The 55,426-nt window shown below is 59.0% G+C and carries 59 protein-coding genes (1 of these 59 only partly in view); 25 read left to right on the forward strand and 34 right to left on the reverse strand.

Annotated features, from left to right (window positions below):
• Nucleotides 1–81 precede the first annotated feature (81 nt).
• Nucleotides 82–273, forward strand: coding sequence for a hypothetical protein (locus tag ACR3E0_RS19005; RefSeq protein WP_480480499.1), 192 nt, complete (start codon nt 82–84; stop codon nt 271–273).
• A 2-nt stretch (nt 274–275) separates the two neighbouring features.
• Here ACR3E0_RS19005 and ACR3E0_RS19010 read toward each other — a convergent pair whose 3' ends face one another.
• Nucleotides 276–923, reverse strand: coding sequence for an RluA family pseudouridine synthase (locus ACR3E0_RS19010; RefSeq protein ID WP_480480501.1), 648 nt, complete (start codon nt 921–923; stop codon nt 276–278).
• Between the two features lie 95 nt (nt 924–1,018).
• Here ACR3E0_RS19010 and ACR3E0_RS19015 point away from each other — a divergent pair, with 95 nt between their 5' ends.
• The gene (locus ACR3E0_RS19015) at nt 1,019–1,429 is read left to right on the forward strand and encodes a nuclear transport factor 2 family protein (protein ID WP_480480503.1); all 411 of its coding nucleotides are present in this window, start codon (nt 1,019–1,021) and stop codon (nt 1,427–1,429) included.
• Nucleotides 1,430–1,431: 2 nt separating this feature from the next.
• A complete protein-coding gene (locus ACR3E0_RS19020) occupies nt 1,432–2,142 on the forward strand; it encodes an SGNH/GDSL hydrolase family protein (protein ID WP_480480505.1) in 711 nt (236 codons plus the stop codon).
• Here the strand turns inward: ACR3E0_RS19020 and rarD are convergent.
• The 10 genes from rarD to ACR3E0_RS19070 all read right to left on the reverse strand — a co-directional run bounded on the left by rarD (nt 2,133) and on the right by ACR3E0_RS19070 (nt 13,239).
• The gene (rarD, locus tag ACR3E0_RS19025) at nt 2,133–3,038 is read right to left on the reverse strand and encodes an EamA family transporter RarD (RefSeq protein ID WP_480480507.1); all 906 of its coding nucleotides are present in this window, start codon (nt 3,036–3,038) and stop codon (nt 2,133–2,135) included. The genes ACR3E0_RS19020 and rarD overlap by 10 nt on opposite strands.
• 161 nt (nt 3,039–3,199) lie before the next feature.
• Nucleotides 3,200–5,653 carry a GcvT family protein gene (locus ACR3E0_RS19030; protein ID WP_480480509.1) on the reverse strand — a complete coding sequence of 818 codons (2,454 nt, stop codon included), beginning with the start codon at nt 5,651–5,653 and terminating at the stop codon, nt 3,200–3,202.
• A gap of 89 nt (nt 5,654–5,742) precedes the next feature.
• The gene (locus tag ACR3E0_RS19035) at nt 5,743–6,726 is read right to left on the reverse strand and encodes a GlxA family transcriptional regulator (protein WP_480480511.1); all 984 of its coding nucleotides are present in this window, start codon (nt 6,724–6,726) and stop codon (nt 5,743–5,745) included.
• A 9-nt stretch (nt 6,727–6,735) separates the two neighbouring features.
• On the reverse strand, nt 6,736–7,632 hold the full coding sequence (locus ACR3E0_RS19040; protein WP_480480513.1) for a homocysteine S-methyltransferase family protein: 897 nt from the start codon (nt 7,630–7,632) through the stop codon (nt 6,736–6,738).
• 12 nt (nt 7,633–7,644) lie between these two features.
• Complete coding sequence (locus ACR3E0_RS19045) at nt 7,645–8,697, reverse strand: alcohol dehydrogenase family protein (protein ID WP_480480515.1); 1,053 nt, start codon at nt 8,695–8,697, stop codon at nt 7,645–7,647.
• A gap of 3 nt (nt 8,698–8,700) precedes the next feature.
• Nucleotides 8,701–9,177, reverse strand: coding sequence for a cupin domain-containing protein (locus ACR3E0_RS19050; RefSeq protein WP_480480517.1), 477 nt, complete (start codon nt 9,175–9,177; stop codon nt 8,701–8,703).
• Between the two features lie 18 nt (nt 9,178–9,195).
• Nucleotides 9,196–11,646 carry a GcvT family protein gene (locus ACR3E0_RS19055; protein ID WP_480480519.1) on the reverse strand — a complete coding sequence of 817 codons (2,451 nt, stop codon included), beginning with the start codon at nt 11,644–11,646 and terminating at the stop codon, nt 9,196–9,198.
• 15 nt (nt 11,647–11,661) lie between these two features.
• Nucleotides 11,662–12,042, reverse strand: coding sequence for a GFA family protein (locus ACR3E0_RS19060; RefSeq protein ID WP_480480521.1), 381 nt, complete (start codon nt 12,040–12,042; stop codon nt 11,662–11,664).
• 4 nt (nt 12,043–12,046) lie between these two features.
• Nucleotides 12,047–12,670: a LysE family translocator gene (locus ACR3E0_RS19065; RefSeq protein ID WP_480480523.1), complete on the reverse strand. Its 624-nt coding sequence runs from the start codon at nt 12,668–12,670 to the stop codon at nt 12,047–12,049.
• Nucleotides 12,670–13,239 (reverse strand): helix-turn-helix domain-containing protein, encoded by a 570-nt coding sequence (locus ACR3E0_RS19070; protein ID WP_480480525.1) that lies wholly within the window; start codon nt 13,237–13,239, stop codon nt 12,670–12,672. The genes ACR3E0_RS19065 and ACR3E0_RS19070 overlap by 1 nt, the downstream gene beginning before the upstream one ends.
• 117 nt (nt 13,240–13,356) lie before the next feature.
• Between ACR3E0_RS19070 and ACR3E0_RS19075 the strand changes: the two genes are divergently transcribed.
• The gene (locus ACR3E0_RS19075; protein ID WP_480480527.1) at nt 13,357–13,638 is read left to right on the forward strand and encodes a DUF1294 domain-containing protein; all 282 of its coding nucleotides are present in this window, start codon (nt 13,357–13,359) and stop codon (nt 13,636–13,638) included.
• 110 nt (nt 13,639–13,748) lie between these two features.
• Here the strand turns inward: ACR3E0_RS19075 and ACR3E0_RS19080 are convergent, their stop codons facing one another.
• Nucleotides 13,749–14,204 (reverse strand): GAF domain-containing protein, encoded by a 456-nt coding sequence (locus tag ACR3E0_RS19080; protein WP_480480529.1) that lies wholly within the window; start codon nt 14,202–14,204, stop codon nt 13,749–13,751.
• Between the two features lie 95 nt (nt 14,205–14,299).
• Nucleotides 14,300–15,472, reverse strand: coding sequence for a thiolase family protein (locus ACR3E0_RS19085; protein WP_480480531.1), 1,173 nt, complete (start codon nt 15,470–15,472; stop codon nt 14,300–14,302).
• A gap of 102 nt (nt 15,473–15,574) precedes the next feature.
• Here ACR3E0_RS19085 and ACR3E0_RS19090 point away from each other — a divergent pair, with 102 nt between their 5' ends.
• The 3 genes from ACR3E0_RS19090 (at nt 15,575) to ggt (ending at nt 18,178) form a co-directional block, all read left to right on the forward strand.
• Nucleotides 15,575–15,913 (forward strand): STAS domain-containing protein, encoded by a 339-nt coding sequence (locus ACR3E0_RS19090; RefSeq protein ID WP_480480533.1) that lies wholly within the window; start codon nt 15,575–15,577, stop codon nt 15,911–15,913.
• Between the two features lie 23 nt (nt 15,914–15,936).
• Entirely contained in the window at nt 15,937–16,386 is a 450-nt protein-coding gene (locus ACR3E0_RS19095; protein WP_480480535.1) for an ATP-binding protein, read from the forward strand.
• 214 nt (nt 16,387–16,600) lie between these two features.
• Complete coding sequence (gene ggt / locus ACR3E0_RS19100; protein ID WP_480480537.1) at nt 16,601–18,178, forward strand: gamma-glutamyltransferase; 1,578 nt, start codon at nt 16,601–16,603, stop codon at nt 18,176–18,178.
• 32 nt (nt 18,179–18,210) lie between these two features.
• Here ggt and hspQ read toward each other — a convergent pair whose 3' ends face one another.
• Complete coding sequence (gene hspQ, locus ACR3E0_RS19105) at nt 18,211–18,537, reverse strand: heat shock protein HspQ (protein ID WP_480480539.1); 327 nt, start codon at nt 18,535–18,537, stop codon at nt 18,211–18,213.
• Between the two features lie 80 nt (nt 18,538–18,617).
• Here hspQ and ACR3E0_RS19110 point away from each other — a divergent pair, with 80 nt between their 5' ends.
• Nucleotides 18,618–19,499, forward strand: coding sequence for an AEC family transporter (locus ACR3E0_RS19110; RefSeq protein ID WP_480480541.1), 882 nt, complete (start codon nt 18,618–18,620; stop codon nt 19,497–19,499).
• A gap of 60 nt (nt 19,500–19,559) precedes the next feature.
• Nucleotides 19,560–20,141 carry a transglycosylase SLT domain-containing protein gene (locus ACR3E0_RS19115; RefSeq protein WP_480480543.1) on the forward strand — a complete coding sequence of 194 codons (582 nt, stop codon included), beginning with the start codon at nt 19,560–19,562 and terminating at the stop codon, nt 20,139–20,141.
• A 16-nt stretch (nt 20,142–20,157) separates the two neighbouring features.
• On the opposite strand, the gene ACR3E0_RS19120 is transcribed toward ACR3E0_RS19115, so the two are convergent.
• The 4 genes from ACR3E0_RS19120 to ACR3E0_RS19135 form a co-directional block, all read right to left on the reverse strand.
• The gene (locus ACR3E0_RS19120; RefSeq protein WP_480480545.1) at nt 20,158–20,754 is read right to left on the reverse strand and encodes a LolA family protein; all 597 of its coding nucleotides are present in this window, start codon (nt 20,752–20,754) and stop codon (nt 20,158–20,160) included.
• Between the two features lie 39 nt (nt 20,755–20,793).
• Nucleotides 20,794–23,721: a DNA translocase FtsK gene (locus ACR3E0_RS19125; protein ID WP_480480547.1), complete on the reverse strand. Its 2,928-nt coding sequence runs from the start codon at nt 23,719–23,721 to the stop codon at nt 20,794–20,796.
• Between the two features lie 14 nt (nt 23,722–23,735).
• A complete protein-coding gene (locus ACR3E0_RS19130) occupies nt 23,736–24,917 on the reverse strand; it encodes an aminotransferase class I/II-fold pyridoxal phosphate-dependent enzyme (RefSeq protein ID WP_480480549.1) in 1,182 nt (393 codons plus the stop codon).
• Nucleotides 24,918–25,026: 109 nt separating this feature from the next.
• Nucleotides 25,027–26,355, reverse strand: coding sequence for an amidase (locus ACR3E0_RS19135; RefSeq protein WP_480480551.1), 1,329 nt, complete (start codon nt 26,353–26,355; stop codon nt 25,027–25,029).
• An 85-nt stretch (nt 26,356–26,440) separates the two neighbouring features.
• On the opposite strand from ACR3E0_RS19135, the gene ACR3E0_RS19140 reads away from it, so the two are divergent.
• Complete coding sequence (locus tag ACR3E0_RS19140) at nt 26,441–27,667, forward strand: FAD-dependent monooxygenase (protein ID WP_480480553.1); 1,227 nt, start codon at nt 26,441–26,443, stop codon at nt 27,665–27,667.
• On the opposite strand, the gene ACR3E0_RS19145 is transcribed toward ACR3E0_RS19140, so the two are convergent.
• The 6 genes from ACR3E0_RS19145 to ACR3E0_RS19170 form a co-directional block, all read right to left on the reverse strand.
• Nucleotides 27,664–27,849 carry a Trm112 family protein gene (locus tag ACR3E0_RS19145; protein ID WP_170431025.1) on the reverse strand — a complete coding sequence of 62 codons (186 nt, stop codon included), beginning with the start codon at nt 27,847–27,849 and terminating at the stop codon, nt 27,664–27,666. The genes ACR3E0_RS19140 and ACR3E0_RS19145 overlap by 4 nt on opposite strands.
• Nucleotides 27,846–28,487, reverse strand: coding sequence for an LON peptidase substrate-binding domain-containing protein (locus tag ACR3E0_RS19150; RefSeq protein ID WP_480480555.1), 642 nt, complete (start codon nt 28,485–28,487; stop codon nt 27,846–27,848). Before ACR3E0_RS19150 ends, ACR3E0_RS19145 begins: the two co-directional genes overlap by 4 nt.
• A gap of 27 nt (nt 28,488–28,514) precedes the next feature.
• The gene (trxA, locus tag ACR3E0_RS19155; RefSeq protein ID WP_480480557.1) at nt 28,515–29,432 is read right to left on the reverse strand and encodes a thioredoxin; all 918 of its coding nucleotides are present in this window, start codon (nt 29,430–29,432) and stop codon (nt 28,515–28,517) included.
• 86 nt (nt 29,433–29,518) lie between these two features.
• Nucleotides 29,519–30,307 carry an exodeoxyribonuclease III gene (locus ACR3E0_RS19160; RefSeq protein ID WP_480480559.1) on the reverse strand — a complete coding sequence of 263 codons (789 nt, stop codon included), beginning with the start codon at nt 30,305–30,307 and terminating at the stop codon, nt 29,519–29,521.
• A 134-nt stretch (nt 30,308–30,441) separates the two neighbouring features.
• Entirely contained in the window at nt 30,442–30,852 is a 411-nt protein-coding gene (locus tag ACR3E0_RS19165; RefSeq protein WP_480480561.1) for a GFA family protein, read from the reverse strand.
• A 217-nt stretch (nt 30,853–31,069) separates the two neighbouring features.
• Entirely contained in the window at nt 31,070–31,756 is a 687-nt protein-coding gene (locus ACR3E0_RS19170) for a response regulator transcription factor (protein WP_093964262.1), read from the reverse strand.
• A 162-nt stretch (nt 31,757–31,918) separates the two neighbouring features.
• Between ACR3E0_RS19170 and ribA the strand changes: the two genes are divergently transcribed.
• Together ribA and ACR3E0_RS19180 are read left to right on the forward strand one after the other, a co-directional pair.
• Nucleotides 31,919–33,013 (forward strand): GTP cyclohydrolase II, encoded by a 1,095-nt coding sequence (ribA, locus tag ACR3E0_RS19175; protein WP_480480563.1) that lies wholly within the window; start codon nt 31,919–31,921, stop codon nt 33,011–33,013.
• Complete coding sequence (locus tag ACR3E0_RS19180) at nt 33,010–33,510, forward strand: L,D-transpeptidase family protein (RefSeq protein ID WP_480480565.1); 501 nt, start codon at nt 33,010–33,012, stop codon at nt 33,508–33,510. The genes ribA and ACR3E0_RS19180 overlap by 4 nt, the downstream gene beginning before the upstream one ends.
• On the opposite strand, the gene ACR3E0_RS19185 is transcribed toward ACR3E0_RS19180, so the two are convergent.
• Nucleotides 33,494–34,153 (reverse strand): YggS family pyridoxal phosphate-dependent enzyme, encoded by a 660-nt coding sequence (locus ACR3E0_RS19185; protein WP_480480567.1) that lies wholly within the window; start codon nt 34,151–34,153, stop codon nt 33,494–33,496. The two genes, ACR3E0_RS19180 and ACR3E0_RS19185, sit on opposite strands and share 17 nt — an antisense overlap.
• A 102-nt stretch (nt 34,154–34,255) precedes the next feature.
• Nucleotides 34,256–35,266, reverse strand: coding sequence for a porin (locus ACR3E0_RS19190; protein ID WP_480480569.1), 1,011 nt, complete (start codon nt 35,264–35,266; stop codon nt 34,256–34,258).
• Nucleotides 35,267–35,548: 282 nt separating this feature from the next.
• Between ACR3E0_RS19190 and ACR3E0_RS19195 the strand changes: the two genes are divergently transcribed.
• From ACR3E0_RS19195 to ACR3E0_RS19215, 5 genes are all read left to right on the forward strand, one after another.
• Entirely contained in the window at nt 35,549–36,031 is a 483-nt protein-coding gene (locus ACR3E0_RS19195; RefSeq protein WP_170431006.1) for a DUF3576 domain-containing protein, read from the forward strand.
• A gap of 72 nt (nt 36,032–36,103) precedes the next feature.
• A complete protein-coding gene (gene leuS, locus ACR3E0_RS19200) occupies nt 36,104–38,641 on the forward strand; it encodes a leucine--tRNA ligase (RefSeq protein WP_480480571.1) in 2,538 nt (845 codons plus the stop codon).
• Nucleotides 38,628–39,119, forward strand: a complete 492-nt coding sequence (locus tag ACR3E0_RS19205; protein ID WP_480480573.1) for an LPS assembly lipoprotein LptE — start codon at nt 38,628–38,630, stop codon at nt 39,117–39,119. Before leuS ends, ACR3E0_RS19205 begins: the two co-directional genes overlap by 14 nt.
• The gene (gene holA / locus ACR3E0_RS19210; protein WP_480480575.1) at nt 39,116–40,144 is read left to right on the forward strand and encodes a DNA polymerase III subunit delta; all 1,029 of its coding nucleotides are present in this window, start codon (nt 39,116–39,118) and stop codon (nt 40,142–40,144) included. The genes ACR3E0_RS19205 and holA overlap by 4 nt, the downstream gene beginning before the upstream one ends.
• An 81-nt stretch (nt 40,145–40,225) precedes the next feature.
• The gene (locus ACR3E0_RS19215) at nt 40,226–40,822 is read left to right on the forward strand and encodes a glutathione S-transferase family protein (protein ID WP_480480577.1); all 597 of its coding nucleotides are present in this window, start codon (nt 40,226–40,228) and stop codon (nt 40,820–40,822) included.
• On the opposite strand, the gene ACR3E0_RS19220 is transcribed toward ACR3E0_RS19215, so the two are convergent.
• Entirely contained in the window at nt 40,819–42,009 is a 1,191-nt protein-coding gene (locus tag ACR3E0_RS19220) for a TIGR03862 family flavoprotein (protein WP_480480579.1), read from the reverse strand. The genes ACR3E0_RS19215 and ACR3E0_RS19220 overlap by 4 nt on opposite strands.
• A gap of 48 nt (nt 42,010–42,057) precedes the next feature.
• Between ACR3E0_RS19220 and ACR3E0_RS19225 the strand changes: the two genes are divergently transcribed.
• Nucleotides 42,058–42,354, forward strand: a complete 297-nt coding sequence (locus ACR3E0_RS19225; protein ID WP_480480581.1) for an HNH endonuclease — start codon at nt 42,058–42,060, stop codon at nt 42,352–42,354.
• Here ACR3E0_RS19225 and ACR3E0_RS19230 read toward each other — a convergent pair whose 3' ends face one another.
• From ACR3E0_RS19230 to ACR3E0_RS19240, 3 genes are read right to left on the reverse strand one after another with little or no spacing between them, the layout of a single operon-like run.
• Entirely contained in the window at nt 42,355–43,098 is a 744-nt protein-coding gene (locus ACR3E0_RS19230; RefSeq protein WP_480480583.1) for a VOC family protein, read from the reverse strand. It abuts the gene before it with no gap.
• Nucleotides 43,089–43,697 (reverse strand): enoyl-CoA hydratase/isomerase family protein, encoded by a 609-nt coding sequence (locus ACR3E0_RS19235; RefSeq protein WP_480480585.1) that lies wholly within the window; start codon nt 43,695–43,697, stop codon nt 43,089–43,091. The genes ACR3E0_RS19230 and ACR3E0_RS19235 overlap by 10 nt, the downstream gene beginning before the upstream one ends.
• Nucleotides 43,694–44,437 carry an SDR family oxidoreductase gene (locus ACR3E0_RS19240; RefSeq protein WP_480480587.1) on the reverse strand — a complete coding sequence of 248 codons (744 nt, stop codon included), beginning with the start codon at nt 44,435–44,437 and terminating at the stop codon, nt 43,694–43,696. The genes ACR3E0_RS19235 and ACR3E0_RS19240 overlap by 4 nt, the downstream gene beginning before the upstream one ends.
• A 106-nt stretch (nt 44,438–44,543) precedes the next feature.
• Here ACR3E0_RS19240 and ACR3E0_RS19245 point away from each other — a divergent pair, with 106 nt between their 5' ends.
• Entirely contained in the window at nt 44,544–46,100 is a 1,557-nt protein-coding gene (locus tag ACR3E0_RS19245; RefSeq protein ID WP_480480589.1) for a DUF2125 domain-containing protein, read from the forward strand.
• 41 nt (nt 46,101–46,141) lie between these two features.
• Here ACR3E0_RS19245 and ACR3E0_RS19250 read toward each other — a convergent pair whose 3' ends face one another.
• Complete coding sequence (locus tag ACR3E0_RS19250) at nt 46,142–46,828, reverse strand: FkbM family methyltransferase (protein WP_480480591.1); 687 nt, start codon at nt 46,826–46,828, stop codon at nt 46,142–46,144.
• Between the two features lie 223 nt (nt 46,829–47,051).
• Here ACR3E0_RS19250 and ACR3E0_RS19255 point away from each other — a divergent pair, with 223 nt between their 5' ends.
• The 4 genes from ACR3E0_RS19255 to lpxK are packed head-to-tail and all read left to right on the forward strand — an operon-like array spanning nt 47,052 to nt 51,405.
• Complete coding sequence (locus tag ACR3E0_RS19255; protein WP_480480593.1) at nt 47,052–48,398, forward strand: TldD/PmbA family protein; 1,347 nt, start codon at nt 47,052–47,054, stop codon at nt 48,396–48,398.
• Entirely contained in the window at nt 48,385–49,185 is an 801-nt protein-coding gene (locus ACR3E0_RS19260) for a 3'(2'),5'-bisphosphate nucleotidase CysQ (protein WP_480480595.1), read from the forward strand. The genes ACR3E0_RS19255 and ACR3E0_RS19260 overlap by 14 nt, the downstream gene beginning before the upstream one ends.
• A complete protein-coding gene (locus ACR3E0_RS19265; protein WP_480480597.1) occupies nt 49,182–50,417 on the forward strand; it encodes a 3-deoxy-D-manno-octulosonic acid transferase in 1,236 nt (411 codons plus the stop codon). The genes ACR3E0_RS19260 and ACR3E0_RS19265 overlap by 4 nt, the downstream gene beginning before the upstream one ends.
• A complete protein-coding gene (gene lpxK / locus ACR3E0_RS19270) occupies nt 50,404–51,405 on the forward strand; it encodes a tetraacyldisaccharide 4'-kinase (protein WP_480480599.1) in 1,002 nt (333 codons plus the stop codon). Before ACR3E0_RS19265 ends, lpxK begins: the two co-directional genes overlap by 14 nt.
• Nucleotides 51,406–51,450: 45 nt before the next feature.
• Here the strand turns inward: lpxK and ACR3E0_RS19275 are convergent, their stop codons facing one another.
• Together ACR3E0_RS19275 and ACR3E0_RS19280 are read right to left on the reverse strand one after the other, a co-directional pair.
• Nucleotides 51,451–52,113 carry a DsbA family protein gene (locus tag ACR3E0_RS19275; RefSeq protein ID WP_480480601.1) on the reverse strand — a complete coding sequence of 221 codons (663 nt, stop codon included), beginning with the start codon at nt 52,111–52,113 and terminating at the stop codon, nt 51,451–51,453.
• Between the two features lie 14 nt (nt 52,114–52,127).
• Nucleotides 52,128–52,634 carry a DUF721 domain-containing protein gene (locus tag ACR3E0_RS19280; RefSeq protein ID WP_480480602.1) on the reverse strand — a complete coding sequence of 169 codons (507 nt, stop codon included), beginning with the start codon at nt 52,632–52,634 and terminating at the stop codon, nt 52,128–52,130.
• Between the two features lie 81 nt (nt 52,635–52,715).
• On the opposite strand from ACR3E0_RS19280, the gene mutY reads away from it, so the two are divergent.
• Nucleotides 52,716–53,789, forward strand: coding sequence for an A/G-specific adenine glycosylase (gene mutY / locus ACR3E0_RS19285; protein WP_480480604.1), 1,074 nt, complete (start codon nt 52,716–52,718; stop codon nt 53,787–53,789).
• 41 nt (nt 53,790–53,830) lie between these two features.
• Nucleotides 53,831–54,967, forward strand: coding sequence for an alkane 1-monooxygenase (locus tag ACR3E0_RS19290; protein ID WP_480480606.1), 1,137 nt, complete (start codon nt 53,831–53,833; stop codon nt 54,965–54,967).
• A gap of 82 nt (nt 54,968–55,049) precedes the next feature.
• Here ACR3E0_RS19290 and ACR3E0_RS19295 read toward each other — a convergent pair whose 3' ends face one another.
• A protein-coding gene (locus tag ACR3E0_RS19295) for an adenylate/guanylate cyclase domain-containing protein (RefSeq protein WP_480480608.1) crosses the window boundary here: on the reverse strand, nt 55,050–55,426 show its 3' end. The gene runs 1,006 nt beyond the window's last position; only the last 377 of its 1,383 coding nucleotides appear in the window; the start codon falls outside the window, past its right edge — the gene reads right to left on this strand; the stop codon is at nt 55,050–55,052.

The raw sequence follows: 55,426 nt of genomic DNA on the forward strand, positions 1-55,426 counted from the left end.
ACACCCTAGCACACGCCCCTGACAGGGTGGTGTCAGGAGTGATGCGCGAGACTTGGTCAAACCTCAAGAAAGGAGCGCAATATGCCAAGCCGCGACAATCACGTCATGATGACATTGAAGCTCGATCGCTGGTCGCAGGACCACAGCCTGCGTGCGTTCGAGATTGAACGCGAGATCATGTCCGCCCGTCAGCGCAGGCAGATCCAACCCAAAAAGCGGATACGGTTGTTTTCATTGGGCAATCTGAAAGCCCTGTGGAGCAGCACGGCCTGATATCAAAATACCGGAACGGCCCGGAACTTCATCGAAATCCCGCCGTCAGGATGCTTCAACCGAAGCTCTTCGGAATGCAGCATCAGGCGGGGAAAGTCCCGGGCCGCACCCTCAGCATAGAACGGGTCACCCAGAATCGGATGCCCGAGCGCCTGCATGTGGACACGCAATTGATGTGACCGGCCCGTTTTGGGAAACAGCCGGACTCGTGTGGTGTCTCCTTCATACTTCACCACACGCCAGTCCGTGACGGCGGGTTTGCCTGTGTCGTGGCATACGATCTGAAGCGGGCGGTTGGGCCAGTCGACAATCAATGGCAGATCAACGGTACCGGACTTCGGTTCAACCCGCCCCCAAACACGGGCAACATAGGTCTTGCGCGTCTGGCGCTTTTCAAACTGCAAGCCGAGGTGACGCTGCGCATGTGGAGTCTGTGCAAACACCATCACACCGGACGTATCCCGATCCAGCCGATGCACCAGCAATGCCTGTGGAAACGCGGCCTGAACGCGAGTCAGCAGACAGTCCGCCAAATGAGGCCCCTTTCCCGGAACCGACAGTAATCCCGGCGGTTTGTTCACCACGACCAGCTGTGCATCTTCGTGCAGCACGTCCAGCGGCGTCTGCGGAGGATCATAGGTCTCGCTCATGCCGGCCTGACTATCGCAGCGCGCAACCTCCCGCAACGTCGTCCTTGCGTGCGGTACCACCTTCGGAGACGCTGTTTCAAACCGGAGGAGGTGACATGCATCCGACAATCGAGAGACTGAAAGACGTGGTTGCCAAGGGGGATGATACGCTGATTGCGGACCTTCTGGCCGAGGATGTGCGGTTCCTGCCGCCCACCTATTACGCCACCTGGACCGGGCGTGCGCCGGTGGCCGCCGTACTGGGTCACGTTGGGCAAGTCTTTTCTGACTTCAGCTATCGCCGTCTCATGGGCGACGGCAAAGACTGGGCCTTGGAATTCCAATGCAAAGTCGGCGATCTGGACGCTGTTGGTGTTGACCTGATCACCCTGAATGACGACGATCTGATTCAAACCTTCGAAGTGGTCATGCGACCCTACAAGACCGTCGGCGCGTTGCGCGAAGCCATGATGGCCCGGGTAATGAAGGACGCCCGGTTCCTGGAATTCCAAAACGCTCTGAGCTGATCATGCCGGGCCCGATTTCAACCGATCAGATTTTGCGGGTGCCGTTGCTGCCGCTTCTGGCCGCCCAGGGGCTGTCTGTGCGGCGCAGGGCGCAGTTGTTGCCGGAACCAACCGGTCCGCGACAAGGGCGTGACGGTGGAGGACCGCGTTTACGTCTGCTGATCACGGGTGACAGTTCGGCAGCCGGAGTGGGCGCAGGAACACAGGAACAGGCCTTGTCCGGATATCTGGTCCGCCGGTTGGCCAGACACCACACAGTCGAATGGCGAGTGGAGGCGACGACAGGGCATACAACGCAGGACACCATCAATCGATTGCAAGACCTGCAAGGCCCGTTCGATGCCGTCGTCACCGCGCTTGGCGTGAACGATGTGACCCGCGCTGTCTCCCGCAAGCAGTTTGTCCAGCGTCAAGCGATGTTGATGGATTTTCTCACCAAAGGGTTAGGCGCTCGGACGGTCGTTGCAACCGCCGTACCGCAGATGCACCGCTTTCCTGCCCTGCCGCAGCCTTTGGCCTGGGTTCTGGGTCGTCAGGCCGCCCGTCTGGATAGCGGGCTGAAACAGGTTGTTGGCGCTTGTTCCCAAGCCCGGCATTTGACACTGGACCTGCCCGATGATCCGGCCCTGGCCGCGCCCGACGGATATCACCCCAGCCCAAGAGCCTATGCGCTATGGGCTGACGCAGCAGCGCGCATGCTCCTTCAAGCCTGAGATCGAGCCTGCCGAATCATCGGGATCGAGTACACCACCAGCGCCGCCCAGATCAGCGGGAACGCAACCATGCGACCCCGATCTATCTGCTCTCCGAACACTGCAATCGCCGTGATAAAGATCATGGTCGGCGCGATGTACTGCAAGATACCCATCGTGGATAACCGCACCAGCTTTGCTCCGTTGGCATAAACCAGCAAAGGAACCGCCGTCACGATGCCTGCCCCTGCCAACAGCATTGTGTCGGTCGCCACCGTTCCAAAATGCCCGGTCCCGTTTGCGCCCAGCCATGTCACATAAGCTAGGGCGGGGATCAAAAGGATCAGCACCTCAAGCAGAAAACCCTGATTTGGACCGATGGGAAGCGAGCGTTTGAAGAAAGCATAAAACCCCCAACTGACCATCAGGCCCAGCGCGGCCCAAGGCAATTTGCCCGCCTCGAGCACCAGCACCAGAACGCCCAAGGCCGCCAGCCCGACGGCCACCAACTGAGTCCGGTTCAACGGCTCGCGCAGAAGGATCGCGCCCAGCGCGATGCTGAACAGCGGATTGATATAGTACCCAAGCGCCGCATCCAGAGCATGCCCTGACGTAATGGCCCAGACATAGATGGCCCAGTTCACGGAGATTAGCGCGGCGGTCAGAGCCGCCATACCCAGCATCTGGGGATTCCTGATCGCCGCTTTGATATCGCGGGTGCGCCCCAGCGCGACCAGCAGCAAGCCAGCCACAGGAACCGACCAAATGATGCGATGAGACACGACCTCGACCGGCCCCATGTGCTCCATCGCTTTCATGTACAGCGGCAGGAAGCCCCATAGAACATATGCCGTCACCGCCAGCGCAAGCCCCTTTGGCGTATCGGAATTTTGGGGTGGTAAAGGGGTGTCTGCCAAAGCGGGTCTCCGGTTGATACCGGATTTCTTTACGGCAGATCAGAGCGGGTTGGGAACTGCGAAAACCGTGAAGTCGGGCATCAAGAATTGTGATGGGTACTTGCACGCCGTCGCAAAATCAAGGCGGGGCACCTATCGGCCCCCGCCTCGATTGCCATCCATTAAACCTTCACGCGTTCGGATTTTGGGTCGTACATGGGTTTCAGCGAGGCCTCGGCTTTGACTTTCACACCACACACGTCGATCTCGTATGTGGATCCAAGTACCTCAGCGGCTTTTTCCCCCTCGCACGGAATATAGCCCATGCCGATCGCGCCACCCAGAGTGTGTCCGTAGTTGCCCGAACTGAGATAACCCACATATTCGCCATCGCGCATGATCGGTTCATTGTGGAACAGCAGCGGCTCGGCCTCCGTAAGCTTGAACTGGACCAGTCGATTCTTTGGCCCGGACTCCTTGCGCGCAATCACCGCCGCGCGACCGATGAAATCGCACCCTTTGTCCACCTTGACCGCAAAGCCAAGCCCGGCATCGACCACATGATCTTCACAGGTGATGTCATGACCGAAATGGCGGAAGCCCTTTTCGATGCGGCAGCTGTCCATCATGTGCATGCCGCAAAGCTTCAGTCCCATATCCTGCCCGGCTGCGTTCAACGCCTCGAAGGCATGACCTGCCATGTCGGAAGAGACATAGATCTCCCATCCCAGTTCACCGACATAGGTGACGCGGTGTGCGCGGGCGAGACCCATGCCAAGCTCAATCTCTTGCGCGGTACCAAATGGGTTGGCCGCGTTCGTGAAATCGTTGGGCGAGACTTTCTCGAGCAAAGCCCGCGCGTTCGGTCCCATGATGGCCAAAACGCCTTCGCCGGCGGTCACATCCGTGATGACCACATTGAAGTTGTCTGCATTGCGCTTCATCCATGTTTGGTCGGCCAGACGGGTCGCGGCTGGCGTGACGACCAGATAGGCGGTCTCGGTCAGGCGGGTCACGGTTACGTCGGCCTCGATCCCGCCGGTGCGGTTCAGGAACTGAGTGTAGACAATCTTGCCATTCGGCACCGCGTAGTCGCCACCGCCGATGTAGTTCATAAATGCCTCGGCGTCGGGACCTTCGACGCGAATTTTCCCGAAGGAAGACATGTCATACATGCCGACATTCTCGCGCACGGCGCGGTGTTCAGCGGCGGAGTTTTCGAACCAGTTCTGACGCCTCCAGCTATATTGGTATTCGCGTTCCTGGCCTTCATTGGCGAACCAGTTGGCCCGCTCCCAACCGGCCAATTCCCCCATGACCGCGCCCTGTTCCAGCAGGTGATGGTGGAACGGAGTTCGCCGCACCCCGCGCGCGTTGGCTTTCTGACGGTACGGGAAGTGATCGGCGTAGAGCAGGCCTAGAGTCTCTTTCGAGCGCTCGAACAGGTACTGCTTGTTGCCCTGGAACGGTTGCATCCGGCTGATATCGACATCGCCCAGATCGAACGGTTTTTCGCCCGTATCCATCCATTCTGCCAGCGCCATGCCCGCGCCCCCGGCGGATTGGATTCCGATGGAGTTAAAGCCCGCAGCAACCCAAAAGTTGTCCATCTCGGGCGCAAGGCCCAGGTGATAGGCATCATCCGGAGTGAAAGACTCGGGTCCGTTGAAGAAGGTGTGAATGCCCGCTTCGGCCAGCATCGGCATCCGGTTACACGCCGCTTCGAGGATCGGTTCGAAATGGTCGAAATCCTCCGGCAACTGGTCGAACTCAAAACTGTCCGGAATGCCGTTCATCGCCCAGGGTTTGGCGTTGGGTTCGAACGCACCCAGCAGGATTTTTCCCGCGTCTTCCTTGTAGTATGCACACTCGTCGGGCACACGCAGCACCGGCAGCTGGGTGAGGCCATCAATGCCTTCGGTCACGATGTAAAAATGCTCGCACGCGTGAAGAGGCACGTTCACGCCAGCCATGCGGCCCACTTCATGGCCCCACATACCCGCGCAGTTCACAACCATATCGCATTCGATATGTCCCGAGGCGCTGCCATCGTCCGCGACCCAGTCGACCCCTGTGACCGTGCGTCCTTGTTTGACGATGTCGGTGACTTTGACCCGCTCTTTCACGATACCACCGCGTTGACGGGCCCCTTTGGCCAGCGCCAGTGCGATGTTCGCCGGATCGCCCTGACCATCCAGCGGCAGGTATACCGCGCCCTTTACGTCCTCCAGATTGAGATGCGGATACAGCTCTCCCACGCGCTCGTTCGAGATCTCTTCGACCTCGACTCCAAAGGCGCGGGCCATCGCGGCCTGACGGTAGATTTCTTCCTTGCGTTCATCGGTCAGTGCTACGGTGATCGACCCGCAGCGTTTGAACCCCGTGGCCACGCCAGTTTCTTCCTCGAGCGAGCCATACAGTTCCTGACTGTACTTCGCCAGTTTGGTCATGTTCGCCGTCGCCCGCAGCTGTGCGATCAGACCCGCCGCGTGCCAGGTCGTTCCGCTGGTCAGTTGCTTGCGCTCCAGCAGTACAACATCGGTCCACCCCTTTTTGGTCAGGTGATAAGCAACCGAGCATCCGATCACACCGCCGCCGATAATGACCACACGGGCCTTGGTGGGAAGATCAACCATCCTGATGTCTCCGCTTTGTCAGGTTTCCCCTTAGATGACACGAAGGATCGACAGGAAACCCGTCAAAAACGTCAGCGTGTCAGCAAAAATCACCTTTGCGACATCTGCCTCCGTTCCCGCCGCATGACAAAAGGCGTGACGCCGAAGACACTTTTGTAGACCGAGGAAAACCCGTTGGGAAAACCACAGGCCAGCCCGATTTCCCGCACACTCATCGTGGTGTTGAGCAGCAGGTTATTGGCTTTGGCCAGCCGCATCTCTCGATAAAACCCGTTCGGGGTCGTCCCGAAAAAGGATTTGAACTTACGCTCCAACGAACGGTTCGACAGGTGCAGTTCGTTGACGATCTCCTGAATCGGCAACGGGTCTTCGATATGCGCCTGCATCAACTTGAGGCACTGATCCAGCTTGGCATCGCCCGTAGCGCTTGTCTTGGCGCCCGAAAACGGCTGCATGGACGAGAAGTCCCGAATATTCTCGTGCAGCATAATGTCGGCCACCGTCATCTTGGCAGGTCCGGAAACATGACGTCCGATCACGGACAGCGCAATATCGGCCGTTGCGCCCATGCCGGCGCAGGTCACGACACCGCCCTGTTCGGTGGCAATGGACAGCTTGGCCTCAAACCGCGCGCCGCGCTCCCGCAGAAAGGACGCGTTTTCCCAATGGGTTGCCAGATCATCGGTGCCTTGTTCATCGATGTACCGGCTGGCGGCCTCGGCCAGCAAAAAGACCTGCGCGTCCCGATAGGTGTAATCCGAGACGATCCGACCCAGCGAAAGGTCCGGGTGATCGGGGTCCGTATTGCCAATGACAAACAGATAGTCGGCCTTGGGGTGCGGCAGTATGCGTTCGGTCGACACGGTCGCCGCGCTGCTGCTGGGGACCGGACCGCCGCGCAGAGATCGGTACGTATACGTGAACGGTGGTCGAGAGCAGACCCTGTTGGCCAGACGCAACACATCCACCAATGATGCAAGCTCGAGCAATACAAACCCCGGCGCAACCAAAACGTCAAAGTGCCAGGTTTCTTTGTCTGGCGGGGCTGTGCCGGGGGGTGTCTTGACCGTCATGCGAACTCCTCAGACGATCCGGTGTCCGGCTGCCCGAATACGTTTCGCAAGGGTTTCGATGTGATCCGGGCCGATCTCGCAACAGCCGCCGACAATTGTCGCCCCCTGATCGATCCAGTTCATGACGTGCGATGCGTAAGCTTCTGGTCCGAGATCGTGACGCTGGTCCAGGCTGTCCACTGTCGGTGCGTCCTGCAGAAAGCCATCGGAAATATGTGTAAACCCATTGGCATAGGCACCGTATGGCAAGCCCATCCCGGCAAGAATTCTAAGGGCTGCGGGAACCGCTTCTGGCCGGGAACAGTTGATCAGCAAAGCTTGAGGCGCGTATTGCGCAACAAGCAGACCAATGTCGCCGAGCGCTTCGCCGGATCGCAGACGGGAACCGTCGTCGTCCATGACTGTCAGAGACAGCCAGACCGGTTTTCCGCAGTTTTCAGTGCCGCGCAACGCGCCGTCCGCCTCCTGCACCGAAGAGACTGTTTCGATCAGGAACAGGTCCACGCGGTCGCGCATTAATTCAACCAGTTCCGCGAACTTGGCACCCGCCTCCTCAGGATCCGGATTCAGGTCAGGTCGATAAGAGGCCAGCAAAGGGCCAAGCGCCCCGGCAATGCGGGCCGAGGCGTGAGGCCGGGCCGCCTCCTGAGCTTGTTCCACGGCCGTGGCGATCAGGGTGCCCAATTGATCCTCCAGACCTTCACGCACAAGGCGCGAGCGGTGGATCGCATAGGTGTTTGTCGTCGCGATTGTGGCGCCGCAACGGAAGTATTCGGCATGAACTGCTCGCACCAAATCGGGGTGGTCGATCATCACCCGGGTCGACCACAAGGGTGTCGGATTGTCGCCGCTACGCTTGACCAGCTCTTGCCCAACCGAGCCATCCAAAAGAGTGATATCTGCCATGCCGTGTCTTTCTCAGGGGATCAGAACCAGTTTGCCGGGGAAGATCTTGGATTGAAAATCCTCCTGCGCCCTTGCGATATCCTGCAAGGGATAGGTGCGTGAAATCAATGGTTTGATCTGCCCGTTGTTCATCAACTCCACAAGGCGGCCAAAAATCTCCGGCGATTGGTACGTGCAGCCGTGAATCGTGATGTCGCGCAAATAGATATCACGCAGATCCGCTTCGACGATCGGCCCCGCAATCGCGCCCGATACGGCGTAGTGGCCACCGGGTTTTAGCGCCAGGATGAGTGTGGACCATGTCGGGCCACCGACCACATCAACTACAATGTCGAACATGTCGGTTGGTAAGGTGGCGTCACGGTCGAAAGTGCCCGCTGCGCCCTGGGCTTTGACCACTTCTGCCTTGGCAGGCGAGGTCACACCCCAGACAGAAGCGCCCCGAAGCGTGGCCAGCTGAACCGCAGCCAGACCAACGCCGCCGGAGGCTCCGGTAATCAGAACCTTGTGACCGGCCGTGACGCCCGCGCGGGTCAGCAGGTTTTCAGCCGTTCCAAAGGCGCAAGGAATGGCGGCGATTTCAACGTCGGACAGAGGCGAAGACGAAACATCATAAAGATCATCCGCCTCAACCACACAAAACTGCGCAAAGGCCCCATCGATCTCGGAGCCCAACGCGATGATGCCGTGCGGATGCCCCGGTCGAGGGCGCGGCAGGTTGATTGGACAGGTCACGCGCTGCCCCGGTTTGAAGCGCGTGCCAGATGCCACGGCCTCGACAATGCCGCACAGATCGCCGCCCTGAATGCGCGGAAAATGCAGGGCGCCACCCCAGCCCCCGGCCTCGACCGCCTGATCGACCGCGTCCGTGGCACCGGTCACGTCTGACGAATACCAGCCAACGCGCGTATTGATATCGGTGTTGTTCACGCCAGCGGCCGCAACCCGCACCAGAACTTGGCCCGGGCCGGGCGCCGGAACACGAATGTCTTCGCGCCATTCCAACATCTCCGGACCACCATGGCCGGTGAGATAGACGCCGGACATTGTTTTTGGCGCAGCCATCACTCAAACCCCGTCGTCAGGATGGGTCGGAACGGGGCCCATTGGGACAATGTCATAGCGGGCATTCAGCTCTGCCATTTTGGTCTCGTTCGCGAAACCAGCCTCGCCCATCGTCCCCAGTTCCGCCAGAAAGCCATCAAAGCCCGATGGCTGAAAGATCATGAGCATCTTTGCCGGGGCGTCACCGGCCACACGGCACGCGTGCGGAACACCCGCTGGAACATGCATCGTTGTGCCCGGCGTGCACTGATGCCAATCGCCATCGACATAGAAATCCACCCTGCCTTCGAGAAAGTAGAATGTCTCAGCATGGCTGTCATGACGATGAAGGCCAAGCGCAAAGCTGGCCTTCAGGTTGTCTTCCATGAGCGTATAGGCGCCATCTGTGTCCTGACCTGACACCTTTACAAAGGTGTGGTCGTTTTCCCAGTCATAATTGGGACCCTCACCGGGCCCCAGTTTGGCGTATCGTTTGCTCATGGCGGTCTCCGTGAGACGTTAGGCGCGCAACCGTTCGTTCTCAGGATCCCAGAGCGGCTGGTCCTGCTCTACCACGGCGCGGCACTTCTGCCCGTAGATTTCGACCTCAAGCTCGGTACCAGGATTGGCAAGCTCAGCCTTGATCATGCCCAGCGCGATAGATTTTCCGACGCGGTAGCCCCAGGCGCCCGAGGTGGTCTCGCCCACGATCTCGCCGTTCTGCCAGATGCAGGACATGTACGGCGCGTCGCAATCACCCGCATCCACGGTCATGGTGACAAAGGCCTTTTTCACACCCTGCTGCTTTTCGTTCAGGATCGCAGCCTTACCGGGGAAGTCCTGCGGCTTGTCCAGCTTGACGAACCGCTCCAGCCCGCCTTCGAGCAGCGAGTAGTCGGTCGACAGGTCGCCTTTCCACGCGCGGTAGCCCTTTTCGATGCGCAGCGAGTTCAGGGCGTACATCCCAAACGGTTTGGCACCTGCATCGATAATCGCATCGTAGATCGCAGGCATGTGTTCGTTCAGGGCATGCACCTCCCAGCCCAGTTCACCGGCGAAAGACACGCGGATCAGGTAAGCAGGCTGACCCGCGACAGTTGCGGATTGATGAGTCAGCCACCCCGACGTCAGATCGGCATCCGTCATAGTGGACAGGATCTCACGCGATTTCGGACCGGTGACGATCAGTGTGTCACGGGTGGTGGTGACATCTTCAATTGATACCCCGGCAGGCATTGTGTTCATAAGGATGTCCCGGTCATGCCACTGTGCGGTTGCGGCCGTGATCATCATGAACTCATCTTCGCCCAGACGGATACAGGACATTTCGGTCAGAATGCGCCCGCGGTCGTCCGAAACATAGATGAGGTTCATCCGGCCGACCTTTGGCAACCCACCGGTCGCGAGCCCGCGCAGCGCCTCGGCGGCACCCTCTCCCTTGACCATGAAACGTGAGAAGCCCGGTAGATCCAGAACGCCGCAATGGTCTCGCACCGCTTCGCATTCTTCTTGGATCCGCTGCTCCCACGGGCCGGAACGACCCCAGGTGTGGGTCGCCTCGAGCGAGGTATCATCGCCCGGCTTTGCGAACCAGTTGGCCCGTTCCCACCCGTTATAGACGCCCATCACGCCGCCCTGCGCTTTGACCTTTTCATGGACAGGCGACAGTTTCTTGTCGCGCGCGGCGGGCCATTCGTGATGAGGGAAGTGCATGGCATATTCGTTGCCGTAGACCTCCATACCCTTTTGGTTGCAGTAATCCTGATCGGTGTAATCGGTGTAACGGCGCGGATCGACGGACCACATGTCCCATTCGGTGGCGCCATCCACAATCCACTCGGCCAGCACCTTGCCCGCGCCACCGCCCTGCGCGATGCCGAAGGTAAAGGTGTGGGCCTCGAACGCATTCTTGACGCCCGGCATCGGGCCGATCAGTGGCAGCCCGTCTGGCGCGTAGGGTATCGGGCCGTTGATAACGCGGCCAACGCCCGAGGTCGCCATCAGCGGCACACGCTCCATTGCGTCGGTGACAATGTCCTCGATGCGGTCGAGATCATCGTTCCAAAGCTGGAAACTGAAATCCTCGGGCATCGGGTCATCTTCGGTCATCCAATGGCCCTTGCAGTTGGGCTCGTAGGGGCCAAGGTTGAAACCGTTCTTCTCCTGCCGCAGGTAGTACGAGATATCCACGTCACGCAGCAGCGGAAGCTTCTTGCCGCCATTCGCTTTGGACCATTCTTCAACTTCCGGCACTTCGTCGGTCAACAGATACTGGTGGCTCATGACCATGGCCGGAACCGTGCGGCCACCGAATGGTTTGAACCACTCGCCCAAGCGCTGCGCGTAATACCCGGCGGCGTTCACAACATAGTCGCAATCGATATCGCCCTTGTCCGTCCGGACAGTCCAGGTGCCGTCATCATGCTGAGTCACACCGGTCGCCGGGCAGAAGCGGATGATCTTCTGGCCCATGTCACGGGCACCCTTGGCCAGCGCCTGTGTCAGTTGGGCCGGGTCGATGTCGCCGTCGCTGGGGTCGAACAGCACACCTTCGAGATCATGGGTTTCGAGGAACGGGTACTGCTCCTTGGCCTGCTCGGGCGTCCACATCTCCATCTCGATACCCTGATAGCGGCCCATGGCGCAGGCGCGTTCGAACTCCTGCATCCGCTCCTTGCTGTGGGCCAGACGGATCGAGCCGGTCTGATGGTAGTTCATCGGATAATCGACCTCTTCACCCAGCCGGGCATACAGCTCGGTCGAATAGCGCTGCATGTTCATGATCGCCCAAGAGGTCGAGAAGGTCGGAACATTGCCCGCCGCGTGCCACGTCGAGCCGGCCGTCAGTTCGTTCTTTTCCAGCAGAACACAATCGGTCCAGCCTTTCTTGGCCAGATGATACAGGGACGAGGCCCCCACCACACCGCCACCAATGATAACCACGCGGGCTTTTGTCGGAAAATCACTCATGTGTCTTGATCCCTGTTACTGTGCCCGTTGGGGCAGATCGTCCGTGATGTCGTAATAATCGCCCTTGTCAGCTACAAAGATGTGCTTCGAGAGCATGAGGCCCGTGGACGCATCGAAAGCGCCCATGGAAATTGAAATCGTGTCCTCTTCGTTATGTTGCCAGAAGAGAAATGATCCGCATTTGCTGCAGAAACCACGCCGTGCGGTTTCTGACGCCTGAAACCAGCCCAGCGTGTCACGGGCCGAGAAACTCAGGTTGTCCTGATGTGTCCAGGTCGACGCCCAGACATGGCCCGATTGCTTGCGACATTGACCACAATGGCAGGCCGAGGGCGGCGACAAATCCCCGTCGATTGTAAACGCAACCGCGCCGCACAGGCAGGAACCGGAATGCATGTGATTACCCCCTTGCTGTCGGCGTGGAACTGGATCCCAGTAACACGCCGTAAATGATGAAACAGGTCGCCATCACGCGGCGGACCCAGACGTTGAACGCGGCCCCCAGCGCCGCCTTGCCCATCAACGCGCCCAGCACCGTGAACCCGGTGTAGCTGAGTGTAGTGATGACGAGCGCGGTGGGCATGATGACTCCCATCTGCTGCCAGACCGGCACATCCGGCTGCACGAATTGCGAAAAGGCGGCCAGATATCCAGCCACGCTTTTGGGATTGATCGTCGCGACGGCAAGCGCATGCAGATAGACATGCCGCGCGGGCCGTTCGGATGCAGGAGCCGGTTTCGTCGCGTTCATCCAGCCGCGAACGCCAACCCAGATCAGGAACCCCGCCCCCACCAGTTTGGCGATAAAGAACCCGGTCGGAGACGCCGCAATCAGCGCGGTGATGCCCAGCGCGGACAGGATCAGAAACGCACCGGCCTGCGTCAGAATCGCCAGCACCCCCAGCATTGCCTTGGGCAGGGGCAGGCTCATCCCGTTGGAAATACAGTTGACCGCATTCGGCCCCGGTGTGGTGACAAAGATCACCCAGAACAGCGCGAATATGGTCCAGGCCTCAAAACTCATCAGTACACCGGCGGGGCGATGACCCAGATGGCCACGGCGGGATCATCATAGGGGTTGGACCATTGATAGGTTTCGTGCTTGATCCGAAAGCTGTCACCGGGCCCAACGGAAAAATGACGCGATCCGATCATCAGATCCAGACGTCCAGAGACCAGATATCCCACTTCCTGCGTCGGTCGATCAGCCGGGGTCTGCATCCGGGAATGGGGTTCAAACGTCGAATGGACGACCTCGAAATCATCCGTCAGATCCGGGGACAACAGTTCTTCGATCAACCCTTCCTCGCCTGAACCCATGGGCCGGCGCGACCCGGCGCGGACGACATACCCCTGCTCTTCCACAGGTGCAGCGGAATGGGCAAACAGCATCGACATCGGCACGCCCAGGCATTCGGCAATCAGGCGCAAATCAGAGATCGAGGGTTCCGACAGGTCGCGCTCAACCTGACTGAGCCAGCCGACCGAGCGGTCCAGCCTGGCCGCAATCTCGGTCAGGGTCAGCCCTCGCGCCTTGCGCAAGGCACGAATATCCGCACCGAGTGTCGCACTTTGAGGGGCTTGGCTGTTCACTGGCCGCTCCGAAATATGGTGAAATTTTTTCCCTAATTTTCATCCTGACGCGAATCGGTGAAAAAACCAAGCAGTTTTTCATTTGCACACAAGTGACGGCTTGGGTAAGTCCCACGCATGTGGATTGCAGTCGCCTACCTATGGGCAATCAATGGGCTAACCTTGCTGGTTTTCGGGTGGGACAAGCTGCGAGCGCGGCACCGAAAACGCCGCGTGCCTGAACGCAGGCTGATATGGCTTGCCGCTTTGGGGGGCAGCCCGGGTGCCCTGTTGGGACGATGGATTTTTCGCCACAAAAGCCGAAAGCGCGGCTTCACTGCAAGGGTTTTGGTTCTGTTCGGCGTGCAGGCAATCGCGTGTTACCTGCTGATATCTGCCAAGGCTTTGCAAGCACTTTGAAACGCAGCACGATTGATCGCAATCAAATCCGATCAACAGAATGGAAAGCGCGGCGCCAAGGGCCACCAAGGGGCGACACGTCTCTTGAGTTTGCGTTCCTGCCAAAAACTTTAGCTGCGGGCAAAGACCTGCGTCAGGATTGCATCCAGATTCCGGGCATCGTCTTCATCAAACGCATCAGGCTGATCGCTGTCGATGTCGAACACCGCAATGACATCTCCCGCTGCATTGCGTACAGGCAACACAAGCTCGGACCTCGTGGATGTTGCGCAGGCGATGTGATCTGGAAAGGCGTCGACATCTGCCACCAACTGAATTTTGCCCGTACGCGCCGCCGCGCCACACACGCCCCGTTCGAACGGGATCACCAGGCAGCCGTGCCCACCCTGATAGGGACCAATCTTCAAAAGGCCCGGCTCGGTGACCCTGTAGAACCCGGTCCAGTCGAAGCGGGTGTCCGCATGATGCACTTCACAGGCCACGGTGGCCATGAGGGCGACGAGGTCGGTTTCCCCGTCGGTCAGGGCCGAGATGGTTTTGGCAAGCGTATCGTAATCGGGGCTCATGAAAACACGTTTGGCGAGTGGCTCCTGCGAAGCTCAGACCCTTGGTGTCGCCAAGGGCCAAAGCTGCTTCGGGGTATTTGAAAAAGAACGAACCGTCAAACGCGTTCGATTGCGATGGCCGTGCCCTCGCCGCCTCCGATACAAATGGCCGCCACACCGCGTTTGAGATTTCGTTTCTCCAGCGCGTTCAACAGGGTCACCATGATCCGTGCACCGGACGCACCAATCGGGTGCCCAAGGGCACAGGCCCCGCCGTTCACGTTCACTTTGTCACGCGGCAAACCCATCTCATGCATGAAGGCCATCGGAACGACAGCAAAAGCTTCGTTGACCTCCCACAAATCGACATCGTCCTTGCTCCACCCGATTTGAGCGAGCAGTTTTTGAGCCGCTGGCACCGGTGCCGTCGTGAAAAGACCGGGGGCCTGTGCATGGCTCGCATGCCCCAGGATGCGGGCCCGGACGGTCAGGCCCTGCGCCTCGGCCGCATCTGCAGACGCAAGCACAAGCGCTGCGGCGCCGTCTGATATGGAGGACGAATTGGCCGCCGTCACAGTTCCGTCCTTGCGAAACGCGGGTTTCAGTGTAGGGATTTTTTCGGGCCGGGCGGATTTTGGCTGCTCATCCGTTTCCTGTGTGATCTCGCCTTTGCGGGTTCGCACGGTGACGGGTGTGATTTCGCCTTCAAATGCTCCATTGTCCTGAGCCGCCAGCGCGTTGGAGAGCGATTGCAGCGCATATTCATCCTGCGCCTCGCGCGTGAACTGATACGCCTCGGCACAGTCTTCGGCAAACGTACCCATCAGGCGGCCCTTGTCATAAGCGTCTTCAAGCCCGTCCAGAAACATGTGATCGACCACCTGCCCATGACCAATACGGGCACCTCCGCGCATCTTGGGCAACAGGTATGGCGCGTTTGTCATGCTCTCCATCCCGCCGGCAACCATTGCATCGGCTTGCCCCAAAGCGATCCGGTCAAAGGCCATCATGGCTGCTTTCATCCCCGACCCGCACATCTTGTTGAGCGTTGTGGCGGGTACAGAGTCATCCAATCCCGCCGCAAATCCCGATTGACGCGCCGGCGCCTGACCCTGACCCGCAGGCAGGACACAGCCCATCAGGACTTCGTCAACTGTCTGCGCGCCGGCCTGTGTCAACGCCGCCCGGATCGCATGCCCACCAAGGTCGGCAGCAGCCACGCCATCGAACATACCCTGAAATCCACCCATAGGCGTGCGAGCGGCCCCAGCAATCACGACGTCTTTCATCCGGGTTATCCTCCTGTTTGCCGCCTTCTGAATACCGAATGGTAAGAATTGCCGTCTAGCGTATTTCTACGACGTATCATCAAATTTGGAGGACGGTCGAACATGTCGCTCACAAGCACAACGACCGGCACGACTCAGGTCATCACGGTCCATGCCAACCGGATCGACGCCGCCATGGCCATCCAGTTCAAGGAAGACATGCGTGCTGAAACCGAAGGCGACGCGAACCGCGTCGTCCTTGACCTGTCCAGTGTGGAGTTCATCGATTCCAGCGGGCTGGGCGCGATTGTCGCGTCGATGAAGCAACTGGGCCAGGACCGAAAGCTGGACCTCGCCGGGCTGCAGCCGGTGGTCGAAAAAGTCTTTCGGCTGACCCGCATGGACACGGTTTTCAGGCTGTTCGCCAGCCTTGACGACGCTTTGTCAGTCGCTGTGGACTGACCCCTCAGCAGGAGTGGACCAGCGTGCAGCCTATTTCTGACGAACCCTGCCTGGAGCTGAGCTTCCCCGCGACTGAGACCGAAGCCAGTGTCGGGATCGCCGAGCTCAGCAGCGGCCTGGCGAATCGGGGACTTCCCCCGCACAAGGCGGATGACGTGAAGATTGCCCTGGCCGAGGCAATCAATAACGTTGTGGAACACGCTTACGCCGGAGTTGCGCCCGCCAAAGTCCGCGTCACCTGCCGTCTGGATCGGAACAGACTGGACATCCTGATTTCAGACACAGGCAATCCCTTGCCGGGACTTCACCCACCTGACGGGACACCTGCACCGCTCGGCACGTCCACTCAGGAACTGCCCGAAGGAGGGTTTGGCTGGTTTCTGATCCACCAGCTGACCAACGACATCAGATACGAATACAGCCAGGGATGTAACCGGCTGTCGCTGCGGTTTGATTTTGCAAACCAGGATTGATTGGGCCTGAATGGCCACAATAAGGCCTTTTTCGAACCATTGTAGCGCCTCAAACGGGCGGCATAACATATCCCGTAGCTCAGATAGCTTCCCTCGGCGCCATGTGTCACAGCCCCCACCCAGTGAACGGCGCCGAGGAACTTCTCCCTTGAAATGACTGGACAATCCTGGATGGCGTAATACCTTCGCCCCGTTAAACGGGAGGGTTTGCGGAATGCGGGATTTGCAACAACCGGGTCGGTCCGAAGTGCTGGCGACAGAGGGGATGTGTGCCACGTCGCACCCACTGGCGGCAAAGGTTGCAGTCGACATTCTGACACAGGGCGGCAACGCGATGGATGCCGCGATAGCTGGCGCAGTTGTTCTTGGCATTTGCGAACCGCAGATGACCGGTCTGGGTGGGGATTGCTTTGTCCTCTACAACCGGGCCGGTGAAAACACCATACGAGGGCTGAATGGTTCGGGCCGTGCCCCGGCGGCTGCTCGGGCCGAAGACTTGCGGGCCAAAGGGTTGTTGGATGTGCCTTTGACCACACCAGACGCGGTCACTGTTCCGGGTGCCGTCGACGCGTTTTGCCATCTCGCAGAGACCGAAGGACGCCTGGGTCTGGACGTGATCCTGCAACCCGCAATTCAATATGCCGATCGTGGGGTCCCCGTTGCCGAGCGAGTCGCGTTTGATTGGCGGAGCGGAGCAGCCACGCTGCAGGGCGCAGCGCGTGAACATTACCTGATCGACGGACAGATCCCGAAAATCGGCCAGATCTTTCGGGCGCCCGGCCAAGCCGAAGTTCTGCGCCAGATCGCCCGAAATGGGCGCGACGCCTTCTATTCCGGCGACATTGCGCAGGACATGATCACCACACTCTCATCGCTGGGCGGCGTTCACACCGCCGGAGATTTTGAGGCTGTGAAATACACGGCGTCAGAACCCATAAGTGGAGACTACAACGGCACCGAGCTTGTGGAACATCCGCCCAATGGGCAGGGCGCCACCGCAATTCTGCTGCTCAACATTCTCAAGCATTTCGATCTGGCGAAGATGCACCCGTTCGGAGCCGAACGGGTGCATATCGAGGCTGAGGCCACGAAGTTGGCCTATGATGCCCGCAACCGCTTTATCGCCGACCCGGATCACACGGCCCGGGCCGAGCGTTTCCGCGACCCTGAAACCGCCGCAAGGCTTGCTGCGTTGATCGACCCCAAACGTGCAATGCCGGCAGCCGCACCTCTGGCCGAAACCGTTCACAAGGACACCGTGTATATCGCCGTTGTGGATCGCGACCGCATGGCCGTTTCGCTGATCTATTCGATCTTCCATAGCTTCGGGTCGGGGATCGCGTCCGAGAAATACGGTATTCTGCTGCAAAATCGCGGGGCGGGGTTCACTCTTAATCCCGGCCATCCCAATGAACTGAACGGCGGCAAACGCCCGATGCACACAATCATTCCCGGAATGCTAAGGCAGAACGGCCTTGTCGAGATGCCCTTTGGTGTGATGGGGGGTGCATATCAGCCCACTGGACACGCGCGCTTTTTGTCCAACCTCACGGACTATGGGCTTGGGCTACAGGCCAGCATAGATGCGCCACGTGCGTTTGCGGACGGATTGGTTCTGAAACTGGAACAGGGGTATTCTGCGGGGATTGCGAAACAGTTGTCTGAAATGGGTCATAGTATCCATATTTCAGAAACACCGATCGGGGGCGCTCAAGCCATCCGAATCCGCAGTGACGGTGTTTTGCAAGGGGCCAGTGACCCTCGCAAAGACGGATGTGCGCTGGGGTACTGAGATACGCCGGCTGTCGCCGAGTTTCGGCTCAATCAGTTCAGATGAAAGTGCAGCGGGTAGGCCCCATCCTCGAACGGACCAAACATGTTGGGAATGTCGGGATGTTCAACCGGTTCACCGGATTGGTCGGCAATCAGATTTTGTTCTGAAACATAAGCCACATAGAAGGACTGATCATTTTCGGCCAGCAAGTGATAAAACGGCTGATCCTTGATCGGGCGGCTGTCCTCAGGGATTGCCTCGTACCATTCTTCGGTGTTGGAGAACTCGGGGTCCACGTCAAAAATCACCCCTCGGAAGGGATGTTTTTTGTGGCGAACCACCTGACCCAGGCGGTACTTAGCTTGTGTCTTCAGCATTTCTTCTGCCCCCACCGCACTTACTACCGTGTTCCGGGCCGGAATGCCAATCATTGATCTGAAATTTAGGGAAACAGTCTGTGAACCTCTTACTGACAGTGTTCGAAATTGTCGCGCCGGTCTTCCTGCTGGGCGGTGTGGGATTTGCGTGGGTCCGGCTTGGGTTCGAGTACCGTCTACAGTTTGTAACTCGTTTTGCCATGACCCTTGCGGTGCCCAGCCTGATCTTTGTGGCGCTCATGCAAACCGACATTCCCGGCGGCGATCTTTCGCGCTTTACCATCGCGGCGATCCTGGCAAATCTGGTCCTCGCAACGGTGTTCTGGCTGATCGTCCACGTGCTGAATCTGGAACAACGCACCTACCTGTCGCCGCTGATTTTCGGAAATACAGGTAACTTGGGATTGCCTCTGTGCATCTTTGCCTTCGGCCAGGTCGGGCTTGGCTATGCTGTGATCTTCTTTTCCATTTCCGCCCTGTTTTCATTCACTTACGGTATCTACCTTGTGGCGGGTCAAGGGTCGTTCGGAAAGGTGCTGCGCGAACCGATGGTTTGGGCCACGCTTCTGGGCGCGTTGTTTTTGTGGCGCGGATGGGAAACGCCGCTGTTTCTGACAAACACGCTGGGCTTGCTCGGTCAAATGGCCGTGCCGATGATGCTGATTACCCTGGGTGTCGCCATTGCCAGATTGGCCCCGCAGAGGCTGGGTCAGGCCGTCTGGCTTGCGGTCCTGAAACTGGGTGTTTGCTTTGCCCTCGGCTGGACGGTGGCCCTGTCCTTTGGTCTTGAGACGGTGGCCTTTGGTGTTCTGGTGCTACAGATGTGCACACCCGTCGCGGTCACGTCCTATTTGCTGGCCGAGCGGTTTGATGCCGATTCCGACGCGGTGGCCGGGATGGTCATGGTTTCCACACTGTTGTCGGTGGGTGCCTTGCCGGCTGTGCTGGCTATGGTTTTGTAACGAAAGTGATTTCCTCTGCCTGCAATCTGCGCTAGAATGCAGAAAAAAGGCATGAGGCACATGAGCAGAATTCTTTTCGTACTCCTTGGGGTGCTGCTTTTGGCATCCTGTGGGGGTGGGTCCCAGCGCCCGCCCAGCAAACTCAATGACGCGTGCAGCATTGCGCGCGAACGTCCCGACTTTATCAAAGCGTTCAAAAGCACCGAACGGAAATGGGGCGTCCCGGTTCACGTACAGATGGCGACGATCTATCAGGAAAGCCGCTATCGTCATGACGCGCGCACGCCGCACAGGTATGTTCTGGGCGTCATCCCGATGGGTCGGCAAAGCAGTGCCTATGGATTCAGTCAGGCACTGGACGGAACATGGGACGAATACCAGAAAGAGACCGGCAAACGCCGGGCCAAACGGGACCGCATCCGTGACGCGTCAGACTTCATCGGCTGGTACATGAACAAGACCTACGAGCGGAACGGCATTCACCCCACCGACACACGTAACCAGTATCTCGCCTATCACGAGGGTCACACAGGCTTTGCGCGTGGCAGTTACAACAGCAAATCCTGGCTGGTGAACGTGGCCAGTGACGTGGATTCCCGGGCACAGATGTATCAGGCGCAACTGGCCAACTGCAGATACTAACTCATCCGGCAGCGGGTCAGCGATTGTCTGACCCGCTTCTGGTTCTGCTGGAAAACAGGTCCTGATCGACGGGACCGCCCTCGATCAACTGTCCCAGCAGGACGGTTGTCTGGGTGCCGGCATTGTCATGGATCACCCATTTCCGCAGTTCGACGGGATCACCGGTGAACATCAATTCGATGCGACCGGAGTCGGGGTTTTTTGGATCTTGCGCGGTAACGACCGTAGCGGTTCCGTCAAAGTCGTGACCCACAACCATATTCGCCTGACTCAGGTTCACATTGCGCGCCAGAACCAGCGAGAGGGGTGTGCGGTTCAACGGGTACTGCTCGGGCGGTTGATTTGATTTCGGATCAAAAATTTGCACGCTGCCGGAACGCGCCACAACGACCGCACTATTGGGCGGATCGTATTCGAATCGCATCTTTCCGGGACGTTGCAGCCACAGCTTCCCTGTACTGAGCGATCCGTCGTCATTGACCTGAGTAAACGTGGTCTGAACTGTATTCAAACCGTTCAGGTAGTTGGAAATCTGTGACAACGGCAGTTTGTCTGCCGCCCAGGCAGCAGGCGCCGCCAGTGTCAACGCAAGGGCAAAGGCAATCTGTTTCATGCCTCACAGATATGCGCTCAGCCCGTGTTATTAAATATCCTATTGCTCGGGGACGAGGATTTCCCGTTTTCCGACATGGTTTGCCGCCGAAACAACGCCTTCTTCTTCCATTTGCTCAACAAGCCGCGCAGCCTTGTTGTAGCCAATGGCGAGTTTTCGCTGAATGTATGAGGTGGAGCATTTGCGATCCTTGATCACAATTGCGACCGCCTGATCGTAGAGCGCATCTTCTCCGTTGGTGTTGCCACCCACACCGAGACCCAGAACAGCATCAATGTTGTCCGCTTTGTCTTCGGCTGGGCCATCCAGAACGCTCCCCACATAATCCGGCGGGCCGAACTGTTTCAGGTGGTTGACGATTTCTTCGACCTCTTCGTCCGAAACAAATGGACCGTGGCAGCGGGTGATTTTCGCTCCACCGGCCATGTAGAGCATGTCGCCCTGTCCCAACAGCTGCTCGGCGCCCATCTCACCCAGAATGGTGCGGCTGTCGACTTTCGAGGTCACCTGGAACGAAATCCGCGTTGGGAAGTTCGCCTTGATCGTGCCGGTGATCACGTCGACCGACGGGCGTTGCGTGGCCATGATCAGATGAATACCCGAGGCACGCGCCATCTGCGCCAACCGCTGAATGCAGGCCTCGATCTCTTTGCCGGCGACCATCATCAGGTCGGCCATCTCGTCAACGATGACGACGATGTAGGGCATCGCTTCGGGCGCAAACTCCTCGGTCTCAAACATCGGCTCGCCGGTTTCGTCGTCAAATCCGGTCTGTACCGTGCGGCTGAACAGTTCACCCTTGGACAGCGCATCCTTCACGCGACCATTGTACCCCGCGATGTTGCGGACGCCCATTTTGGACATCTTGCGATAGCGGTCCTCCATCTCGCCAACGACCCATTTCAGGGCCACGACGGCCTTTTTCGGATCGGTGACGACCGGCGAAAGCAGATGAGGGATGCCGTCATAAACCGACAGTTCCAGCATCTTGGGATCGATCATGATCAGGCGGCACTCATCCGGTGTAAGCTTATAGAGCAACGACAGGATCATCGTGTTGATCGCCACCGACTTACCGGACCCTGTGGTCCCGGCGATCAGAAGGTGAGGCATCTTGGCCAGGTTCGCAACGACGGACTCGCCGCCGATATCCTTGCCCAGCGCCAAAGGCAGCGCTTGGTTGCCGTCACCGAAATCCCGGCTGGCAAGGATTTCGCGCAGCACAACCATTTCGCGGTTTTCATTCGGCAGTTCGATACCAATCACTGAGCGTCCGGGCAGGGTCGAGACGCGCGCGGACAAGGCCGACATCGATCGTGCAATGTCATCCGCCAGACCGATCACCCGGCTGGCTTTGAGACCCGGCGCGGGTTCCAGTTCGTACATGGTGACCACCGGGCCGGGGCGGACGCTGACAATCTCTCCTTTGACGCCATAGTCATCCAGAACATTTTCCAGCATCCGTGCGTTTTCTTCCAATGCCTCATCGCTCAGGTGATGGCGCTGGATTTTGGACGGGTTGGACAACAGCCCAAGCGGCGGCAGTTCAAAATCGGCGTGTCTTTCTTCAAAGGACAGTGTCGGTTGCGCCTCGGCCTGCGCGCGCCGCGACGGGGGCGGCGCACGTCTGACAGGCTGCGCCACAACCGGTTTGCGCGGTTCGGCCACCGGAATTTTCATCGCTGCTCGCGATTGGGGACCATCTTCAAGCACAGGCTCGTCATCAAAGTCCGACTGAGGCAGGTAATCCAGCGCCGGATCAAATCCCTCGTCTGTTTGCGGCGCAAATTCATCCGCTACGGGGCCCTGCCAATCCGGCAGACCGGGCGCCGTCATGGGCGGTTCAGGCGGCAAGCCGGTCGAGGTAACTGGTGGTTCGGGCGGCAGTTCGTCTGACCGGGGTGCGTTCAGGATTAGCGGGTCCGGACCGCGCCCGCGCCCCTTGGTCAATGGCAGGTTCGGGTCCGGCTCGGGCACCGCTTCACCCGTCGCCACCTTGCGGCTGCGCACGGCGGCCGAAATCTTGGACCGAATGCGGTCTTCGCCCGGCATCTCATCATACCCGGTGACAGGTTCCGGATCGATAAGTTCTGGTTCCGGCATCGGATCAGGGCGCCGGATCAAGGCGGGCATACGGGCCAGCAGCCCTGTTTTGACCGCAGGTTCTGGGGCGTGCAATGCAGGCTCGTCAAAGATCGGATCGGTAAACGCGACCTCATCCTCGAAGCCAGCCTCGGCCGCCTCTGCCCGCGCCGCCCTGCGCTCATCCCAATGCGCGCGCCGGTCACGGGCCGCCTTGGCCGTCGCCGTTGCACCCCGGCCCATCAATTTCATCATTGTGTCGTAGGACAGAACGAGACCCAGAAAGAAGGCACGTGCCCCTCGCTTGACGTCTGCCCTGGTGAATCCCAGAACGAAGATACCCAGGGCCAGCATTCCCGCCGCCATGGCGAGAGACATCAGCTTGACCATGAAATGCGACGAGATCGGCAGCAACGTCAGCAAAGCGCCCATGACGGTGTCGCCAAACAATCCACCCAGCCCATAGCTGTGCGTGGCACGCCATTCCGCGCCGGGCACAAGGGTTGCAGCATAGACAGCCAGCACAGCAATCCAGATTGGGGCGAAAATCAATCGGGCGATAGCGCGTTCTTCACCAAAATGACCGGCAAAACGCACACCCCATGTGGCCAGCACCAGGGCAAAACCCAGGCTTCCCCAACCCACGATCATGAACAGAGGCGCGGCGATCGAGGCCCCCGCGCGCCCCATCCAGTTCTGCACGGGCGCATCCGTCGAGACCATCCAATTGGGATCATCCGGCGTGTAAGACCAGATCATCGCAGCCGACGCAAAACCCAGCAGGATCAGAGCGATCCCGATCAGTTCCTTGCTGCGCCGTTCGATGGCGGCCTGCGTCGTGCTGTCCAGCAATGGATCGCGGTTGCGCGCGTTATATGATGCCATTTTACCCTCGTACCTCACGAATAGACGCAGTCGCGGAGCGTGATCAGCCCGCGCTTCATCTCTGTTTTTGGGGCCACCATGGCGACCCGGATAAATTGCTCGCCCGGGTTTTGCCCCGGTTCACCTTGAGAAAGATATGCACCCGGCAGAACCCGAACGCCGGTTTCCTGCCAGAGCTTCAATGCAGTTTCTTCGCCGTTTTCGACCGGCAGCCACAGGAAAAACCCCGCCTCAGGTCGCATGTACCCCTGCACACCTGCAAAGACCTCGTCCGCGACAGCGTATTTTTCTTGATAAAGCGCACGATTTTCCCGCACGTGCGCCTCATCTGCCCAGACCTTTGCTGCTGCGGCCTGCAACGGCGCAGGCAAAGGCGCGCCTGCATAGCTGCGCAACAGCTTGACCCGTTTGATCGTTTCAGGTCCGCCTGCGATCAGGCCTGACCGCAAACCGGCCAGGTTCGAACGCTTCGACAAAGAGTTGAACAGGGTGACACGTTCAGGATCGGCGCCCAGTTCCTGCGCAACCGTCAAAGCTCCGACCGGGGCGTCATCGCGATAGATTTCCGAATAGCACTCATCCGCGAAGATGCGGAAATCATATTTTTCAGCCAGTTGAATCAGGTCCACCCAGTATTCGCGTGAGGCGACAGCCCCCTGCGGGTTCGCGGGCGAACAGATATAGGCCACAGCAGTGCGGTTCAGCACATCCTCGGGCAATCCGGCATAGTCCGGCAGATGGCCTGTCGCGAATGTGGCGGGCGCAAAATATGGCTGCGCACCGACCGAGATCGAGGCGACCATATAGACCTGGTAAAACGGGTTCGGGCACAGGATGAGCGGCGGCTGGCCGTGCTTCTGCTCCGGGCACAGCGCCATGGCTGCGTTGTACAGCCCCTCGCGCGTTCCGTTCAGGGCCATCACATTGGTCTCCGGGTCCATCGCCACACCATAGCGACGTTTGATCCAACCCGTGATTGCCGCGCGCAGATCAGGCGATCCTTCATTGGGTGGATACCCCTGAAAACCAGCCGCATTCTCCATGATCACATCAGTCACCCAGGACGGAAAATCATGCTGGGGCTCGCCGATGGTCATATGAACGACATCACCGCCCGGTTGATGATGATCCAACAGGGCGCGAAGACGCGGGAATGCATATGCCGGTAGGTTCGAAAACCGGTCGGGGAAATTCATGACTACTGCCTCAATGTCGGGATCATTAACGCCCCGATTTTCTGCCAGATTACAGGCCGATCCGGGTTTCGTCCAGACAAAGAGGTGCCGAATCAGGGGATTGTGGCATTCAGGCCAATACCGATTCCGCCGCCGAACCCAACCGCAGCAGGGCCTCTTCGGACCCCGGATAACCCAGCATCATCAACCCGCAACTGGGTGTTCCGGTCGGCAACGTCAGCGCGGCCAGACCCATGAGATTGCCGATGCGGGTGTTGCGCAGAGCCAGAAGATTTTCGGTAACGTAATACTCATGATCGGTCATCAACCGGTCCAGATCTGGGGGCAGAATCGGAGCGGTCGGGGCCAGTACCGCGTCAAACCCGGCCGTTGCCGCATCCCAGGCGCTGCGGCAGGCCTTGAGCTTTGACCATGCGGCCACATAGTCCGGGCCGGAATAGGCCTTGCCGGTGCGGAAACGCTCCAGAATCTCGGGATACATCGCCTCTGGGTTTGCTTCGATCACGTCACGCCACAGGCCATAGGCTTCGGTCGTATAGAGAACACCGGACAGAGCCATTGCTTCGTTCAATTCCGGCACATCCAGCGGCACAATTTCGGCACCGGCGTCTTTCAAACGCTGCAAGGCTGTTTCATACGCCGCGCGCGGTGCGTCGCGCAGATCGTCCTTGGCAATGTTCTGAAGATCGGCAAACCGGCGACCTTTTAACGTTGCCCCGCGCAAATCCGCCGGGGTGCCCCCTTCCAAAACCGCCAGCATCTGCGCCGCGTCTTCGACGGATCGCGCAAGCGGCCCGACCGTATCGAACCGCAGGCACAAGGGAACAGTGCCTTCCAGACTGATCCGGCCAGCGGTTGTTTTTAACCCCACAAGATTGTTCCAGGCCGCAGGAATGCGCACGGACCCGCCCGTGTCCGATCCGATCCCGCAGGCCGCAAGTCCCCACGCAACCGATGCTGCGGCACCGGACGAAGACCCGCCGGGAACCGCCTCTTCATCCTCAATACAGGGCGGTGTGTTGGTGATCGGGTTCAGACCCAGGCCGGAAAAGGCCAGTTCGCTCATATGCGTTTTACCCAGGCACACCGTGCCCATCGCCGTTGCATTCCGCACGACCACCCCGTCCGTTTCCGGAATGCGTCCCTGCAAAAGCGCCGATCCGGCCTCGGTTCCGATACCGGCCGTGTCGAACAGATCTTTCCAACTTATCGGAACGCCATCCAGAAGGGATCGGCGCAAACCCAGCCGGGCCCTTTCCTTGGCGGCTTTTGCCTCGGCGCGCGCGCGGTCATGGGTGACGCGAGCATAAATGCGGTCGCGATGGGGATGTTCGTCGATGGCCGTCAGGTAGGTTTCGGCCAGTTCAACCGGATCGATCTGTCCCATGCCGATGCCACGGCCCAAATCACACGCCGTCATGGTCAACCAATCCTGCATCCTGCCCCTCCGTATTGTGGCTTACGGGACGGTAGCGACAGGACTGCACATGGACAATCCCGAAAGGGCGCGCATAGTGCGGGCTATGACAAAGGCATCGGATATCCTGATCGTTGGCGGCGGCCTGAACGGCCCCGCCCTGGCATTGGCACTGGCGCAAACGGGGCATTCGGTGACTGTGATCGATGCTCTGGCAGAAAAAACCCGCAAAAACACTGCCTTTGACGGGCGCGCCTATGCGCTGGCGCTGGCCTCACAACGCCTTCTGGATGCGATTGGACTCTGGGACAGGGTCGCGGGCCACGCACAACCGATGCTGGAGATCAAAGTGACGGACGGGCATGCCGGCGCCGGCCCGTCGCCTTTTTTCATGCATTTCGATCACGCCGAGATCGAGGAAGGCCCCATGGGGTATATGGTCGAAGATCGCCATCTGCGCCGCGCTTTTCTCGACGCGATGGACGCGGAAAAACGCATCACACAACTGAGCGGTAAAACCGTTGTGGCCCAGGAAACAGGCGCAACGGGCGTCACACTGACATTGGATGACGGGACCACCGTTGCCGGACAATTGCTCGTCGGCTGTGACGGGCGCCGCAGCGGCACGGCTGAACGGGCAGGCATAAAACGCACGGGGTGGGACTATGGGCAGACGGCTCTGGTCTGCGCCATCGAACATGACCTGCCGCACAACGGTATTGCGCATCAGTTCTTCATGCCCCCGGGGCCTTTGGCCATCCTGCCCTTGACCGGCAACCGCAGCTCGATTGTCTGGAGCGAACGCACGGAGACTGCAGAACGCATCAACACCATGCATGAGGCGGAGTATCTGCAGGTTCTGCGCCCAAGGTTTGGCGATTTTCTGGGTGACATCCAGCTGCAGGGCGACCGGTTCACCTATCCGCTGAACCTGACCATCGCCAATTCCTTTGTCGCAGATCGCCTGGCACTGGTCGGCGATGCCGCGCACGGGATGCACCCGATCGCCGGGCAGGGATTGAACGCAGGGCTACGCGATGTCGGCGCTTTGGCCGAAGTTCTGACGCTGGCCGGTCGGCGGGGCGAAGACATCGGGTCCACGCTGGTTCTGGAGCGTTACCAGGAATGGCGTCGGTTCGACACGGCCTCGCTGGCTATGGCCACCGACCTTTTCAACAAGCTGTTTTCAAATGACAATCCTCTTCTCAGGATTGGTCGTGATATTGGAATGGGCATTGTCGGATCGTTGCCCGGGCTGCGCCGCGGTTTTGTCCGCGAAGCGGCCGGGCTGACCGGAGACCTGCCCAAACTACTACAGGGCCGCGCAATCTAGTCGAGCTGGCGTGCCTCATCGACCAGCATTACCGGAATTCCATTCCGGATCGGAAAGGCCAATCCTGCAGCTTTTGAAACCAGCTCCTGCTTTTCGGCATCGTAATGCAGGGTTGTATGGGTTTGCGGGCAAATCAGAGCCTCAAGCATGTGACGGTCAAACGCGTGTTCGGTTTCGCTCATTGCAATGTTTCCTCGTTTGAACCGCCGCGCAGGGCGAATTCTATCAATGTCACCAGTGTTTCGCGGCGGGTGCGCAGGCACGGCGCCTCAAGAAGGGCCTGTTTGTCCTCCGGCTCAAAATCCAACAGCATCGATAGGGAGTTAACCAGCAACTCGTCATCGGCGTCTTTCAGCGAATCCCAATCCGTCGACAGTTGTCTGGATGAAAAGAACCGCTCCAACAGCTTCAGAAACCGCGTCCGGCTGAATGCATCATCTTTTTCGGCCTTCCCCAGATCGCGATCAAATCCGTCCCATGACACATCGCACCGGCGATAGGGCGTGAAGCTGTCCAACTCGGTGTTGATGCGGAACCTGGAAATGCCCGTCAACGTAATGAGATACCGACCATCTTCGGTTTCGGAAAACTGCGTTACGCGCCCCGCACAACCGATCTGATGCAGTCTGTTTTCATCGCTCAGCGACGGGTTGGGCTGCACCATGCCAATCAGACGCTCTTTGGTTTTGAGGGTGTCGTCCAGCATCTGAAGATACCGCGGCTCGAAGATATGCAGAGGCAAGCGCGCGCGGGGCAGCAACAGCGCCCCGGGCAATGGAAAAACGGATACGGTATCCGGCAGGTCGGCGGGATGCATCATATATCCGAGTGTAGCTCTGAACCCCAATTAGGCAAATATCATCGAACTGAGTTTGCGGCGTCCGTTCAGAACAATCGGATCGTTTGGTTTAAGGGCGTCAAAAATCGTGAACAGCTGCGTTTTTGCTGCGCCGTCGTTCCACTCACGATCCCGGCGAAACAGTTCAAGAAGCTGCGTCACGGCCTCTTCCACATTGCCGTTGGCATGCAAGGCCTGCGCTAGATCGAACCGGGCCTGATGATTGTCCGGATCAGCCTCGACCGTGGTGGTCAGTTCGGCCACCGGTCCAGCGTCCGCAGCCTGTTTGGCCAGTTCCAATTGCGCATGCGCCGCCTCGAGTTCGGGTGCATTGGATATCTCGGCGGGTGCGCCGTTCAGAATTGCCTCGGCTTGGTCCAGATCACCTGACGCAATATGGGCGCGAACCAGTCCGCCATAAGCAGCGGCGTGATTGGGGTCTTCGCCCAAGATGGCCGCAAAGGTTTGGGCGGCATCAACAGCGGCGCCGTCGGTCAGCATTTCCTCTGCAGCCTGCACCGCATCTTCCAACTGCCCGCCCGGGCTTTCGCCACCGGCAGCCTCGATCACGCGATCAACAAAAGCCTTGATCTCGGACCCCGGCACTGCGCCCTGAAACCCGTCGACCGGCTGCCCCTTGAAAAACGCATAGACGGTTGGAATCGACTGGATACGCAATTGCGCCGCGATGGTCTGGGCCTCGTCCACGTTGATCTTGACCATCTTCACCGCCCCTTTGGCGGCGGTTACAGCCTCTTCCAGCAGTGGTCCAAGCGTCTTGCACGGGCCACACCATGGCGCCCAGAAATCAACAATAACGGGAATGTCCTGCGATGTTTCGACGACATCGGCCATGAATGTGGCTTCGGTTCCGTCCTTGATCAGATCGGTGGCGGCTGGGCCGGCGGCGGCGTTCAGAAGGTCCATGGCATTCACTCTTTGGTTCGATCTTGCGCCCTATATGCAACCGCATGGTGCGGAAACCAAGGGCTGTCTTGGGCGTTTCACGCGGATCAAAGGTCGAAGGTTGCAAAAACCGGTGCATGATCGCTGGGCTTTTCCCACCCGCGGGCATCGCGGAGCACGCGGCTGGAATGGCCCGCATTCGAGATATCGGGCGTGGCCCACACGTGATCCAGACGACGGCCTTTGTCTGCCGCATCCCAGTCCCGTGCCCGATAGGACCACCATGTATATAGCTGCCCTTCTGGGATATCCTGTCGGGTTACGTCGACCCAGCCGCCCGCATCCTGTGTTTCTGCCAGATGCTCTACTTCGATAGGGGTATGCGAGACGACTTTGAGCAATTGCTTGTGCGACCAGACATCGTCTTCGCGCGGTGCAATGTTGAGATCGCCCACGAGAATGGCGTTTTCAGGTTTTTCTGCATGAAACCAGTCTCGCATATCGGTCAGATAATCGAGTTTCTGGCCGAATTTTTCATTTGCATCGCGATCCGGGACATCTCCGCCTGCCGGGACATAGAAGTTGTGGATCGTGACCCCGTTTTCGAGTTGCCCTGCGATGTGCCGCGCGTGGCCCAAATTCGCGAAATCCTTGTCACCGACCTCCTGCATCGGCAGGCGCGACAGAATGGCGACGCCGTTATACCCTTTTTGCCCGCGTGCGATCATGTGGGTATAGCCAAGAGCCGAAAATCCCTCCATCGGGATCTTGTCGACAGGCGATTTGCATTCTTGCAGGCATAGGACATCCGGGGCCTCTTCCTGCAGTAATTTCAGAACGATAGGCTCGCGCAAACGGACTGAGTTGATATTCCATGTGGCTAGAGTGAAGGGCATGAGATAGGGGTCCTCTGTCGCGGTTTGCGCAGCCTAACAAGACTGGGAATGGGGAGCCATCGGAAAAAGGTGGCGATCTGCCTTAGAGATTTCTGTCTGCGAAACTGAAGTGAGTACCAACCGTACACTGAGCATCATGAGGGATGACCCTGAGCCTGCGGCGCTTCATCGCATATTTCGTACCAACCCGGTTTTTCAGAAACAAACTCGTGAAACTGGTTTTTCAAAGCCATTTCCGTATCAAGGGCATGTGCTGCAATCGGAAAGCTGTCGTCTGCAGATAGGATTTCTCCCAAAGACGACCCACAGATCGCGCAAAAACACCTGCCATACTTGTAGGGCGGTCCCGGCCGGTACACAGACACATTTTCCTGGCCTTCGATCCAGATCAGATCTTCCTTTTTCACAAAGACAATCGTACTGGCCCCGACCTTTCGGCAGCGCGAACAGTGACAGGTTCCCATCGTGGTCGGTTCCGATTTCAGGCGGAATTTCACTGCTCCGCAGCAGCAGCTTCCTTCAATCATGACATGATTCTCCCGCATTTCACCGCAGTGAGAACATTACAAGAACATTCAAATTTGAGCAATGGCGAAGACGCCTCGGCTATCGTGAAGTAACTGACCTGCATAAAAAAAGGCCGGGCCAAAGGCCCGGCAGTCCAACAGGGAGGTGCATATCATTACCCGGACATGCACGGGTTGGGAGTAACTTAAAGATGCCTACAGAGTATCACTTTGATCCAAGTCAATCTACAGGCGATCAAGACACCAATCGATATCCACCCGATTCTGTGACCAAAAGGCGAGCATTCGAAGGATCGGGCTCAATTTTCTGACGCAGGCGATAGATGTGGGTCTCAAGCGTGTGTGTCGTCACGCCAGCGTTGTAGCCCCAAACTTCGTGCAACAAGACGTCTCGGGCAACAACACCATCCGTCGAACGGTACAGGAACTTGAGAATATTGGTTTCTTTCTCGGTCAGACGAATTTTCCTGTCATCTTCGGTGATCAGCATCTTCATGGCCGGCTTGAATGTGTATGGGCCAAGCACAAACACCGCGTCTTCGGATTGCTCGTGCTGCCGCAGCTGTGCGCGAATACGGGCCAGCAAGACCGGGAACTTGAAGGGCTTTGACACGTAATCGTTTGCCCCGGCATCCAACCCCAAAATCGTGTCCGCATCACTGTCATGACCGGTCAACATAAGAATCGGGCTTTTGACGCCCTGTTTGCGCATCAGGCGGCACAGTTCACGACCGTCGGTATCCGGCAGGCCCACATCCAGAATAACAAGGTCATAAATCGCTTCGCGCGCCCGCTCCATTGCGGATTGGCCATCGGACGCTTCGAACACGTCAAAATCTTCGGTCATTACAAGCTGTTCGCTGAGCGCTTCGCGCAGATCCTCGTCGTCGTCTACCAGCAGGATTTTCTTGAGCTGAGCCATTTCCCGGTCCTCCAAAGCCTTTTCCATCACTTGCGCGTGGAATAGGCAATCAACAAGCTTTGCTGCAACGGTCTCACGCCCTCGTGTCCGACGCGGCGGAAATGTTTCACATTTGCTGCCGAAAGCGCTAGGAGAAGGTTCGGACGTTATAGGATAACGCGAATGAGTATCATCCCTGATATCACAGAGTTGCTCGCGCGGGCCCGCGCGGACCTTCGGATGGGCGTGCCCGTGGTGCTGGCAGATGACAGCGGGTATTCAGTGCTTGCTGTGGCAGCCGAGACACTCACTGCGCAGCGTCTGGCCGATCTGAGAGGGCTGGGCAGCACACCGGTTGTCGCAATCACCGGGCGGCGGGCAGAGACGCTCAAAGCGCGGGCCTATGACGGCGATCTGGCCCGTGTGCAGATTCCCGAGAATGCGGATATCGGTTGGGTTCAGGCCGTTGCGGACCCGTCCGATGATCTGAATGCGCCGATGAAAGGTCCGTTGATGACAGAACGGCAAGGCAATGCCGGATTGCATCGGCTTGCGATCGCGCTGTCCAAATCCGCACGTCTTTTGCCAGCGGCTGTTGTTGTTCCAATCGTTTCAGGTCAGGAATTCGCCGCAACCCACAGCCTGACACGTATCGACCACACCCGTGCTGCGCCGCATCTTGCAAACCGCAGTCCGCTGCATCCGGTGGTCGCGGCGCGTCTTCCGATGGAAGTGTCAGAGGCCGGTCGTTTGCACGTCTTCCGCCCCGAAGACGGGGGCGAAGAGCATTATGCAGTTGAAATCGGTCGTCCGGATCGGGACAAGCCGGTTTTGGCCCGGCTCCATTCGGCCTGTTTTACCGGCGACCTGATGGGCAGCCTGAAATGTGATTGCGGCCCGCAATTGCGCGGTGCGCTGGCGCAAATGGGAGCCGAAGGTGCCGGAGTGCTGCTTTACATGAACCAGGAAGGGCGCGGCATTGGCCTGGCAAACAAGATGCGCGCCTATTTCCTGCAGGACCAGGGGTTCGATACGGTTGAAGCCAACCACCGGCTGGGGTTCGAGGATGATGAGCGGGATTTCCGGCTGGGCTCGGATATCATGAAATCTCTGGGCTTCAACTCCGTTCGCCTGCTGACCAACAACCCGGCCAAAATCGCGATGATGGAGCGAACGGGCATAGCCGTGACCGAGCGTGTCCCCCTGAAGGTCGGCGAGACGGCTCACAACCGTGCGTACCTGGCAACCAAGGCCGCGAAGTCGGGTCACTTGCTGTGAGCCCAGACGATCTGGTGCTGACCCCATACGGGATTCGGTTTCAAGGTCGCGTTTTTCCGTGCTCCATCGGCAAGGGCGGCCTCAGCAATGCGAAACGTGAGGGTGACGGAGCCACACCCACGGGACTGCATCGTATCGTCGGCATGATGTATCGGCGTGACAGGATCACGGCACCGGCCCCCTGGGCCCTGCCCATCGGGCCGCAAGACCTTTGGTCGGACGATGTCTCTGATAGCCGTTACAATCATCTGGTCTCGGCACCCCACCCTTTCGGTCACGAAAAGCTGCGCCGCGCTGATCCACTCTATGATCTGATACTGATCACCGACTGGAACAGGCCAAATGCCGTGCCGGGCAAGGGATCGGCAATTTTCCTACATCAATGGCGCAGGCCGGGCTATCCGACTGAGGGGTGCGTTGCGTTTCGCCGGGATCATCTGCACTGGATTGCGGGCCGACTGACCCCGGGCACGCGCCTGATCATCCCTGCGGTTTGACCCTTTCGCCAAAGATTGCCGATCCGACACGAACATGAGTGGCCCCCAGCGCGATCGCCTGCTCAAAGTCACTGCTCATCCCCATCGACAAGCCGTCCAGCCCATTTCTTGCGGCAATCTTGGCCAGCAACGCGAAATGCAGGGATGGTTCTTCTTCGATGGGCGGGATGCACATCAGCCCGCGGATAGGCAGGTCCAGGCTCTTGCAGTCCGCAATAAACCCATCTGCGTCTGCCGGTAGAACGCCGGCTTTTTGATCCTCTTCCCCTGTATTCACCTGAATGAAAAGTTCAGGGCAGGATCCGATTTCCTGCGCCAGCCTGGCCAGCGTTCTCGCAAGTTTGGGTCGGTCCACCGAGTGGATTGCGTTGCACAACTCCATAGCCTGCCGCGCCTTGTTTGTCTGTAACGGGCCTATCAGGTGCAGATCGATGTCATCGAACTGTTCTTTAAAGGTGGGCCATTTCCCGGCGGCTTCCTGAACCCGGTTTTCGCCAAAACAGCGATGGCCTTCATCGAGAACGGCCTGAATCCGTTCGTTCGGTTGTACCTTGGAGACAGCGATCAGCGTCACTGACCCGGCGGAACAACCGGCCTTGGCTTCTGCCGTGGCAATCCGGGCGGTGATGTCTTGCAGCGACATGTAAGTCCTCGATCTATCCGTATCGCAGACAAACACCATGTCAGAGCAAAAGAAAAGGGCGGGTCCGAAGACCCGCCCTAATACTGTGGAGATCAGATCAACTTAGAAGTTGAACTGGGCACCGAAGTCGGCCTGAGTTTGGCTCTCGCCCAGACCACGCTTCGACCGGCCGATACCACCGCGCAGCGATGCACCGCCACCCAGGTCGTAGATCGCGCCGATACCATACTGCTGCTTATCGTCATCTCCCGAACCATCACCATAAGCGAAAGTCAGAGTTGTTGCGGCACCAAGATTATAAGCTGCCGAAACACCGTATGCAGTACCGTTACGATCCGCGTTCGAAACGTCATCGTCCGCCACAAACAGAGTACCTGAGAAGTCACCAAACTCTGCACCCAGAGTCAAAACTGTCAGAGTCTGTTTTTCAGCACCACCAACGCCGTCGGTTTGGCCATAGGCCAGAGCGGCAGTGATGTTGTTGAACGTGTAAGTCGCGCTGATATCCCAGCGGTCGCCGTCCTGCGTTTCGCCTGCGGTTTGGTCAAAAACAGTATTTTGATCGTACGATGCACCAAATGCGAAGTCGCCAACTGCATACTGGAAGAACACAGCGTTGTCACCAGAACCTGTCGAGTCATAGCTCAGGAAGTCATAGTCAACACCCGAGTACTGACCGATGAATGTTTCCAGGCCCGGCTCGTTACCATAGTAGTTCGCAAGGTTGTCAAACGAACCTGCAACGTTGCCGGCGTCAACACGCAGACCACCGAAGATGACCGAGAAACGTGCGCCGTTCAGGCCAGCTTCGTTGGCTTCACCGTTACCATTATCTTCGTCAGCCTGAATACGAACACGGCCTTCGAAGCGAACACCACCGTCGGTTTCAACGATACCGTCAATGTTCAGGCGGAAGCGCGAGACCAGGATGGTATCGTCAGTATCAACTGCGGTCGTTGTCGCGGTACCAGTCGGGTTAACGATTGGAACGCTACCTGTGCGATCTTCCAGATAGCCAAGACCGAACCGGCCATACCCGCTGAATTTTACTTCAGCTGCTGCAACGCCTGCGGTGGCGATCAGCGCCGTCGTTGCGAAGAGAACTTTTTTCATCTTGTTTCCCTCGGTTTCAAAAGAGTTATCTACTCGACATATGCCTCGGCACATGTCTCAGCACGGACATCGTTTCGCTCTTTTTGCCCCCATTGCGCAAGCTTGGCATAATTTTCTGGACCTCATTGGCCACAAATTGGTGCAAGGATGCCACAGTCATTTGGCGGCCTCTGAGCATATGGAACGCTGACATTTGAGAAGAATGGGGTTGTTGCACAGTTGGACCTTGTCTAGGAGTATCAATCAAACAACGCTCAAACAGCGAAATAGGACCAACTGACAATGCGTTTGCCGACGATTTTGGGTTTGATCACGCTAACCGCCGCTCTCTCGGCCTGCGGTCGCCCGCCGCCAGGAGATGCAAGCGTTCTTACAGCTGACGGTAGCTCGACCGAAGAGCGCGAGTTGAACGATCCGAACCGCTCGACCATCTGGGACGTTTTCGGACCCAACAACTCGGAACAGGTCACCCAGGTCAATCGCTACCTGTGGTCTGCGTCGCTGGACATTCTGAACTTCCTGCCGGTGCAGGAGGTTGATCCATTTACGGGTGTGATCGTAACGGGTTACGGCACCCCACCGGGTGGGGGTCGGTCTTATCGCGCGACCGTGCACATCAGCGACCCCGCTCTGGCGGCACGATCTCTATCGGTCTCGCTGCAAACCAGCGGAGGTGCCCCGGTCAGCGCAGCAACGACCCGTGCGGTCGAGGATGCCATCCTGTCTCGTGCCCGCCAGTTGCGCATTGCGGACAACAAGTTCTAGCAACCCGATGAAATTCGCACTAAGACCACGCCGGGTTCATACCCGGCGTTTTCATTCACGAAGGACCGCATGATGTCGCGTTACTCGGCCGCTGAAACCGAAGCGAAATGGCAAGAGGCCTGGGACAAGGCGGGGATTTTCACTGCCAAACACCTGGCGGACAAGCCAAAGTACTACGTACTTGAAATGTTCCCCTACCCGTCCGGCCGGATCCATATTGGGCACACGCGCAACTACACCATGGGAGACGTAATAGCACGCTACAAGATTTCGTGCGGGTTCAATGTACTACATCCAATGGGGTTTGACGCGTTCGGCATGCCGGCCGAAAACGCCGCCATGGCGATTGGCGGCCATCCCAAGGATTGGACCTACGCCAATATCGACGAGATGATTGCCCAGATGAAGCCGATGGGCTTTGCCATTGATTGGTCGCGTATGTTTGCCACCTGTGATCCGGAGTATTACGGCCAGCAACAGGCCTTGTTTCTGGACATGTTCGACGCCGGATTGGTTTACCGTAAGAACGCGGTTGTGAACTGGGACCCGGTCGACATGACCGTCCTGGCCAATGAACAGGTGGAGAATGGCCGAGGCTGGCGCTCGGGCGCATTGGTCGAGCGGCGCGAACTGACGCAGTGGTTTTTTAAGATCTCGGACTATTCCGAAGAATTGCTGGATGCGCTGGATACGCTGGACAACTGGCCCGCCAAGGTACGCCTAATGCAGGAAAACTGGATCGGCAAGTCCCGGGGTCTGCAATTTGCATTCGAACGTACGGATGACGGTGAGCCGATCACAGTTTACACAACCCGCCCCGACACCCTGTTAGGCGCGTCCTTTGTTGGTATCTCGCCCGATCACCCGATTGCCAAGCAGCTTGAGGCAGAAAACCCGGAAGTCGCTGAATTTGTAGCGGAATGCCGCAAGGGTGGCACGACCGCAGAGGCCGTCGAGACCGCTGAAAAGCTGGGCTATGACACCGGGATCAGGGTCAAGCACCCGCTGGACCCGAATTGGGAACTGCCGGTCTGGATTGCGAACTTCATTCTCATGGACTACGGCACCGGCGCGATCTTTGCTTGTCCTGCGCATGATCAGCGAGACCTGGATTTTTGCCTCAAATACGATCTGCCGGTTGTCGATACGTTTTTTGCGCTGGATGACGCCACCCCAGTCGACAAGATCGCCTTTGTTCCGCCGAAGACCGAAAAAGTCCGCTGGGTGACCCATTTTGCGGGCCTCACCGAGGCCACGGGCGAAGAGGCGATCGATGCCACGGTCGACTTCGCCGAAAAGGCGGGTTGGGGCGAAGGCGTCACCAAATACCGCCTGCGCGACTGGGGATTGTCCCGTCAACGCTACTGGGGCTGCCCGATTCCCGTGGTCCATTGCGATTCCTGCGGCGTGGTCCCGGAAAAGAAGGAAAACCTGCCCATACGGTTGCCGGACGATGTCACATTCGACAAGCCCGGGAACCCGCTGGACCGCCACCCGACCTGGCGCGACTGCAAATGCCCGTCATGTGGTGCCCCCGCTAGGCGTGAGACCGACACGATGGATACGTTTGTCGATTCGTCGTGGTATTTCGCACGTTTCACGGCGCCGCATGCTGAAACGCCGACCGATCTGGCCGAAGCCGAATACTGGATGAATGTCGACCAGTATATCGGCGGTATCGAGCACGCGATTCTGCACCTTCTCTATTCCCGCTTCTTCGCGCGGGCGATGAACATCACCGGACACCTGCCGAAAAAGGCCATCGAACCCTTTGACGCGCTGTTCACTCAGGGCATGGTCACGCACGAAATCTATCAGACTCGCGATGACAAGGGCCGTCCGGTGTACCACCTGCCCGAAGAGGTCGAAGAGGGTAAGCTCAAGGCGACAGGGGAGGCGGTCGAGGTCATCCCGTCGGCCAAAATGTCGAAATCCAAGAAGAACGTCGTGGACCCGGCCAATATCATCTCTGCCTTTGGCGCGGACACGGCGCGCTGGTTCGTCCTGTCCGATTCGCCGCCCGAGCGTGATGTGGAATGGACAGCTGCCGGGGCAGAGGCTGCATTTAAGCACCTCAGCCGTGTGCATCGAATCGCGTCGGAAATTGCCGAGTCAGATGCCCCCCCCAATGCAGAAGACGAAATTCTGCTGCGCGAAATGCACAAGGCGATTCACGATGTTTCGGGCGGTATCGAATCCTTTGGGTTCAACGCGTCCATTGCCAAGCTTTACGCCTTTACCAATACGCTGGCGAAGTCCAAGGCGGGCGCGCGCGCCAAGCGTCAGGCCACCATGACGCTGGCACAGCTCATGTCCCCAATGACCCCGCACCTGTCCGAAGAGCTGTGGCAGATGCTCGGCGGCGAGGGGCTGGTGGCAACGGCCCCCTGGCCAATCGCGGATGAGTCGATGCTGGTCGACGAGACCGTGACCTTGCCGATCCAGATCAACGGCAAACGCCGTGCAGAAATCAGCGTGCCAAAGGACATGGACAAGCTCGAGGTTGAAAAAGTCGCGCTGAGCACCGAAGCTGTGCAAAAGGCGCTGGACGGGTCCGCGCCGAAGAAAGTGATCGTGGTACCGGGTCGGATCGTCAATGTCGTCGTTTGATCGCAGAAGCTTGCTGTTTCTCCCGCTGGCGTTGGCCGCCTGTGGCTTCCAACCTGTCTATGCACCGGGGGGGGCGGGCTCGGAACTGTATGGGAAAGTCGCAGTGTCTGCGCCCAACTCGGTTGAAAGCTATCTGCTGGTCCAGAATCTCGAACAGGAATTGGGCCGCAGCGCCAGTTCAGGCAGCGATTACAGCCTGGATGTGAGTGTCTCGACGGTGACCCAAGCTGCAGCGATCACCACTGCCAATGAAACCAACCGGTTTTCGATAGACGGCAGGGCGGACTATGCGCTCAGGTCGAATGCGACAGGTCAGGTTTTGGCTTCCGGCACAGTCACCGACTTTGTGGGCTATTCTGCTGCGGGATCAACCGTTTCCACGCTGGCAGACGAACGGGATGCGAAAGAACGGCTTATGGTGATTCTGTCCGGGCAGATCATGAACCGCCTCTATGCCACCCCGGGTCTTTCCGCATGAAACTGAGCCCGCGTGAGGCTGACGGGTATTTTTCCAAACCGGACCCAGACAAGACCGGGCTGCTGATCTATGGCGCGGATGCGATGCGGGTTGCGCTCAAGCGTCAGCAGGTACTGGCCGCCTTGCTCGGCCCCAATGCCGATGAGGAAATGCGCCTGACCCGGATGCCCGGCGGCGATCTGCGCGGCGATCCGGCCCTGTTGCTGGACGCGATCAAGGCGGTTGGCTTTTTTCCAGGGGCTCGCGCCGTATTTGTCGAAGACACCACCGACGCCGCCGCACCTGCGATTACCGCGGCGTTGGGGGACTGGGCACCGGGCGATGCACAGATCATCGTGACCGCCGGTCAGTTGAAAGCCAGTTCAAAAATCCGCAAAGCTTTCGAGGCGCACCCGTCGGCTTATGCGGTCGGTATCTACGATGACCCCCCGTCTCGGGCCGAGGTTGAACGCGTTCTCGCCGAGGCGGGGCTACGGTCAATTCCACGAGAGGTCATGTCCGTCGTCAGCGATCTGGCGGTTGACCTCAGCCCCGGCGACTTTGCACAAACCGTTGAAAAACTGTCTCTCTACAAGAGCGGCGACAGCTCTGAGTTGACAGTTGAGGATGTTGAGGCCTGTGCGCCGCGATCCACCGAAGCCGCGCTGGACGATGTGCTGAACGTCGTGGCCGAAGGCCGCGCGGGCGAGATTGGACCGTTGATCCGGCGCCTGCAGGCGCAGGGCACCAACGGCGTGGCCCTTTGCATCGGGGCAACCCGTCACTTTCGGACGCTTTATGCCTGTGCCGCCGACCCGGGCGGCGCGGCGCAGGGGATCGGCAAACTGCGCCCGCCAGTTTACGGAAAACGCCGCGACCGGATTCTGCGACAGGCCCAAGGCTGGGGGGCGCCCAAACTCCAGACGGCGCTGACCGTTCTGACCGATACCGATCTGTCGCTGCGGTCCGCCGGTCAAACGGCCCCGGCCATGGCCCTTGTCGAGCGAGCCATGATCCGTCTGGCCATGCTGGCACGGTCCCGTTGAACCACACTGACCAAGCGTTTCGCTTGACGCTCTCCTGAAGGGCCTCAAATTCAGGTCAACCTCAAATGGCAGGAGCCTCGCATGTACAAGGTCTACGGACGCATCCCAAGCCGCGCATCCCGCGTGATCTGGCTGTTGGAAGAAATTGGTCTGCCCTATGAGCTCATCGACGCCGGACCGCGTGATCCTCAGGTCGTGGCCCTGAACCTGTCTGGCAAGATCCCGGTTTTGATGGATGGTGGCGCGGTGATCAGCGACAGCTCGGCAATCATGACCTATCTGGCCGACAAACACGGGGCGCTGACCTATCCGGCTGGAACGCCTGAAAGGGCAGAACAGGATTCGATGTTCCACGCCATCCTGGACGAATTGGATGCGACCTTGTGGGTTACCGCACGCCACACGTTCATCCTGCCCGAGGATAAACGTGTTCCGCAGGTCAGCGAGACCGCAAAGTGGGAGTTCGACCACAGCATTCAGCGCCTGGAAAAACGCTTCAAAGGCCCGTTTGTAATGGGTGAGCAGATGACAATTGCGGATATCCTATTGGCCCACTGTCTCAGTTGGGCCAGAGGCGTAAAATTCCCGATCAACTCCGAGGTTCTCAACGCCTATAACAAAAGGATGCGAGATCGGCCTGCCTATCGGAAACTAGCGGAACTGAAGCCGAACACCTAGTCGGCTTTGTTTGCTTCGAGCCAGCCTGCCGCCGATTGCCCCGCCCAGCGACCCGTAGCGAAGCAGGCGGTTAACAAGTAGCCGCCGGTTGGCGCCTCCCAATCCAGCATCTCACCGGCACAGAAAACCCCCGGCACGGCCTTCAGCATCAGGCTGTCGTCCACTGCGTCTTGTGGCACCCCCCCGGCGGTCGAAATCGCCTCGTCCATCGGTCTCAAACCAACGTGACGAACAGGAAGAGATTTGATCAGTTGTGCCAATGACTCGCTGGTGTCCGGAACCGGGCGACCAAATTCCATCAACAGTGCCAGCCGGATACGTCCGAGTTTCAGTGTTTTTCTGAGGTGATTGGACAGGCTGGCCTTGCCGCGACGCTTGCTCAGCCGGGCGATGAGCGCGTCGTGGGTCACGTCCGGCATCAGATCCATCACAAGAGGTGCCCCCTCGCGCACGGCTTTGCAGACGGCATAGATGCCACCGCCTTCCAACCCGCGAGCCGAGATCACTGCTTCACCCCGCGTACGAAGCGTCCCAGCTTGCAGCGCGACACCTTTGATCGGGCTGCCAAAGTTTGACTGCATGTGGTCCGACCAGTTCACCAACAGGCCTGCATTGGCCGGGGCGAACGGCGCCAGCCGTACGCCTTTGGTGGACAGAATCCCGGCCCACGCACCATCCGAGCCCAATCGCGCCCAGCTGGCCCCACCCAGCGCCAGGACGGTCGCATCAGCGGCCAGCATCCGCTGTCCCTGCGGTGTGTCAAACTGGAGTAGGTCGCTGTCCCACCCAATCCAGCGCCACCGAGTTCTGATCTCGACACCAGCCTGCTCCTGTCGCACCAGCCAAGCCCGCAACAGCGGCGAGGCTTTCATCACCCTTGGAAAAACACGCCCCGTCGAGCCGGTGAACAGGTCCTGACCCAGTTCCTTTGCCCAGTCCTGCACGGCTTGCGCATCCCATTCGGCAATCATCGGGCGCAGCCAACCCGCGCGGTCATCGTAAGATCGCAGAAGCGTATCAAGCGGCTCATCCTTGGTCAGATTCAGCCCGGACTTTCCAGCCATCAAAAATTTGCGGGCGACCGAAGGCTTGGCCTCGGCAATAACAACCGAATGGCCAGCGACGGCAAGCTGCTCGGCGGCCATCAAGCCGGCAGGCCCTGCCCCGATCACCACTGCCTGCGCCATTGCCGTCCTCTTGCCTTAACCGCCCTTTGGCGCAATTTTCGTACCATCATGCCGAACAGCGATCCGATCTGCCCGCTCTGCGACCGCCCGATCCCCAATGGATCCGGCAGCCTGCATCATCTGATCCCAAAACTCAAAGGTGGCAAGGGCGGACCCACAGTCCTGCTTCACCAGATTTGCCACAAAGAGGTTCACGCGACCCTGACCGAGGCGGAACTTGCCCGCAATTTCAATACTATCGCCTCTCTGCGCGCCCATCCCCGGCTTGAGAAATTCCTGTCCTGGGTGCGAAAACGCCCGCCCGGTTTCCGGTCGAAGGTACCGGGCAAGCGGCGCGGGCGCTGATCAGCCCGGCAAGACCGGGCTTCCAAAGGCATCCTCAATCGGTTCGGTCAAACCCTCGATCTCGATCCCCTGATAGTCGGGGACCGGCGCAAACCGGACTCCGGCAATGTGCTGATACTCCAGCGTCGTATAGGGGCGTTTCCACAGCCATTCACGGTTCTCAACCGCCCAAAGATCAGAGTTGGGCGGAACATCGTCAGTGAACGCATAGAAATGCAGGTCAAATCCATAGGGTGCGACGTCCTGCATGGACAACAATGACATCCCCTTCTTGCGCCAGAACGCGTCTTCGGCGGCGATATCACCGGTCCGCAGAGTGATCTGGCCAATCCGCGCTTGAGCAAACGGCGCAGCAGGGTCAGCGGCCTTTGCCGGGCGATTGCCTTCGAAATCATGCTGCAGCAATTCGATGACAAAGCCTTCGGGATCGCTCAGATGACACAGGTATCCGATGTCCAGAAACTGTTCCGGGGTGCTGACCGCCAGGCCCTGCTGCTTTAACGCGGCGGCGGCCATGTCGACATCGGGCAATGTGATCCCAATCTTCCAATAGCGCTGTCCCCGGTCATGCGTGTATCCACCGCCCCCGGGCATCAACAGCAGGTCGGCATCCGCGCTTTGGTATCCAATCCGACGGTTTGGCCCTTCGCGCGCAACCGACATGCCAAGGGCTTCCCGGTAGAAATCCGCAAGGCGATCAGGATCAGCGACACGCAATCGCAGAGCCGACAGTTTCAACCGCACAACTCCGCTATTCCAGCGGCGATTGCCGGATCAGCACTCAGGCTGTCCGAGACCAGATCGTATGCCGTTTGCATCAGGTCTTCGGGCTCTACGATGCGATCCACCAGACCAAAGGAGTACGCCTCCTGCGCTGTGATCTTCTGGCCCGACATGAGGATCAGCTTGGTGCGGGCAGGTCCGATCAGCGCGGACATCCGTTTGGGGTCAGAGGGTTGCGGCAGAAAACCCAGCTTCATCACCGGGTAAAATATCTTGGCCGTTGGGACTGCGATCCTCAGGTCACACGCCAACGCCATGCCGTTTGCGCCACCCGCCAGTGTCCCGTTCAGAGCGGCCACGGTCAGGCAGGGCAGCGCGGCAATCGCACCGGACAACCGCTCCCACACGTCCGAGGTCGCAAGCCCTGCGCGCGCCTCCTCCAGATCGGCACCGGCGCTGAACACATTGCCCGTACCTGTCAGGATCAGGGCCCTTGCATCCTTGGCCGCCTCGGCGATTTCGGCGAGTTCCGTCAGCATGGCCGCTGTCAGCGCATTTGCCCTTTCAGGATTGTTGATCGTCGCGGTCCACAGACCGTCGGACTTGGTTAGCTCAATCACGTCAGGCCGATCCTTTTGCGAATCTCGTCATGCCTGAGAGAGATTTCGGTCCCCAAAAACTCATCCGCATCCCCGGAACACATCCACAGCAGCGCCCGCGCGGGCCAGTCAGCCGGGATATGGACGTCCCAATCCAGTTGGCTGACCGGGTTGATGCCGCTTGCCTTGATGACCCGCTGCATTTCGGTCGCCACCGTTCCCGGAGATAAACCCATGGCGCGGATGCCGTGCTGCGCCTCTTCGAGATGCAGGCATTCCGTCAGCATCTTTGCCCCGGCCTTGGACGCGCAGTAGTGGCTCCAGGCTTCCACCGGGTTGGATGCCGCACCGGATGAGACGGTCAACACGGTCCCGCCACCCGACGCCCGCATAATGGGAAGCGCAGCCCGCATTCCGTAAAACACGCCTTTGAGGTTGATATCGATTGCCTGGCTCCAGGCCGTGGTGTCCGCGTTCGACAGGTGAAAGATCGGTTCGATTACCCCGGCATTGCCGATCAAAACATCCAGCCCGCCAAAACGGGCGACGCAATCCGCAACCGCCTGTTCGACCTGCGCAAAGTCGCTGACATCGCAGGTCAGCGCGATGGCGTTGTCGCCCAGCGCGGCCGCCAGTGCGTCGATTTGATCGCGACTGCGTGCGACCAGCGCGACATTGGCCCCGGCTGCGGCAAAAACGCACCCCGCCTCGGCGCCGATCCCGCGGCTGGCCCCTGTGATAAGTACTGTTTTACCCTGCATCTCGCGATCCTCACCTGTTCGTCAGAAGTTGAATGAAGCCGTAACGCGGAAACGGGGAATTCGTCTACCCCTTGCCCCCTTGACGATGACCGCAACAGGGCCGACGATGCGCGACAAATTGATCAAGAAGGGTTTCCTTATGTCTGTTCTTCTTCGCCGAGGCTGCGGCGCAGCCTTTGTATATGCCGTTGCCACCCAGGGGGCCTTTGCCGACCTGACCGCAAATGATGTCTGGTCTGACTGGCAGTCCTATTTGGGGTCAATGGGTTATACCATTTCAGGCGACGAAAGCGCGTCCGGCGACGTAACCACCATTTCCAACATGATGGTTTCAATGGAACTTCCCGAAGATGAAGGTCAGTTCCAGATGGTCATGCCGGAAATGACCCTGACCGAAAACGGGGACGGAACCGTCAGCATCGGTCTGCCCGAAAGCTTTCCGATGACGATTTCCGGTCAGGCCGAAGGTGAAGAGTTCTCGGCCAACATCGTGTATTCACACAGTCAGCTTGAAATGGTCGTCTCCGGGTCACCCGAAGAAATGACCTATGACTATACAGCGGACAAGCTGGGGATTCTGATGGATTCACTGGAGGTTGACGGTGAATCGCTGCCCAGCGACACGCTGGGTGTGAACGTCGAAATGAGTGATCTGGACGGCAGTTCGCGGATGCAGGTTGGCGAGAACCGCACCATCGCGCAAACCTTCAACGCCGCTGAAATGACCTACAATGTCATGTTCAAGGACCCCGAAGGCAGCGATTCCGGTCTGATCAACGGCAAGCTCGATCAACTCGCCTTCGAAGGTGAGAACGTCATCCCCAGCAATTTTGACTTGTCTGATCCGCAGGCCTTTTATCAGGCCGGCTTCGCCTTTTCGGGCAATTTCACGTATGGCTCCGGGGCCACGAACATCAGCGGCAACAGCGAAGGCGAAGAGTTTTCGATGAGCAGTTCGTCCGACGGCGGGCGTTTTGCCGCCAGCATCGATGCTCAGCGCATTGCCTATGACATCGAACAGGACAGCACGAAACTGGCCGTGACCAGCGCTGATCTGCCCTTCCCGATCGAGATTGCAATGGCCGATGCGGGTCTGAAGTTCGAGTTCCCGATCCAGCAATCCGAAGAGATCCAGCCTTTTGGCTTTGCAATGAACCTGACGGATTTCACCATGTCCGATGTTCTGTGGAGCATGTTCGACCCGGCTGGCACGTTGCCACGTGACCCGGCAACCATTGCGCTGAACACCACTGGTACAGCCAAGGTGCTTTTGAATATCTTCGATCCGGAAGCCGCCGCCGCGATGGAGGCATCCGACGCAGTCCCCGGTGAGCTTCATTCGCTTCAGATCAGCGAGCTTCTGGTGTCGCTGGTTGGCGCGAAGCTGACAGGCGACGGCGACTTTACCTTCGACAATTCGAACACAGAAGAATTCGACGGAATGCCGGCACCAACAGGCCAGGCGAACCTGCAGCTGGTGGGTGCAAATGCGCTGATCGACAAGCTTATCGGAATGGGCATGATGTCAGAAGATGACGCATTGGGCGCCCGCATGATGATGGGCATGATGGCGGTTCCGGGCGAGGAGCCGGACACGCTGAATTCGACCATCGAGTTCACCGAAGACGGCCAGATCATCGCGAACGGCCAGCGCATCAAGTGATGTTACTCAGAGAGACCGCGTCAATGCGGTCTCTCTGATCCTCATTTTCGACGCCGTCCGACGCGTCGAAAAAGTACAGAACCGCCGGAACTTACGCGCTGATCGTATGCAAATCCGACATCAGACAACGCATCGAAACACTTCTTGATACCGCGCAGGCCGATCTTGCGGGTGTGGACCTCAAGATACACCTTTTGAACATCCACCAAATCAACTCCGTCGAACAAATCACGCTCGCCGCCTTCGATATCGACGATGAGAACATTGGCGTTGAAATCTCGCAAGAGGTCCGAGAGGTGATGCTTTGGAACCGCCACCTCTTTGACATAGTCGGGCGCGGCATCCAGCGAAGACGCCCAGAAGGGATCGCGCACGTAAAAGCTGGTCGTTCCCAAGTCATGAGTATCGCTCAGGGCGACGGCATTCAGGACATCGACCCCTTTTATGTCGTTTGCTGCGTGCACGCGCTCAATAAATCTGCAAAGTGTTGGGTTGGCCTCAATACACAACACGTCGCGAACGCCTAACTGTGTGACCAAGAACGAGGAGATAAACCCGATACCCGCACCAAGCTCGACCACCCGGTCGCCCGGATCAATGAATTTTGGCAGCCCTGTGACTTCGTCCTTTTCATATCTTTCTGCCACAATGGAACGTTTCACCTGAGGCGTGATGATCTGTTCATCGTTGGGAATAAGCACGCCGCGTAGCGTCAAATGATCATCCATGTTTTTGTCCTGCCAGTTCCAACGTGTATTATGCGACCGTTCCAAGGCCGCGTAGCGTCTACTATCTCAGTATCGACCTAAAGGCAGCCGGTTTTGTATCTTTCTACAGCAACACCCAACTTACTGATGCATTTACCAAAATGACAGCACGCACAATCCCGCCACGGGGCTTGCGAGACAGGCCGTCCAAGGCTAGGTCCAATGCAATCATCACGGAGGCCCCATGACCCGAACACCGGAAGACATCAGCCAGCACCTGCTGAACGCCGCCAGAGGCGCAGGTGCCGAAGCAGCGGATGCCCTCGTTGTCGAAGGCTCATCGATTTCGGTTGAAGTGCGGGGAGGTGCGTTGGAACACGCCGAACGGTCCGAAGGCATGGATCTGGGGTTGCGCGTGTTTCTGGGCAAACGGCAGGCGATAGTTTCGAGTTCTGACAGCCGCCCCGAGACTATCGCTGCGATGGCTGAACGCGCCGTTGCCATGGCTGGTGAAGCACCCGAAGACCCCTTTGCGGGATTGGCCGACAAGAGCCAATTGGCTGAGGGATGGGATATGCAGGCGTTGGAATTGTTTGATTCCTCAGCCGAACCCTCGGCTGAAGCGTTGATGAAAGACGCCTTGTCCGCCGAAGCCGCCGCGCTGGCGGTGAAAGGTGTTTCGCAAGTCTCCGACGCGGCAGCCAGCTACGGTGTTCACCGCGTTCACCTGGCGGCCACAAATGGGTTTTCCGGTGGCTACGCGCGCAGCAGCCGGTCAACCTCATGCGTTGCGATTTCGGGCGAAGGCACCGGAATGGAGCGTGATTATGACGGTGACAGCCGCACCTTTCAATCCGACCTGCGCAGTCCCGATGACATCGGGCGTACGGCCGGCGAACGCGCGGTCGAACAGGCCGGCGCACGTCAGCCGGCAACCGGCAGCTTTCCCGTGTTGTTCGACGAGCGTATCTCGTCATCGTTGATCGGTCATCTTCTGGCCGCCAGCAATGGTGCGGCCATAGCCCGCGGAGCGTCCTGGCTCAAAGATTCTCTGAACGAGCAGGTTCTGCCCGAGCACCTTTCGCTGATCGAAGATCCGCACCGGCCGCGCATCTCGGGTTCCCGGCCTTTCGACGCCGAAGGTCTGCCCACCGCAAGCCGCGCCATTGTCGAAAATGGAATTCTGACCGGGTGGACACTGGATTTGTCCAGCGCCCGAAAGCTGGGTATGAAACCGACCGGAAACGCGGCGCGTGGGGTGTCCGGGCCACCATCGCCAAGCAACTGGAACCTGAGTTTGACGCCGGGCCCGCGCAGCCGGTCCGATCTGATACGGGACATGGGAACCGGTTTGCTGGTGACGTCGATGATCGGATCAACGATCAACCCGAACACAGGCGACTATTCCCGAGGCGCGTCGGGGTTCTGGGTGGAGAATGGCCAAATCACCCATCCGGTCAACGAATGCACCATTGCCGGCAACCTGCGTGATATGCTGCGCCGGATCATCCCGGCCAACGATGCCCGTCCTTATCTGTCACGCGTTGTCCCCTCGTTGCTGATCGAAGGAATGACACTTGCCGGCAACTGATCTGCCTCTGTTAATCGACGCCGCGCTGGAAGCTGGAAAGATCGCAACCCGCTATTCGGGCGCGCAAGCACAGCGATGGGACAAGCCCGACGGTACCGGTCCGGTTACCGAAGCCGATCTGGCCGTCAACGCGATGCTCGAGCAATTTCTGCCGTCCGCGCGCCCGGGATATGGCTGGCTCAGCGAGGAAACTGAGGATTCACCGCACAGACTGTCACGCAAGAATGCGTTCATCATCGACCCCATCGACGGCACCCGCAGCTTTGCAGAGGGTGCACGCACCTGGGCGCATTCTCTGGCGGTGGCGGATCAGGGAGAAGTGACCGCTGCCGTGATCTACCTGCCCCGACGCGACTTGCTGTACGCAGCGGCAAAGGGTCAGGGGGCAACATTGAACGGCGATCCGATCCAAGCCTCGCCCATACCTGATCTTGGTGAGGCCGAGATTCTGGCCGCCCGACCCAACCTTGATACACGCCATTGGCGGCACGGAGAGGTGCCGGTGTTTGAGCGCGCCTACCGGCCATCTCTGGCCTATCGTATGGCATTGGTGGCGCAAGGGCGATTCGATGGAATGCTGACGTTGCGACCCAGTTGGGAGTGGGATATCGCGGCCGGCGATCTGATCATTCGCGAAGCCGGTGGCACCTGCTCGGACCGGATGGGCCAACCCTTGCGCTTCAACAATGCCCATCCGCAACTGAACGGCGTGATCGCTGGCGGCACAAAAATTCACGAACAGATTGCCGCACGGCTGGATCGCAACGGACCCGGGATCGGGACATGAGCAAGCCGCGCTCTCTCAGTCTGGCCGCATATCGGGTTTTGTCCTGGGGGGTGTCCAACACCGCGCGGCAATCTGACCTGCCCAGGCCCGCGGGCGAGCTGTTGTGGATACACGTCGCAAAACAGGACCGGCTTCGCGCCGTGAATGATCTCTGTCTCCGGTTGCAGCAGACACGACCGGGGTTGTCATTGTTGCTGACGGTCCCGCCGGACGCCGATCTCAAGCACTGGGCGGACAGCACATTCCCACTCGTTAACCTTCCCACTGAACAGGCTGGCGCCGCGCGCGGGTTTCTCGATCACTGGCAACCGGATATGGGGCTGTGGGTGGGGGGCGCATTGATGCCCAACATTATCACCCGCGCCGAGGAACGCGGCGTCCCTTTGATCCTTGTCGAAGCACATCCGGAGGTCTCTGTGGCGCGCGGCGCACGCTGGCTGCCGGACATCAGCAGATACACATTCGACTGTTTCCAGACGATCCTTGCGACATCCAACGAGACGGTACGCCAAATCCGCCGCCTTGGCGTCGACTCCTCGAAAGTCTCGGAAGCACCGCCGCTACAGATCAGCCCCAACCCCAAACCGTGGCCGGAAGACGAACTGATCGAGACCAACCAAACGCTTGCCGGGCGGCCAGTCTGGCTGGCCTGCTGGGTTCAAGACAAAGAGTTTATCTCGATCCTGAGTGCGCACCGACAGGCGCTACGCATGCTGCCCCGGCTGGCATTGGTGCTGCATGTCGCAGATACAAGCGAAGCGGCACCGCTGCACCGGCGACTGGAGTCGATGGACCTGCGTTGTGCCAACTGGGACGAGGGTGGTACCATCGAAGATACCACACAGGTAATCTTGTCCTCGGATGTCGAAGATCTGGGGTTGTGGAACCGGGTGTCCGCCGTGACATTCCTTGGCAGTTCTCTGGAACGGGGCGCGGGCGGGCAGGATCCGCTGGAATCGATAGCCCTGGGCTCCGCCATCATCCATGGGCCTTTTGTCCATCGTTATCAGGACTTGTATGATCGCCTGAAACAAACCGGTGCGGGGCGTATGGTCAAAACGGCAACCGAGCTGGGCGACAGCGTTGTGGAATTGCTGGCTCCGGATCGGGCCGCGGGTATGGCTTTGGCGGGGTGGCAAATGATAACCGAGGGCGCGCCACAGGCGGACCAACTGATCGACATGGTGCAGGAAACTCTGGACCTGCGGAGTGCGGATCATGCGCGCACCTGAGTTTTGGAACACCGCTCCGAACCGGTTGGACTTGCGCGCGCGCCTGCTGGCGCCTTTGGGGCGACTCTATGCTCTGGCCACTGCGCGCCGAGTAGCGTCGAGCACCGGCATTAGGACCGGCGTTCCGGTGATCTGCATCGGGAACCTCAACGCGGGCGGAACGGGAAAAACCCCGACTGTGATCTGGATCGTCGAACAGTTGAGCAATGCCTGGCACGAACCGCACGTAGTGACACGCGGGCACGGCGGGTCATTGGACGGTCCGGTTCAGGTCGACCCTGCAAAGCACTCGGCCGGGCAGGTCGGGGATGAGCCGCTGCTGTTGGCGATGTTTGCGAAAGTCTGGGTTGCCAAAGACCGCGCGGCCGGTGTTCAGGCCGCCGCAGCAAACGGAGCATCTGTGATTGTGCTGGATGACGGGTTTCAGAATCCCTCGGTCGCCAAGGACTTTTCCGTAATCGTTGTGGATGCACAGAGAGGGTTTGGAAACGGGCTGTGCCTGCCGGCAGGCCCGTTGCGGGAGCCAGTCGAAGCAGGTCTTCAACGCGCGGAATTGGTGCTGTCACTGGGCGATGAGGCAGCACAGGCACAGTTTGCCGCTCAGTGGGGTCCAAGCCTGAGCGTGCCCCACGTGACCGGAGCCATCGAACCCCTGCAAACCGGAATGGATTGGGAAGGCACCCGGGCATTGGCCTTTGCGGGCATCGGGCACCCTGAGAAATTTTTTCAGACGCTTCGACAATTGGGGGTCGAGCTAGTGCGGGCCGAAGCGTTGGATGATCATCAACCGCTGACACAAGCGCTAATGGCACGTCTGGAAAACGAGGCGCGTTTGCTGAACGCGCAAATGGTGACCACCGAAAAGGATGCCGTGCGCCTGCCAGCGGCGTTTCGAAGCAAGGTGATCACACTCCCGGTTCGATTGCAGGTCACTGACCCCGAGAACGTCAGGGAAATGCTCTTGAAGGCTGCGCCGCCGCCTCAATAGAAGGGGTGCTTCGGCCGATCCCATTCGGAGCGGCCGAAGACATCATCAGCTACCCAGTTCTTCGTCAATCAGTTTCTTGAACTCTTCGTAGGACTGGTTGGACACCTTCTGCCCATTGATCACAAAAGACGGTGTCGCGGTGATATCGTCCCGCTCGGCATTTTCCTGATACCAGGCGACCAGCGTTTGTGCGCGGGTTCCGTCCTGCAGGCAGGCCTCAAGCTGATCATTGTCGATTCCGGCCAGTCGCCCAATCTTGCGCAACTCATCCACGATCTCGGCAGGGCCTCCGGCGCGGGTCCATTCCGACTGACCTTCGTAAATCAGGTCGGTGATGCCAAAGAATTTCTCCGGTCCGCCACAACGTGCCACCATCGAGGCCCACAAACCGTAGCGATCAAAATACACCTCGCGGTAGATGAATTTGACCTTGCCGGTATCGATGTAGTCCTTCTTCAGCTTCTTGAACGTACCGGAGTGAAAGGTCGCACAATGCGGACAGGTGTAAGACGCGTATTCGATGATCTCGACCGGCGCGTTCTCGGACCCCTGAACCATCTCGACGACGGTCGACGTATCCAGATCAGCTTCCTGTGCCTCGGCGCTGCTGATCAGCGGGTAGACGGGTGTGATGCTCGACTGCGTCAGCCAATAGCCACCTGCGGCTACTGCGACGGCCGCGCAGATTACGGTTGCAATACGGCTCATGACTTAGCCCTTTCTCAGCGTTTCTGCTTGGATAGAACGTTGCGGCCCAGACGTTCAAGGGCCGCACGCAAATCAACGTCGTAAACATCGCGCGACACTTTGTCGGCCTCGGCTGCAGTTTCGGGGTCAATTTCGGGTTTTGGCCGTTTCGGTTTGTGTTCGAAACTGGCCTGCCCCTCGGCAAATCCGGTCGGAGCGGTCTGGGTGATGCGAATGCGGCTGATCGCGTTATAGCCGTAGACGGCGTTGACCTTGCTGCGCAACTGCTCCTTTTGCATCTCCAGCATCGGGGCCTGCGGTCCCGTGGTCAGAACGGTGAGTGTCGCACCGATTCCACCCTTGCCATAGCCCACGTTCACGGGGCGAGCGATTGCAGCAGTATCCTGTCCGACGATTTCAGCCCAATGGGTCAACAGGCGTGACACGGCAAACCCCCGGCTTTCTCCGGCGCGCCGTATCTGGTCGTTCAGCAATGTCGCGGTGCGTTTGAACCCGCGGGTCGACGAACGTCTGCGCTGCATCTGGTTTCCAACTCCTGCCCCGCTATTGTAATGGGCACGCGACACGGCGCCAGCGAAACCCGACAGGGAGTTAGATAAAACTTGCGTGACATCCATGAATTTGACGTAAGCGGGGCATTGCTCGATTGGTATGATCGCCACGCCCGCGAAATGCCCTGGCGCGTCAGCCCTGCAGATCGCTCGGCTCGTGTACGGCCCGATCCCTACCGTGTCTGGCTGTCCGAAGTGATGTTGCAGCAGACCACCGTCGCTGCAGTGCGCCCCTACTTTATCAGTTTCACAACCCGTTGGCCGGATGTCGTCGCTTTGGCAGCAGCGCCGGATGACGAGGTCATGGGGGAATGGGCCGGCTTGGGGTATTACGCCAGGGCCCGAAACCTGTTGAAATGCGCCCGGGTCGTGGCACATGAGTTCGATGGGAGGTTTCCCGACACATATGATCAGCTGATGCAGCTGCCTGGCATCGGGCCATACACTGCCGCTGCAATTTCCGCGATTGCGTTCGACCGCGCCGAGACCGTTCTGGACGGCAATGTCGAACGTGTGATGGCACGCCTCCATGACATTCACGCGCCTCTGCCCGGATCAAAACCCGTACTGAAGGATCTGGCGGGCGCTGTGACGCCCGCCGTTCGACCCGGCGATTACGCGCAGGCTGTGATGGATCTGGGGGCCACAATCTGCACACCCAAGTCCCCCGCCTGTGGCATCTGCCCTCTGTGCGAGCCTTGCCGTGCACGCGCAAATGGAACGCAGACTGACTTGCCCAAAAAGACACCCAAGAAGCCTAAACCGATCCGGTTCGGCCACGTCTACATCGCGCAACATCAAAACGGAGCGATGCTGCTGGAGCGTCGGCCTGACACGGGTTTGCTGGGTGGCATGCTGGGATGGCCCGGGTCGGAATGGTCCGATAACCCGCCTGAGGCGCCGCCTTTTTTTGCGGACTGGCGTTTGGTACCGGGCGAAGTGCGGCATACGTTCACCCATTTTCATCTTGTTCTGCGCCTTTGGGCGGCCGAGTTGCCAGACGGATCGCTTCCGGACGGGTTTGTCGTTCTGGAGAAACACGCCTTCCGGCCCGGTGACTTGCCAACGGTGATGCGCAAGGCGCATGATCTGTGGCGCGGCCATCAGACCACTGGGCAAGCCTAGCCTATGAAGCTAGGCTAACCGTGTCTGTTCGGAGCCCTGACATGATCGCACCAGATATGCTGTCCCGCTGGCAATCGGCCCTACCTTTCTGGATATCGTTCCTGCTGATTCCACTGATCTGGGCAACCGCCATTGCCGGGGGATGGTGGGTTCTGCTGGTCCCTCTGTCGACGTGGTGGGCCTTTGCCGTCCTCGATCGCCTCACCGGGCTCAACCTGCAAAATGCAGACCCAGGCACCCCCGATGACGGGTTGCGATGGTACATCCTGCTGACAAAACTGTGGACCCCGATCCAGTTTGTCACGCTTTATGGCCTGATCTGGTATGCGACACGGGCCGATCATCTGTCAGTGATGGAAAAGATCGGTCTGTTTTTTGGAATGGGTGTCATCTCTGGCACCATCGGTATCAACTACAGTCACGAACTGATGCATCAAAAAGGGCGGTTTGAGCGCTGGTTGGGTGACATCCTGCTCGCGATGGTCCTGTATTCTCATTTCCGGTCCGAGCACTTGCTGGTGCATCACCGGTATGTCGGCACGCCGCGCGATCCAGTCACCGCCCGCTACAATGAAGGATTTCATCGGTTTTATCCGCGGGTGCTGCGGCAATGCCTAGTCTCCGCCTTTGGCGCCGAGCGGGACAAGCTGGCGCGCAAGGGTCGCCGGTGGACCGATACCGCGAACCCTTTCTGGCGCTATTGGGCGTTACAGGGCGCGATGCTGATACTCGCCTTTGCACTCGGCGGCTGGGCGGGGCTGGGTCTGTTTCTGCTACAGGCCGGCGTTGCGATCTGGCAGCTGGAACTGGTCAACTATGTCGAGCATTACGGTCTCACCAGAAAGCACATCGGCGACGGGAAATATGAGCACGTATTGCCGCGCCATTCCTGGAATGCAGCGCAAAAGGCGTCCAACTGGTTGCTGATCAACTTGCAGCGCCATTCCGATCATCACTACAAACCCAACCGGCGCTTTCCATTGCTGCAACACCACGATCAGGCCACCGCGCCCCAACTGCCTTATGGCTACCCGGTCATGACCGTGGCCGCGATGATCCCGCCCCTGTGGCGACGGGTAATGAACCCGCGCGTGCGGGCCTGGCGGCAGCAGTACTACCCCGAGATCACGGACTGGCACCCGTACAACAAGGCCCTGAATCCTTCGCCTAACGCGTGACCGCAGCGCGCACCAGCGCGCTGCCCGGCCCAACGCCGAACACGGCATCTAAAGATGCGGTGATGGGCGGCGGGAACCTTCGTCAGATCATCCAAACATCCATATGGTTCTCCACCCCGCGCACAGCCTGATCAGGACGCAGGACAAACTCATCCATCAGGCTCTGACCCGGAGGGCCTTCGGCCACTACCTGCTTACGCAACGCATCGCTGATCACGACGCGCGCACCAATTTCACGCGTCATTGCTTCCAGCTTGGCCGCCACGTTCACCGCATCTCCGATGACTGCGAATTCGAGCCGGTTGGCGCCAATGTCGCCCAGAACGACCGATCCGTAGTGAACGCCAATTCCTACTTGGATCTCAGGTTCTCCGGTCCGGCGCCGTTCCAGGTTCCAACGCTCGACCACATCCACCATCGATCGCGCACAAGACAACGCATTGGTGGCATCCAACGGCG

This window comes from Ruegeria sp. AJ12, assembly GCF_056536245.1.

Excerpts from the sequence above, each read along its gene's own strand:
- ACR3E0_RS19005 (WP_480480499.1), top strand. The coding sequence starts at position 82 with ATGCCAAGCCGCGACAATCACGTCATGATGACATTGAAGCTCGATCGC.
- ACR3E0_RS19010 (WP_480480501.1), bottom strand. The coding sequence starts at position 923 with ATGAGCGAGACCTATGATCCTCCGCAGACGCCGCTGGACGTGCTGCAC.
- ACR3E0_RS19015 (WP_480480503.1), top strand. The coding sequence starts at position 1,019 with ATGCATCCGACAATCGAGAGACTGAAAGACGTGGTTGCCAAGGGGGAT.
- ACR3E0_RS19020 (WP_480480505.1), top strand. The coding sequence starts at position 1,432 with ATGCCGGGCCCGATTTCAACCGATCAGATTTTGCGGGTGCCGTTGCTG.
- ACR3E0_RS19030 (WP_480480509.1), bottom strand. The coding sequence starts at position 5,653 with ATGGTTGATCTTCCCACCAAGGCCCGTGTGGTCATTATCGGCGGCGGT.
- ACR3E0_RS19035 (WP_480480511.1), bottom strand. The coding sequence starts at position 6,726 with ATGACGGTCAAGACACCCCCCGGCACAGCCCCGCCAGACAAAGAAACC.
- ACR3E0_RS19040 (WP_480480513.1), bottom strand. The coding sequence starts at position 7,632 with ATGGCAGATATCACTCTTTTGGATGGCTCGGTTGGGCAAGAGCTGGTC.
- ACR3E0_RS19045 (WP_480480515.1), bottom strand. The coding sequence starts at position 8,697 with ATGGCTGCGCCAAAAACAATGTCCGGCGTCTATCTCACCGGCCATGGT.
- ACR3E0_RS19050 (WP_480480517.1), bottom strand. The coding sequence starts at position 9,177 with ATGAGCAAACGATACGCCAAACTGGGGCCCGGTGAGGGTCCCAATTAT.
- ACR3E0_RS19055 (WP_480480519.1), bottom strand. The coding sequence starts at position 11,646 with ATGAGTGATTTTCCGACAAAAGCCCGCGTGGTTATCATTGGTGGCGGT.
- ACR3E0_RS19060 (WP_480480521.1), bottom strand. The coding sequence starts at position 12,042 with ATGCATTCCGGTTCCTGCCTGTGCGGCGCGGTTGCGTTTACAATCGAC.
- ACR3E0_RS19065 (WP_480480523.1), bottom strand. The coding sequence starts at position 12,670 with ATGAGTTTTGAGGCCTGGACCATATTCGCGCTGTTCTGGGTGATCTTT.
- ACR3E0_RS19075 (WP_480480527.1), top strand. The coding sequence starts at position 13,357 with ATGTGGATTGCAGTCGCCTACCTATGGGCAATCAATGGGCTAACCTTG.
- ACR3E0_RS19080 (WP_480480529.1), bottom strand. The coding sequence starts at position 14,204 with ATGAGCCCCGATTACGATACGCTTGCCAAAACCATCTCGGCCCTGACC.
- ACR3E0_RS19085 (WP_480480531.1), bottom strand. The coding sequence starts at position 15,472 with ATGAAAGACGTCGTGATTGCTGGGGCCGCTCGCACGCCTATGGGTGGA.
- ACR3E0_RS19090 (WP_480480533.1), top strand. The coding sequence starts at position 15,575 with ATGTCGCTCACAAGCACAACGACCGGCACGACTCAGGTCATCACGGTC.
- ggt (WP_480480537.1), top strand. The coding sequence starts at position 16,601 with ATGCGGGATTTGCAACAACCGGGTCGGTCCGAAGTGCTGGCGACAGAG.
- hspQ (WP_480480539.1), bottom strand. The coding sequence starts at position 18,537 with ATGCTGAAGACACAAGCTAAGTACCGCCTGGGTCAGGTGGTTCGCCAC.
- ACR3E0_RS19115 (WP_480480543.1), top strand. The coding sequence starts at position 19,560 with ATGAGCAGAATTCTTTTCGTACTCCTTGGGGTGCTGCTTTTGGCATCC.
- ACR3E0_RS19120 (WP_480480545.1), bottom strand. The coding sequence starts at position 20,754 with ATGAAACAGATTGCCTTTGCCCTTGCGTTGACACTGGCGGCGCCTGCT.
- ACR3E0_RS19125 (WP_480480547.1), bottom strand. The coding sequence starts at position 23,721 with ATGGCATCATATAACGCGCGCAACCGCGATCCATTGCTGGACAGCACG.
- ACR3E0_RS19130 (WP_480480549.1), bottom strand. The coding sequence starts at position 24,917 with ATGAATTTCCCCGACCGGTTTTCGAACCTACCGGCATATGCATTCCCG.
- ACR3E0_RS19135 (WP_480480551.1), bottom strand. The coding sequence starts at position 26,355 with ATGCAGGATTGGTTGACCATGACGGCGTGTGATTTGGGCCGTGGCATC.
- ACR3E0_RS19140 (WP_480480553.1), top strand. The coding sequence starts at position 26,441 with ATGACAAAGGCATCGGATATCCTGATCGTTGGCGGCGGCCTGAACGGC.
- ACR3E0_RS19145 (WP_170431025.1), bottom strand. The coding sequence starts at position 27,849 with ATGAGCGAAACCGAACACGCGTTTGACCGTCACATGCTTGAGGCTCTG.
- ACR3E0_RS19150 (WP_480480555.1), bottom strand. The coding sequence starts at position 28,487 with ATGATGCATCCCGCCGACCTGCCGGATACCGTATCCGTTTTTCCATTG.
- trxA (WP_480480557.1), bottom strand. The coding sequence starts at position 29,432 with ATGGACCTTCTGAACGCCGCCGCCGGCCCAGCCGCCACCGATCTGATC.
- ACR3E0_RS19160 (WP_480480559.1), bottom strand. The coding sequence starts at position 30,307 with ATGCCCTTCACTCTAGCCACATGGAATATCAACTCAGTCCGTTTGCGC.
- ACR3E0_RS19165 (WP_480480561.1), bottom strand. The coding sequence starts at position 30,852 with ATGCGGGAGAATCATGTCATGATTGAAGGAAGCTGCTGCTGCGGAGCA.
- ACR3E0_RS19170 (WP_093964262.1), bottom strand. The coding sequence starts at position 31,756 with ATGGCTCAGCTCAAGAAAATCCTGCTGGTAGACGACGACGAGGATCTG.
- ribA (WP_480480563.1), top strand. The coding sequence starts at position 31,919 with ATGAGTATCATCCCTGATATCACAGAGTTGCTCGCGCGGGCCCGCGCG.
- ACR3E0_RS19185 (WP_480480567.1), bottom strand. The coding sequence starts at position 34,153 with ATGTCGCTGCAAGACATCACCGCCCGGATTGCCACGGCAGAAGCCAAG.
- ACR3E0_RS19190 (WP_480480569.1), bottom strand. The coding sequence starts at position 35,266 with ATGAAAAAAGTTCTCTTCGCAACGACGGCGCTGATCGCCACCGCAGGC.
- ACR3E0_RS19195 (WP_170431006.1), top strand. The coding sequence starts at position 35,549 with ATGCGTTTGCCGACGATTTTGGGTTTGATCACGCTAACCGCCGCTCTC.
- leuS (WP_480480571.1), top strand. The coding sequence starts at position 36,104 with ATGTCGCGTTACTCGGCCGCTGAAACCGAAGCGAAATGGCAAGAGGCC.
- ACR3E0_RS19205 (WP_480480573.1), top strand. The coding sequence starts at position 38,628 with ATGTCGTCGTTTGATCGCAGAAGCTTGCTGTTTCTCCCGCTGGCGTTG.
- holA (WP_480480575.1), top strand. The coding sequence starts at position 39,116 with ATGAAACTGAGCCCGCGTGAGGCTGACGGGTATTTTTCCAAACCGGAC.
- ACR3E0_RS19215 (WP_480480577.1), top strand. The coding sequence starts at position 40,226 with ATGTACAAGGTCTACGGACGCATCCCAAGCCGCGCATCCCGCGTGATC.
- ACR3E0_RS19220 (WP_480480579.1), bottom strand. The coding sequence starts at position 42,009 with ATGGCGCAGGCAGTGGTGATCGGGGCAGGGCCTGCCGGCTTGATGGCC.
- ACR3E0_RS19225 (WP_480480581.1), top strand. The coding sequence starts at position 42,058 with ATGCCGAACAGCGATCCGATCTGCCCGCTCTGCGACCGCCCGATCCCC.
- ACR3E0_RS19240 (WP_480480587.1), bottom strand. The coding sequence starts at position 44,437 with ATGCAGGGTAAAACAGTACTTATCACAGGGGCCAGCCGCGGGATCGGC.
- ACR3E0_RS19245 (WP_480480589.1), top strand. The coding sequence starts at position 44,544 with ATGCGCGACAAATTGATCAAGAAGGGTTTCCTTATGTCTGTTCTTCTT.
- ACR3E0_RS19250 (WP_480480591.1), bottom strand. The coding sequence starts at position 46,828 with ATGGATGATCATTTGACGCTACGCGGCGTGCTTATTCCCAACGATGAA.
- ACR3E0_RS19255 (WP_480480593.1), top strand. The coding sequence starts at position 47,052 with ATGACCCGAACACCGGAAGACATCAGCCAGCACCTGCTGAACGCCGCC.
- ACR3E0_RS19265 (WP_480480597.1), top strand. The coding sequence starts at position 49,182 with ATGAGCAAGCCGCGCTCTCTCAGTCTGGCCGCATATCGGGTTTTGTCC.
- lpxK (WP_480480599.1), top strand. The coding sequence starts at position 50,404 with ATGCGCGCACCTGAGTTTTGGAACACCGCTCCGAACCGGTTGGACTTG.
- ACR3E0_RS19275 (WP_480480601.1), bottom strand. The coding sequence starts at position 52,113 with ATGAGCCGTATTGCAACCGTAATCTGCGCGGCCGTCGCAGTAGCCGCA.
- ACR3E0_RS19280 (WP_480480602.1), bottom strand. The coding sequence starts at position 52,634 with ATGCAGCGCAGACGTTCGTCGACCCGCGGGTTCAAACGCACCGCGACA.
- ACR3E0_RS19290 (WP_480480606.1), top strand. The coding sequence starts at position 53,831 with ATGATCGCACCAGATATGCTGTCCCGCTGGCAATCGGCCCTACCTTTC.